Raw genomic sequence first — 57,671 nt, forward strand, 5'->3', positions numbered from 1 at the left:
GCGGGCTGCAAAGGTAGACACTTTTCGACCCTTTCCAAATTATTTCCGAGTATTCACCCCTGATTTCTTTTAACTCCTTATTTCTCAATGAGAAAAAGTTAAGCTATAACCCATCCGGTATACTATTTCGACGCACCTGCCATCCAGAAAGTATTCATCATTTTGGTTTGATCATAAATCCGAGGGGCCCGGATAGTTATCACTTCCAATTGCTTAGGTACATCAAAATGATCATCGAAACAATAGGAATCCATATGCGGCTCCTTGTCAGATATGGCTGATACTTCTGCAGTTCCGGAAATTACAGACAATCCCTTCCTTAAATAGCTTAACGAAAATTCCAGCGATTTAATGATATCCGGGTTATTTTGAAATTGGTCCTCGTTAAGTTGCGAATGAAACAATGATGATGTCGAAGCATACAATTCATGATTAAACACCTGAAATCGGTAAAGCAAGTCCAAATCAAATCCAGTTGAGGGAGGTTCATTCCGGAGATGCTCGAACGACTTATAAAGATTTGCCGTATCTACAAAAACCTGTTTCCTCTTTAATTTATATTCAATCAGATTTACAGATTGAAGCTTAGTCAAACTCACCAGGTCTTCCAATAAATTAATATTCGAGGCCAGCGCGTTCTTTATCAAATTCCTTATTCTGTTAGTTTCCCACGACGGGAACAAAAAAGCAGCAACAAGAGCCATTCCTCCTCCCAACAAAACAGTATAACTTCTTTGTATCAGCAGTGAATCGTTATTACCTCCCAGAAGATGCAGACCAATAATTGCGACAATGGTTATGAAAATTACACTTACCAAATAGTTAACATACAGGAAACCTATATATCCAGCAAGGAAAACCGCGATCAATAAAAATTGGGCATTAATGGGAAGCTTCAGGTTAAGCAAGCCGTACGCAATAAAAATGCCTGCTAAACTACCTGCTATTCGCTGCACATTCCTACGCTTAGTTACACTAAAACCTGGCCGGGCAATGATCACAATTGTGAGCAATAGCCAGTACGAATATTTGCCGGGCAGCACGAATAACATCAACGTGTACGCCACCATACATAAGACTGTCAATCGTAATGCGAAACGAAAAATTGGGGAATGGTAACTGAGGTGTTGTTTTAGTATTGAAAAATCGATCTTTGAGATGCTTGAAAAACGGATCGCATCCGTACTATCTATTCCCTCCAGCGAATGATGCCCTTCTGCTACGGCCAAAGTATTAATTAATGTAAGCTTGTTACAAATTTGCTCAATGTTTTTACAGATCGCATTAATCAGATCCGCCGTATTAGCGTCACCCGTTTGGGCAACTTGTTTTAGTTGGGTTAAAACGGCATTATTGCTGGCAATGGGCATTTGATATCTCTTCTTTCCGGCCACGTGCAATGAAATTCCTGTCAGGTACAGTTGATCTGCAACATCCTCGATCATCCGCTTAATCTGTTCCAGCACCTCCAGTTCCTGAAGGGTCTTACGTACAAATTCATAGTCGTAATGAATGGCTAATATTTGTTCGTACAGATCTATTACTTCAGCTGTAAGCCTGATCAGTTTTCCGGACCGGTTTCCCTTATTGAAAACGGTAGTTTTTGACAACAATATTGTCCTGAGACTCTCCTGCTTTTCACATACGGATAAATGCCCGGGAATAATATCCTTATAGGCATCACCTAATGGAATATCACAATTATAAAAAACTGCTTTCTTTCTCAAAAAATGCGACATCGCAATCATACACTCACTTAGCGCATTATTTATGCTTCTGTGAGGAAAAAAATACGTGTCTATACTAGTGCATAGGATATACCAAATTCCCCCGGATATAACCGGCCATACAAATGAAAAAGGATTTACCGGCCTAAGCCCTATTGTAAAAACCATCATGATGAGTGCCAATGAGCCAATTGCATTGAGGTTGCCGCCATAGGCGGCCAGCATTGAAAAACCAAAACAAAAACTGATTATCAATAAAGCAATCAACCAGGGAGAAGGCAATGCAACGGCTGTAATGAAAGCGACGAAGCCAAGTGTAAGGCTACCCAGAAATAAAAACCTCAATCTATTTATACGTGGACCAGGCAAATCAGTGAGCGACACCAGCAACGTGCCAAGGCCCATGTAAATTCCGGGTGTAAGTAGCCCAATATTGGCAAAAACAATTACCGGCGCAACTATCACGCTTGTGCAACGTACCGCGTTAACAACGTACTCGCCACGCAAAAGGCGCGAAATTTGTAGCCATTGTTTATGTAAAACTTGCATGAGATTGAGCCGGTTAAAATTTCCTGCAATGATAATAATTATTATGCATGCATAGCAATTTCTATTTTCGTTGCTAAAAGAAAACTCATCCGAACAAGCCAAACTACGGGCAAATGCCAAACATGAGGTTTATTTTTATCAGCAACCAGCTTTTACTATCTTTAAAATGATTGGTTGATGATATGAAAAAATAAACAATAATGGTAGCAGCAATAAACACATATCTGGAATCAGTAAAGGCTATTTGCCCGGAGCTAACTGATGATGAACTCGCGTTATTTGCTTCTAAACTCACCATTAAAGAGCTAAAAAAGAAAGAATTTTTCCTGGAGGCTGGGAAGATTCAAAAAGCTTTAGGGTTTATCGCCACCGGCTTAGTCCGTTCTTTTTATATTGACGATGAGGGCAACGAGCGGACGGTTGGTTTTTATGCTGAAACCGACTATGCCACACATTATCATTCGTTCATAGCCCGGCAACCCAGCCGGTACTCTATCCAGTGCCTGGAACCTGCTACTTTTGTTTGCCTCTCGTTTGATGATCTGCAATGGATCTACCGGCAATCTCCACAATTTGAACGCTATGGCCGTTTAATTGCAGAGGAAGTATTAAAACGGCAACAGGCCCGTATAGAAAGCTTCATCTTCCAAACTTCTGAAGAACGGTATCTTGATTTCAGCCGGAACAAGAAAAGTTTATTTAACCGTGTCTCCTTATCTCATCTTTGCAGTTACCTGGGCATCGAGCGGCAGTCCCTTACCCGTATTCGCCAGAAATTAGCGCACCAATAGTTTTTGGCACATATGTGTCAAGTGTCTCTCTTATTTCCTTAGCAGATTTGCATTGTCAATCAATAAGATACTGCAATGAAAAAGAATATATTACTCATTCTCGGCCACCCTTCAGAAAATTCATTTTGTAACGCGCTGCTTAACGCCTATCAAAAAGGCGCGGAAAGTGCCGGAGCCAACTGTAAGGTACTTTATATATCCAGGTTAAAATTTGATTTAAATCTTGCTGAAGGTTACAAAACCGGCGAGTATATGGAAGATGACCTTTTGGCTGCGCAAGAAATGTTTACCTGGGCCGATCATGTGGTATTTGTTTATCCAAACTGGTGGGGCTTTATGCCTGCCATTACTAAAGGTTTTATAGACAGGTTATTTTTGCCGGGCTTTGCTTTTAAACATCAATCAGGCAAAATATTTCCTGAAAAACTACTGAAGGGGAAAAGTATGCGGCTGATGGTTACCATGGATACACCAAAATGGTGGTTTTACCTGATCTACCGGGCATCGCAATATCAGATCCTTAAAGACATTGTATTTGGTTATGTCGGGTTCGATCCAATCCGTTTCTCAACCTTTGGCTTTATCAGGAAATCAACCGATCAACAACGGGAAAAATGGCTAAAGCAAGTAAATCAATTAGGTAAAGAACTTAAATAAAATAAGAGATGCCCTGTAGTGTTAAAACAAAAGGCCCTCTCTACTATAAAAGCAGAGAGGGCCTTTTACATTTATATTTTGCTGATAATTATTCACTAACCAGGTAGTTCCAGCCGTGGGTATCAGGAGCGGTACCATATTTAATAGCATCAAGCGTATCAAATACTTTGTTCGAAAACTCACGGGTTTTCGGATCGCTCAGGAAGTATTCCTGACCTTCATAGCTGATTGAGGCTACCGGAGCAATGGTAGCGGCAGTACCGGCACCAAAGGCATCGGTTAACTTACCATTTTTTGCGCCTTCAACAATCTCGGCTACTGAAATCTTGCGTTCTTCAACCGTGATTCCCCATTCTTTAGCTAAGGCGATAACGGTATCGCGGGTTACGCCATCCAGAATAGTATCTTTAGCTTCGGCAGTAATCAGTTTACCATCTAACAGGAACATAGCATTAGCCGCACCCATTTCTTCAATAAACTTGTGTTCTTTAGCGTCAGTCCAAATCAGTTGATCAAAACCTTCTTCGGTTGCTTTGCGGGCAGGCAGCATTGAGCTTCCGTAGTTACCGGCAGCTTTTGCGTAGCCCATACCACCTTCGGCTGCACGGGTATAGTGTGTTTCGATTTTAACACGCAATGGTTTTGAAAAGTACGGGCCAACCGGGCCAACCAATACCATATATTTATAAGTTGAAGACGGGGTTACGCCCAGGTACGGATCTGTAGCGAACATAAACGGACGGATATATAAAGCGTGGTTTGGCTGTGAAGGTACCCAGTCGCGGTCAAGATCAACCAGGGTAGCTATACTTTGTAAAAAGATTTCCTCTGGCAAAGTTGGCATACAAAGGCGCTCGGCCGATTTGTTAAAACGGATAGCATTTTTATCCGGACGGAAAACAGTAATTTTTCCATCGGCATGTTTATAGGCTTTCAGGCCTTCAAAAAACGCTTGTCCGTAATGAAGTGCTGAAATTGCAGGGCTTAGACCAATTTCGCCGTAGGGAATGACCGAGAGATTTTTCCATTCACCGTCCGCGTAATCGGCCACAAACATGTGGTCAGAAAAAGTTTTTCCAAAAGGTAAGTTGTCGAAGTCCGTTTGCTGCAAACGGGAAGCAGTTGTCCTGCTGATCTTGATGTCCAATGTCTCGGTCATGGCATTATAAATTAATAAATTATAGAAAATGGCAAGTTAGGCATTTTTATGGCCTACGCCAAAAAATTAAGCGTGTAATTGGTGATTATCACACATAAAAATATCATTTTGACAATATGATCGCAAAGCTTAAATACCACTCAGCACATCATCAACCCAGGCTTTGCCCCAGTTATCTTTCTCCTCTTCGCTCCACACCCAGGGATAAAAGATCCGTTTTTGAAAGCGCGGTGGCAGGTATTTTTGCCAGTTGGTACCTCCCGTAGCCTTAATATCCTCCGGTTCGCGGTTAAGGTAACGCACCGCCGATTTATAATGCGACAATGGCCAGTTTACATTTACGTTGATATCCAATTGGCGCAATTCGATCCGCAGCTCCGGGGTAAGTTCTGCGGATGCTTCAAACTGCTTGGCTAACGTATTAAAATTATGCGAAACAGCCGCTTTCCCCAACTCAATAAAGGTTTTTGAATATTTTTTTTCGAACTGTTTAAGTGTTAACGTCTTTTTCCCGGTAGACAGTTCGGTAGCTCCAAATTTCCAGTACAGGTACTCAAATTGCTCTTCGATAGTCGCGTGCTGTAGTTCTTCACGTTTATCTTTTGCCACCAGGTTTATAAAATCGGTCGCATAGATCTCGATCATGCGGTACTGCCCCGACTGAAAACCACTTGCAGGCAGTAAAGACATCCTGAATTTTAGGAACTGCTCTTTCTCCATCCCATCAACCATAATCTCAAACGAATGGGTTAACGCACCAAAATACCGGTTGATCCTTTTTAACCGCGCCGTAAAAAAATCGGCGGTCAGGGGGCTGGCTTCGGCTATTTGTCTGCACTCATGCAGGGCAAGTTTAAAATACAGCTCCGTGATCTGATGATAAATAATAAAAATTTCCTCGTCAGGAAATGGGGTTTTAGGGTTTTGTAAACTAAGCAGGGTATCCAGGTGGATGTAATCCCAGTAGGTTAAAAAATCGGCATAAAGTAAACCATCGAGATATGAATTCATATCCTGGCCCATGGCTTCATATTTTTCCTGCAACCGGTTTAAGCGGTCTTCAATTTCGGGTGAAAAATGCATACTTCAAAGGTAATAAAATAGTATCCCGCTAAAACATATCCGTATTAGGTTGTTATATGGATACAAACCTTATAATATTATTATGAAGATCAGGAAGATACTCATCGGCATTGATGAAAGCGAATTTTCGCGTCATGCAGCAGCCTATGGTTTTGACATAGCACATACCTACGGCGCCGAGGTTGGTCTGGTACATATAGTTGAACCCATTGTAATGCCTGTTGATACCCAGGATGGTTTGCTCGGTACGCCTTTTGATCCTAACTTAAACCTACCGGGGACAGAGTTAGAAACACTGCAAACCGAGCGTTCTGCCACCTTGCTAAACCAGGCATCGAAAGAATGGGGCACAGGTTTAGAAATAGCTCACTTCACCCAGTACGGCTCAACAGCCGAAGGTATTATTGAATGCAGCCAGGAGTTTAATGCCGATCTGATAGTTTTAGGCACACACCGTCGTACCGGTATCGATAAATTTTTTTTAGGCAATGTTGCCGAACAAGTGATCAATAAATCATTGATACCTGTATTGGTTGTACCTTATATAGAAGCGAAAGATTAGTATAAAAGCCTGAACTTAATGGTATGTTCAATCGCTTTTAATTCATTCAACACTTCGGTATCATAGCCTGTATTAACGTCGGTAATTACATAGCCTATCTGTGGATTAGTAACCAGGAATTCTCCCACAATGTTAATGTTGTGGCGGGCAAAAACGTCGTTGATCTTGGCCAGGATACCTGGTACGTTTTTATGGATGTGAATTAAACGGTGGGCATTGTTAATACGTGGCGGCTGCAGATCAGGAAAGTTACAGCTGGTATGCGTTTTGCCTTCGTTCATGAAAGCCATTACCCTTTTAGGGAGAAAATCGTTACTGTGCGGGTTATGCCTCGGGTCGTCAAATATGATGATCCCGCTTTCGGCAGCGGCATCGGCCAGTTTACGGTTACATTTACCAAAAACACCGATTACTTTTAACCTGCCTGCATTTTGAACCTGCTCGGCACTTGGCTGATGTTCTTCATCACAAAATAATACACCGGCTTCTTCAAGATATTTTTCTTCAACACTCTCGCGGTGGCGCATGTTGTAGCCTTCTTTTTTAAGCTGGTCTAAGGCATCTTCATCAACATTACCTACAACCAAACATTTAATGCGGTTTTTAGGATACGAGATAGCACGGGGCAGTTTATTAAGATAAAGGAACTCGTCAAAGCTCGGGGTGACATGGTCGGCTTTTTCGGCTACCGATTTACGTTCGATGTTTTCAGTAAAAGCGAAGAACTTTTTGATCATGCCCGATTCCTTTAACTGGAAATCAGAATAACCATCGCCAATGCCATAGATATCGCCTGGTAATTGCAGCTCTTTCAACAGCTTCACTTTGCCACCTTCCTGCGAAAGCGGATTTTCACGATCGTAACCTATGATATTGCCTTCTTCGTCAAACTCAAAAGTATTGGCGTAGATGTTTTCTTTTTTAATATGATACTCGGTAACTACCGGGGTAATAAACTCTTTGAACCCGCCGGAAACGATCAAAACCTCGTCCTGGTGATTTTTAAAGAAGATGGTATTACGCGAAAACGAAGTAGAAACCTTCTTTTTAAGATGGCTGATCAGTTGCTTTAAATGATCGCGATTGGCATTGAGCAATTTCACCCTGCGCTCTAAACTTTCGGTAAAGGATAGCTTACCTTCCATCGAGGCATTGGTCAAATCTTCAATCTGTTTGTAGATATCCTCGCGGTCGGGGCGATTTTTGAGAGATATACGGGCCAGTTCGTCAAGGGCCTCAACCTGTGTAAAGGTACTGTCGAAATCAATAATAAAGTACTGCTCCATCTTGCGTGCAAAGGTGCAAAAAAATTTGCTGAGGAAGTATAGAGAGTTTGTAGTTTAAATTTAGATATCGTGCTATTCTTTATTAAAACAGGAAAAATCACTTTAATATCAGGAGACACCTACGGAGTCTGACTTTGATTTTGTAATCTAAACTATAAACACGATACTCCTACGGAGTGTCAATATTATTTCTCAAAACTCCGTAGGAGTATCATGTTTATAGAAAAAAAATCCAAACCGAAGGCTCCGTAGGTGCCTCCTGTCAACCGTTAATACAGACTATTTTAACGCCTCACAAATTTCCTTAACCGTATTGCTGATGGGTTTAAATTCAAAACCTATGGCTTTCTTAATTTTTGAATTATCAAACTCGCGGGTTAATGAAGCCGTTTGGGCCGATGTTTTATCTATAGCAGGAACACCACCTGTTAAAGCAGCTCCAACAGCCGCCAAGCGCCAGGCCAGTTCCATCATCCAGGGCTTTGCATAAATAGCAGGGGGCTTAATACCAAAGCCGTCAGCTATCTCGGCAACCATTCCCTTATAATCACGATTTTCGGCGCTGATGATATAGCGTTCGGCCGTGATGTCGCTGTTCATCAATCCAGCCATGGTTTTAGCAACGTCCTCAACATCAACAAAACCTATAGTGCCCGATGTATAAAATTTTAGCCCTTTGCGTACAGTATTGAATAATGCACCACTCCCCTGAGTACCGGCGCTTGCTCCTATAATAATAGATGGGTTAACAATAACAGCATTCAAGCCCTCGGCAATACCGCGCCAAACTTCCATCTCGCTTTCCAATTTGGATATGGCATAACCGTCGTTCTCTGTTGATTGCTCCAGGTGATGATTTTCGGTGATCAGTTCGCCGGGTTTGGCAGTGCCAACAGCAGCTACCGAACTTACGTGTACCAACCTTATGCCACGCTCAGTACAAAGGTTAACGAGGTTGGCAGTTCCGGTGACATTGGTGTTGATCATCGGCTCTTTATCGGCCTGTTTTAATGATACCCAGGCGGCACAATGATAAACCTGCGTAATGCCATCAAGCGCTTCGCCCAGTGCAAAAATATCCATCATATCGGCGTCAACCCAATCAATATTTTCCTGGTAAGGCAACAGCAATTTGGGCACAGTTGAGCTTGCCCTTTTTGTGCAGCGGATCCGTTGGCCGGTGGTAATTACCAAAAGTTTCGCCAGTTCGGCCCCAAGGAAACCGGTTGCGCCTGTTATTAAGATCATTCCTTTAAATGTGCAGATTTCAGATGTGCAAATGTGCAGATTATTTTTTGATGCGCACATCTCCGATATGAACTCCTTTACAAGACAATAAAACGTAATCTAAAATATCTGCAAATCATTTGCACATCTGCACATTTGAAATCCGCACATTTATAATCACATTTGCACATCTGAAATCTGCACATCTAAAAATTTGCACATCTAAAATTTATGTCATTAGCTGATTTTTTTACGCCGATTGATCTTAAAAAGATAGCTCCTAAAAAGGGCTATTATACAAGCCAGCTTGGCGATAAAATTGTGCATTACTCTGTCGATTTTCCCGATCTGGAAGAAAAAACAGATATAGCTATCATCGGTGTTATGGATGATCGTAACGCGGTTGGTAATCCCGGCTGCTCGCTTGGACCTGATTATATCCGCGAAAAACTTTACCAGTTAAACGAGGGCGGCTACTCGGTAAAAATTGCCGACCTGGGTAATATCCGCGCCGGCGAAAAGGTAACGGACACCTACTTCGCGGTTAAAACCGTAGTGTCCGAACTGATCAAAAAAGATATCATCCCGGTTATTTTAGGCGGCGGACAGGATATTACTTACGCTCAGTATTTGGGCTATGAGGAACTTGAGCAAAAAGTCGATCTGGTAGTGATCGATTCGCATTTTGATTTGGATGAAGACAATCACAGCGAGAGCATCGAAACTACTTCAGCTTCCTATCTTAACAAAATATTCCTGCATGATCCTAATTATCTGTTCAATTTCAGCAACCTGGGCTATCAAACCTATTTTGTAAGCCAGGATAGCCTGCGGGTAATGGATAAGCTTTATTTTGACGTACACCGTCTGGGCGAGCTGAGCGGCAACGTTGCAGTTACCGAGCCAGCTATCCGCAACGCCAGCATGGTAAGTTTTGATATCGGTGCTATCCGGGCTGCCGATGCCATGGGTAATGCCAACGCCACACCAAATGGTTTTTATGGCGAAGAAGCTTGCCAGCTTTGCCGCTATGCCGGTTTTAATGATAAACTTACCTCAATTGGTTTTTATGAGTTTAACCCGGCGTATGACAGCAACGGGCAAACCGCCTGGCAACTGGCCCAAATGATCTGGTATTTTATTGATGGCTTTTATAACCGTAAGCGCGATTTTCCGCTTAACCCTAAATCGCAATACCTTATTTATAAAACCAGTTTAACTCATGAAGATCAGGAAGTGGTATTTGTAAAAAGTAAAAAATCCGACCGCTGGTGGATGCAGGTGCCCTATCCTTCGGCGGGTTCGCCTAATGAGCGTTTTCATTTAGTGCCCTGCAGTTATGCCGATTATAAAACCGCTACGTCCGGCGAATTGCCCGATCTTTGGTGGCGCACCTATCAAAAATTAAACTGATATTCACAATTTTAACCATGCTCAAACGTTAGCAGCGTAGAGTTTTTATATATTTTGATGAAGAAATTATTTTTTTACATAGTTGCCATGTTGCCGGTAACGGCGCTCGCGCAAACTAACGACACCTTTATTATTAATGGTAAATTAGGGAATGTAAGCACTCCCGCTAAAGTATATTTATCATACCAGTTAGGTGCCAACAATGTTACCGATTCAACCAATGTGGTTAACGGGGCATTCTCCTTTACCGGCACTATTATCAACCCGGTTAATGCTACCATAGCTGTAAACTATAAAGGTTTACCGCTCGAAAAATTTATCGACGCCAATTATAAATATGCTGATAACGGCAGCCTTATTTCAAAAACGGCTGATGATCTGGATTTTTTCCTGGAAAAAGGCACGATCACTATTGCCAGCAAAGATTCTATCGATAAAGCGCAAATCACTGGCTCACAACTCAATATCGATAACGTAAAACTACAGGCACAGTTAAAAGCCATCAACCAAAAAGGCGAAAAACTAATGGCCGAAGCTAAGGCCGCAACCCCTGAGCAGCAGAAATCGGCGGCTTTCAGAAGTGCTATGCAGGCGAGGTATAAAGCATTACAAACAGAGCAAAAAACAACATTGAAAAGCTTTATTTCGGCTAACCCAAATAGTTACTTAAGCCTGCTTGCCCTAACTTCGGTAAGTGGCCCAGCCCCGGATGTAAGCGAAGTTGAGCCATTATACAATTCGTTATCTCAAAACATCAGAGATACCGAGGCCGGTAAAATGATGAAAGCACAGCTTGAAGCCTTAAAAGTAACGGCCATTGGTTCTGAAGCTCCGGATTTTATCCAGAACGATGTTAACGGCAACCCGGTTAAACTATCCTCTTTCAGGGGCAAGTATGTATTGCTTGATTTTTGGGCATCGTGGTGCGGTCCTTGCCGCCAGGAAAACCCTAACGTAGCACGTAACTATGCAAGGTTTAAAAACAAGAACTTTACAGTAGTTGGAGTTTCTTTGGATAGGCCCGATGGCAAATCGGCATGGCTGGCGGCCATTAAAAGCGATGGATTGGATTGGACACAATTATCCGATCTTAAATTCTGGAATAACCAGGCCGCAGCACTGTATTCGGTAACATCCATCCCTCAAAACTACCTGATAGATCCACAAGGCAAGATTATTGCAAAAAACCTGCGCGGCGAAGACCTTGATGCCAAATTGGAGCAACTGTTTGGAAAATATAATTAATAGGGTGTCATAGCCAATTGATGGCTACATTCATTATTATGTCAAATTCACCATTGAGTTAGCCGGTTATTTAATAGCCGGCTAATTTTATTATATTGCGATATGAACTTGACCTCAATTAAAAAAATAGCTTTAACGGCAATCGCAAGCGCCCCTGCTTTAGCTTTTGCTCAGGATGCCCAATATACCGTGCAAGGTAAAATTGGCGATTATAACGCACCTGCAAAAGTGTATGTGCAATACCGTAAAGACGGTAAAACTATCGTTGACTCCACAGTATTGAATAGTGGAAACTTTAAATTTACCGGTAAAACAGGCACGACACCAGTAAGCGGTTATATTTTATTTAACCCTAAAGGCACCGGCCTCCACAGCTCAGAAGATTACCGTTCCCTTTACCTGGAACCCGGTACTATTACCGTAACCGCAACTGATAAAATTGCCGAAGCGAAAATAGAAGGCACCAAAACCAATAACGACAACGAAAAATATAACCTGGCCGAAAAACCAATTAACGATGCTTATGAAGCACTTTCGACCAAACGTAAAACCGCTACACCAGACCAACTGGCTGCTTTAAACGCAGAAGAAAAGAAAATAGATGATCAGGATGCCCTGGTAAATAAAAAATTCATCCAGGAAAACCCTGACTCGTACGTGAGCCTTAACGCGCTTGAATCATACGCATACAGTGCCGATTACGTGGATATCGCCCCATTATTTAACAACTTCAGCCCGGCTATTAAAGCAACCGAAGCGGGTAAGAAATTTGCAGAACGTTTACCTAAATTAAAAGCGGTAGCATTGGGTGCCACAGCCCCTGAATTTGCCGAAGCCGATACCGCTGGTAAAATGGTTAGCCTGTCATCATTCCGTGGAAAATATGTACTGATAGATTTCTGGGCTTCATGGTGCGGCCCATGCCGTCGTGAAAACCCTAACGTGGTAAAAGCATATAACGCTTACAAAGCTAAAAACTTTACCATCCTTGGTGTGTCGTTAGACAGGCCAAACGCGAAAGATAAATGGTTGGCAGCTATCCATAAAGATGGCCTGACATGGAACCACGTATCCGACCTTAAATTCTGGGACAGCAAAGCGGCTGACCTCTATGCCGTACGCGGTATCCCTCAAAATTTCCTGTTAGATCCTAACGGAAAGATCATAGGTAAAAACCTGCGGGGCGAGGACCTGGAAAATAAACTTGCCGAGCTATTTGGAAAGATCTAAACATACAACACCTTAAATAAAAAAGGTTCGGCTATCGCCGAACCTTTTTTATTTAAGCCCTTCTTATTCTGTAATATTGAAATCCAAAGAATGACTTTATTTTACTGCCAGCAAATCAACCTTTTCTATTACAGGAGCAGAGGCAAGTAATTCCGGTGCTTTTGCCATTAGCGCCTTGGCTATTTCGCCACCTAAATGTGCTTCGCGACCTGCTTCTGCTTCAAACGTATCAAAAATACCGAAGGTTGAAGGACCTATCTTTAACGCATACCAGCTTACGGTATCCACTTCCTGTTGCGCAAGTGGGAGGGCACTTGTTATAAAATCGGCCACTTCCTGTTCTTTACCTGGTTTGGCTTCAAGCCTGGCCAGCAATGCAAATTTTACCATGTTTGTTTTTATGAGGTGATGTAATTTAATTTTTACCTGAATTAAATGAGATGTTCAGTATTGATTAACAATCAATTAGTTATTTGGTGCCGGTTGCCCCAAAATAAACAACAAGAACAACCGGGCAACCAAATACAACAATCACACTTAAATTTGATCCTTATGCTGAAACTCCGGCTTCAACAAGCTGTTCATTGCTTTGCGCAGCTTTAATACCTTTGGCATAGATACATGCGTGATATACGGATTATCCATATGTAACCTGTAATACCCCTGGTGATAATTTTCGGCAGGGTATAATACTTTAAACGGAACAACCTGCGTAACAATAGGGCTGTTGTAATGGTGACTGGCATTAACTTTAGCTATTACATTCTCCAGCGTTTTCTTTTCTTCGGGATTACGGTAAAAAGCTACTGAGCGATAATCATCACCTACATCCGGGCCTTGTCTGTTTACCGTTGTTGGGTCATGGGCGTAAAAGAAAGCCTCGGCCAAAGCGGCATAACTTATTTCGGAAGGATTGTAGTATACCTGTACAGATTCAGCGTGACCGGTATTTTTACCACAGACATCTTCATAAGTTGGGTTTTTTGTTTTGCCGCCAGAGTATCCTGCCACCACCCTGTTAACGCCCTTTAACTCATACAAACCTTCCGAAAGGCTCCAGAAACAACCACCTGCAAAAGTGGCAACCTTTTCGCCTGCTTTTGGGGCCGGCAGGCTCGCAAAGCCACTTTCACTGGTTTGCGCGTTGGCGCAACCAAATAATATCAGCAAGCCCAACAAGCATATATTTAACTTTTTTGTTATCATGATCTTTTATTTAGTTATAATTATTTAGCCGGAACAAACTTGAACGCATATGAATCCATACAATAGCGTTTACCTGTAGGCGCGGGCCCATCATTAAAAACATGGCCGAGGTGTAAACCGGTACTGGCTTCAACCACCTCCTCACGCACCATCCCGTATGAGGTATCTTTTACAATTTTGATGGCTTTAGGATCAATAGGTTTAAAAAAACTTGGCCAACCCGTACCCGATTCAAATTTGGCGTCCGAACTGAACAACGGTTTTCCGGTGGCCGCGCTCACGTATATTCCTTTCTCATGGTTGTTCCAATAAGGGTTATGATACGGCTGTTCCGTTCCCTTATTTACCAATATCTCATAAGCCTCGGGCGTTAATACCTGTTTCCAGTAGCTGGCCGGTTTAGCAAGCGGGTACGTTTTAGTATCAACAACATTTTCGGTATGCGGCGCGCTTTGACTGCATGCGTTGAGTGCAAACAACATCAATGGCATAATAAACAGATTTATCTTTTTCATACCCGTTTTGTCGCAGATATGAGCAGAACCTTACAGGTTAACTAAAATATTTCTATCATTTAATTGCTGTAGTTCACCAGTGACAGCTTTTCCTGCTTAAATAAAAAAATAAAAAAGTTTGTAAGGATTCTCCCTTTCCTCCGACTGACGCACAAATCAAAGCATCAAACGATAGTATAAGCGACACATTTTTACGCAAACCATTACCACCACATTGATTTATGCAGAGCCAAAACAGCACAAATATCGGGCTTGATAACAGCGCCGCTCCCCGTTTATGGGTAACCCGGCATGCCGATTATCTTTATAAATACGCGTTAACCCGCATTAATGACCAGGAACTGGCGCGTGACCTGGTGCAGGAAACCTTTTTGGCAGGTCTTGAACGGCTTCAAAAGTTTGAGGGAAAAAGCACCGAACGAACCTGGCTTACGGCTATTTTAAAAAATAAGATAATTGACGTTTACCGCAAAAAAGCGTCGGCCTTTGTTAATGAACCAGGAATGACATCTGCCGAACAGGAAACCGACGATTTTTTTGAACCGGACGCGCATAACTGGAAACCCAACCACCGGCCCGCAGAATTTGGCATTGAACAAACAGATCTGTTAGAAAGCAAAGAATTTGAACTGATACTGCAAAAGTGCCTGAGAAAGCTGCCTTCGTTATGGCTTTCGGTTTTCACTATGAAGCACTTGGACGATGAGCCAACGGATATCATTTGCAACGACCTAAGGATAAGCCCCTCAAACTTTTGGGTAATTATCCACCGGGCCAAACTAAGCCTTAGAGAGTGTCTTCAAAAAAACTGGATTTAAACAAAATGATATGGATGAATTAACTAAAATAGCCTACAACTGCAAAAAGGCTACTTATTTGATTGAGAAGCAGGATATAGGAGAAATCACCCTTCGCGAAAAACTGGAATTAAAGATCCATCTGGCCGGCTGCCGTGTTTGCAGGGTGTTCCAGCAACAGAGCGCCACAATTAACCGGATGATCAGGAACATGCTCCATCGGCCTGTTGACGAAAACATCAAACTCGATGATAAATTTAAAAATGAATTGCAGCACCTGATTGATGAACAATTAGATAAATAAAACCTATAGATAGAAACTATACTTAATACCCCACGTAATAGCCACACCACAAAAGGCAGTCGAAAGTTTATTAAGCTGCCTTTTTATTTCTTAAGCTTCTGGCAATACCAATCGTTTTTTTATCACCCGGCGCAGATGCTCGCTGTTATCATCTCCCCATTGCCCAAGCTCATTTATGATGGGCATTATTGATTTTCCCAAATCTGTTAAGTAATACTCCACTTTGGGTGGCTGCTGATCGTATACCTTTTTAGCTACCAGCTCATCATCTTCCAGTTGGTTCAGTTGAATATTTAAAACCCGGCGGGATGCTTCAGGAATATTTTTTTGTAGTTGCCCGGGCCTGCTGATGCCTTGCGATATGTAGTACAACAAGTGGATCTTCCACTTGCCAAACACCACTTCACGTATCAGATCAAGACCGCATTCTTCCTGTATAGGTAATTTCCGTTCGTACATTTCAATTCCCCCTTTCGGTATTATTTAAACTACAAATTTCGGTAAGTACAGGGATAAATTTATCCGTATTGAATCATTTTTCCGTACTTGACCCGCCCCTGATACTTCATCAATTTTGCATTATCATATCAACATAAATCGACAAAAAAATGATTGCAAAAGCAAATTTCAATATCGACCCAATTGAGTTTAAAGGCAAAAAAATATTAGTTACCGCCGGGACCAAAGGTGCGGGCAAAGCTATTTTTGACCGACTGCTCAAAGGCGGAGCCAGCATTGTAACCACCGCCCGTACTCAGCCTGCTGATATCAGTCCGGAACATTTTATCCAGGCAGATCTGAGCACAAGAGCAGGTACCGATAAAGTGGTCAGCGAAACTCTTAAACGTTTGGGCGGCATCGATATTCTGATCAACAACCTTGGCGGCTCAGAATCACCCGCAGGAGGAGTTATGGTGCTCAGTGATGAGGACTGGGAGGCCGCACTTCAAACTAATTTATTGGCAGCTGTTAGGTTAGACAGAGGGTTACTGCCAACCATGCTCAATCAAAAACATGGCGTAATATTACATATTTCGTCTATCCAGCGCAAAATGCCGCTATATGAGGCTACCCTGCCTTACGCGGCAGCCAAAGCGGCACTGAGCAATTACAGCAAGGGGATCTCCAAAGAACTTGCCCCAAAAGGCGTACGCGTTAACTCGGTAGCTCCCGGCTTTATCAACACCGGCGGAGCGCAGGGTATGATCGATAACCTTGCATCACAAAACGGTGGCGACAAGGAAGCGGCGCTTAAAACTATTATGGATTCGTTAGGCGGTATCCCTATGGGGCGCCCGGCAGAGCCTGAAGAAGTTGCCGAATTGGTTGCCTTCCTGGTATCAGACCGGGCAGCGTATTTAAATGGGGGCGAATTTACTATCGATGGCGGTACCATTCCTATAGTATAACTTCCATTTATGATTATGATAGCGGGTAACATTTATCCGCTATTTTTTTACAATTGAAAGCGCTGTAGTTTACATACTAAAACCCAGGACCAAACGTATTTATGCTAAATAGCACCTATGGGTTAAAATTTAAGACCCCAAGTAGCGTAATGCCTGCTGATTACGTAAAGTTAAAATATCAGTTTACTACCAATATTTTAGTTTATGAAAACAGTTCAGCGAAAATTAACAAGGCGGGCAGGCATTATCGGGATGGTGTGTTTGCTGGCGGCAACCTTCAGCTCGTGTTTAAAAGATCATAACAACTACGTTCAGCCGGAAGTGGCGCTCGTTTCCGTTATCAATGCTTCACCAGATTCTGATCCGGTTGATTTTTACCTAGAACCCAACAGGGCCAATAACTTCCCTATCCGGTATGGTCATGGCATAGATTACGTTAACGCTTATCCCGGTAAAAGAACGGCTACCTTTTATGTTTCGGGCACCAAACAGAAAGTAGCAGCCGATACCATCGATCTGACAGCCAAAAAACTTTACTCGGTATACCTGGCCAATACAACAGGCAAACGCGATGTAATTTTTGTGGCCGATTCTATTGTTCAGCCGGCAGCCGGCATGGCGAGTATCCGTTTGGCCAACTTAAGTGCCGATGCGGGCGCTGTTGACCTGGTTACTTCAAAAGACAGTGTATTGGCAACAAACAAAGCTTACAAGCAGGTTTCAAACTTTGTTACCATTAAAGGCAGTAATACTTATACCCTTAACATTCGTCAAAAAGGAACTACCACGGTATTAGCCAGTCTTACTAATGTTACGCTACGCGCAGGTTCGGTTTATACCATTTGGCTGCAGGGCATAGCCGCGGCTACCGATGATAAAAAATTAAGTGCAGGTATTCAAACCAACGTTTTCTACTATTAATTTACCTTTACCTATGTTGTAAAACCCGGCCCTGGTGCCGGGTTTTATTTTTTGCAGACCACCTATCAGATTAACAATTTGATAATATAAACTTCGCCATATTTAAACCTTGCCGTTATACATTTAACCTGTTAATGTTTTTTTGATAAACCTCAAATTTCCGGAAAAGATGGATGAGCGCGTAGTGATTATAGTGCCGGCCCGCATGGCTTCAAGTCGTTTATATGGCAAAGTAATGCTGCCAATATCAGGTAAAAGTTTATTGGCCCGTATGGTGGAACGCATTGGCATGATTCAGCATCAGGCCAGTATTGTTATTGCCACCACCGAGGGTAGCGAAGATGATGTTATTGCCCAAGAGGCCGAAAACCTTAACATTGCATGCTACCGTGGTAGCCTGAGCAATTTGTTGGACAGGCATTACCAGGCAGCTAAATTTTTCAATGCCGACGTAGTTGTAAAAATCCCTGCCGATTGCCCGCTGATTGATCCGCGGATCATTGATAAAGTGCTGGAACACTTTTTCAGCAACAGACAAAAGTTTGATTACGTGAGCAACCTGTACCCTGCTACCTACCCTGACGGTAACGATGTAGAAGTAATGACCATGGCCTGTTTGAAACAAGCCTGGGAAAATGCCGGTCGCCCTTACGATCTTGAGCATACCTCACCATACATCTATGAAAACCCGCTTATTTTCAATATCGGTAATGTAACCTGGGAAACCGGCCTGGATTATTCCATGTCGCACCGTTTCGCGCTTGATCACCCGGAGGATTTTTATTTTATTGAACGCGTATTCAAAGAATTATATCCAGTATGTAACCGCTTTTCATGCCAGGACATCATTAACCTGCTGAAGCTAAAACCAGAGATCTACGAAATTAACGCCCCATACAACAGCACCAACTGGTACAACAAACACCTGAGCGAAGTAAAGCCAGAGTTTGCGATGGCTTAATTTTGTGATTAGAGGTTGGTGATTAGAGATCAGGGACGCTTTGTACCTTTTCAGGCTCAAGTGTTGTGTGGTTGGACATGGGTATGCTCATTTGTGCCTATTCTGAAAGCACAAGCCATCTATCACAGATTCTCCAGCTCAAGACTTGCGCTAATGTGGTTTCATTCTGCTAATTCATTAATTCTAAAAATTCCGGTTCAGACAAAATCCAATAATTCGACAAATCCTTCTAATCCCGGTTCAGACAATTCCGAAATCCAACCTCCCAATTCCGAAATAATTTCCCCTCCCTTGTCCTATTCCCCCAATCTCATTTGATATAGAGGTGTAATTCATATATTTAATTAACCTTTAAAATCTAAAAAGATGGACGAATTCGTTTTAATTTTCAGGCACGAGGATGGCAACAAGGTAGCTTCTCCCGAACAGATCCAAATCTGGATGAAACAAACTATGGACTGGATTGGTGGCATAGCTGCTCAAAATAAGTTTGTTAGTGGCACGGGCTTACCATTTGCCGACGCTAAAATTGTAGGGCATGGCGGCGTGGTTACCAACGGCCCCTTCGGCGAAATCAAAGAAACTATAGGCGGTTTCATCACCGTAAAGGCCGATTCGGTTGAAGAAGCCGTTGAATTTGCCAAAGGCTGCCCAGTACTACAAGGTGATGGCAATACCGTTGAAGTAAGAAAAATTGCTAAGAATGATGGGGTGCATTAAAGATCTCTAATCATAAACCACATTAAAATCATGTCATTGCGAGTGAAGCGTGGCAACCGCATGCTATACAGAGCGGCTGTGCTTCCGTGCGATTGCCACGTCGTTCCTCCTCGCAATGACATATTTTAGCGATGCTAACTATCTATCCCAATGCAAACCCAGGAACTCATCCCACATTTATTCCGTACAGAGTACAGTAAAATAATATCGGTGNCGATGCTAACTATCTATCCCAATGCAAACCCAGGAACTCATCCCACATTTATTCCGTACAGAGTACAGTAAAATAATATCGGTGCTATGCCGCCGCTTTGGGTTTGATCAGATGGAAACCGCGGAGGATATAGCCAGCGATACTTTCCTTACCGCGGCGCAGGCCTGGAGTTATAAGGGTATTCCGTCCAATCCAACGGCCTGGCTTTATAACGTTGCTAAAAACAAGGCAAAAAACCATTTACAGCGTAACACCATTTTTGAAAGCAAGGTATCTCCGGAAATAAAAACCGATGATGCTTATGAACAGGATATCGATCTATCCCCTAAAAACATTACCGACAGCCAGCTACAGATGATGTTTGCCATCTGCCACCCGGCTATACAGCCCGAAGCCCAGATCGGGCTTTCTTTACGGATCCTTTGCGGTTTTGGGATTGATGAAGTTGCCGAGGCTTTCCTGGCAAGTAAAGAGACCATTAATAAACGCCTGTTCAGGGCCAAGGAAAAGATCCGCAACGAGAATATAAAAATTGAAATGCCTGATTTGGCTGAAATGGATAACCGCCTGGAAAATGTACTAACTACCATTTACTTATTGTTTAGCGAGGGCTATTATTCGGTAAGTCAGAACCAGGTATTGCGTAAAGACCTCTGCTTTGAGGCTATGCGCCTTTGTCATATGCTTATTGAAAACGAAAGCACCAACAAACCGCCGGTTAACGCCCTGCTTTCGCTCATGTATTTTCACGCTTCCCGGTTTGAGGCACGTACAGACCAAAACGGCGGACTGATATTATACGACGATCAGGACACCAACCTCTGGAACCAGGATCTTGTAGCCAAAGGCGCCTGGTATTTAAACCAGGCCACTACAGGTAACCGCCTATCAAAATATCACCTTGAAGCCAGCATAGCTTATTGGCACACCCAAAAAACAGATACTAAAGAAAAATGGGAAAACATTTTGCAGCTTTATAACCGCCTGCTGCAAATAGCGTATTCGCCGGTGGCTGCACTTAACCGCACCTTCGCGCTTGCCAAAGCTAATAGCCCCCGAGAGGCTATCATTGAAGCCGAAAAACTTCAACTTACTGGCAACCAGTTTTACTATACACTGCTTGGCGAACTGTACACCGGCATTGATAATAAACAAGCAAAATTCAACTTTCAAAATGCCTTAACACTGATAAAAACACCTGCCGATACCGCCATTATTCAAAGTAAGATAGATAAGCTTCAGGATTAGCCCCTCTTCACAAACACCCACAAACAACTAATAAACAACACCTTATCAACAACAAACATACTCCTAAAATCTCTTTTACCTCTACATTTAAATGTTTTTTCTGATTCGCTGTAAGGTTTGATGATCGGTCCCGACAAAGAGGGAAAAATCAGACATCAAGTTTAACACAATCATGAAAAAATTATTCAATCTACTGTTAGTAACCGTGTTTACTGTAAGCGTCGCTTCGGCACAGGCACAAACAGATGTTCGCAAAAAACAATTTAATTTAGATAATACCGGCCTTGCCATTGAAGGCTATGACCCTGTTGCCTACTTCACCCAACAAAAGGCTATTGAAGGCAAAAAAGAAATCTCCCTCGCCAATAATGGCGTTACTTACAATTTTGCTACAATACAAGACAGGGACTTATTTAAAGCCAACCCCGCCAAATATGAACCGCAATACGGTGGCTGGTGCGCTTATGCTATGGGCGCGAAAGGCGAAAAAGTTGAGATAGATCCCAAGACTTTCAAACTGCTTGATGGTAAGCTGTACCTGTTTTATAACAAGTTTTTCAACAACACTAAAAAATCATGGGATAAGGACGAAGCTAACCTGAAAACCCGTGCCGATGCCAGCTGGGCTAAGATTGTCCGCTAACCACCGTTCAATAATTAATTATAAATCAACCAAAAACCACAGAAAATGAAACGCTTTTTTATTATAGCGGCACTGGCATTGATTACCGCTATCCAGACCTATGCACAGCAATCAGAAATATTTGCTCCCGGTGGCAAAGCCATTAAAGGGTATGACCCGGTCGCTTTTTTCAAAGAATCAAAACCGGTAAAAGGCTCCGAAAAATTTCAATATAAATGGAAAGACGCTACATGGTTTTTCTCAAATAATGAAAACCTCGAAGCTTTTAAAACTGACCCTGAAAAGTATGCTCCACAATACGGCGGTTATTGCGCTTATGGAACCTCACAAGGTCACAAGGCACCTACCCAGACAGATACCTGGTCGGTTGTAAATGACAAGCTGTATTTCAATTATAACGATAAAGTAAAGGAACTGTGGGAAAAAGACCAGGCAACCCTCATCAAAGCAGCCGATGAGAAGTGGCCTGAAGTGAAGGGACAAAAGTAAAATCTAAGGAAGGAAAAGCGCGGGCAATGTGCGATTCCTTCCCGGGGGGAAGGAGGAGGAAGGGGTTTCTGAAGCTTGCTCGAATCGACGGGCGTAGAAACCCCTCCCTGCCACTTCTCTGTCAACCGCACCCCTCCCAGGGTGGGAATAAAAAGAAACCACAAGCAAACAGATGAAAACTCCAAACAACAAACCTATAGTACTGATTACTGCCGGCCCAACCCGCGAGGCTATTGATCCGGTGCGTTTCATCAGCAACCATTCATCGGGCAAAATGGGTTACGCCATTGCCGGGGCGTTTTTAGAAAAGGGCTTTGATGTCGTCCTGGTTTCGGGTCCGGTCAATATCAGCTTGTCTCATCCCGGGCTTACAGTTATTCCTGTTAACTCGGCAGATGAAATGTATGCAGCTTGCCAGCCTTATTTTTCAATAGCCTGCGTCGCGGTATTCGCGGCGGCAGTAGCCGATTATAAACCGGCGCAGGTATACAGCCAAAAAATGAAAAAATCGGCATATGAGTTCAGCCTGCAAATGGTTAAAAATGTAGATATCGCATGCGAGTTTGGTAAAATCAAACGTAACGATCAGCTATCAATTGGATTTGCCCTTGAAACTAACGACGAGGAGCAAAACGCCCTTAAAAAACTTTACACAAAAAATCTCGACCTGATAGTATTGAACTCCGTACAGGACAAAGGCGCCACATTTGGGTACGATACCAATAAAATCACCATCATAAACCGCGATTTCCAATTTCAGTCATTCCCCCTTAAAAACAAAGCTGAAGTAGCTAAGGATATTGTTGCCGCGGCCATTAAACTATACCAACAACCGGAAAAACCGGCGCAAGCATAAACTCAACAATTATGACATACACACAATTCAATATACTGGTTTGGAGCCTGCGTCTCTTAGCGGCTATTATTATGCTGCAAACCTTGTTTTTCAAATTCACCGCCGCGCCCGAGTCGGTTTACATATTTACTAAACTAGGCATGGAGCCCTGGGGGCGTATAGGTATCGGCAGCCTGGAACTTGCGGCGGCTATACTCATCATTATTCCGCGTACAACCGGCATTGGTGCTTTGTTAGCTGTAGGGTTAATGGCCGGCGCCATTTTTTTCCACCTAACCAAACTGGGCATCGAGGTACAGGGTGATGGAGGGCAGCTTTTTATACTGGCAACACTGGTATTCACCAGTTCGGCAGTATTGCTTTTTATTTTCCGCAAAGAGGTAATAAACCTCATTCCTTTTCTTCATCAACAAAATTAAACCACCGCTAACAATATAGTATTATGCAACTTGCACAACCAATCTCCAACCTGTTGGAGCAACTACAATATATAATTGACGAACTTAGCCCAATACAATACACCCAACCAATAAAGCTGTTATCGCAATCAAGCATCGGTCAGCACACCCGTCATATCCTCGAGTTTTTTATTGAACTAAGCAAAGGTTATGAAACCGGGATGGTTGATTATGACAAACGTGTCCGCGATAAAAGCATCGAAGCCGATAAAGATTTCGCTATTGCAACAATCCGCCGTATAGGAACCAGCATTCAAAAGCCTGATAAAGAGCTATTACTTCAGGCAGAATACGGAGATGGTGAAGCACATTCTACGCAGGTTTTTTCAAATTATTACCGCGAGCTGGTTTACAACCTCGAGCATACCGTTCATCATATGGCATTGATCCGCATTGGTGTAAACGCTGTATCAAATGTGGTTATTCCTGACGAATTTGGCGTTGCCGCATCAACACTTAAGTATCGTAAGGCATGTGCACGGTAACCTATGTCCCCACCAAAAACGGATTTCAGCTAACCTCAAACCGAGATGAAAATGTTAACCGGGGTCAGGCCATAGCGCCACGCCAATACCATACAGGTAACAACATACTGTTATACCCTAAGGATGCCGACCGTAACGGCAGCTGGATAGCCACAAAAAACAATGGGGATACCGTTGTGCTGTTAAATGGCGCTTTTGTAAAACATACAGCTATGCCGCCTTACAAAATCAGCCGGGGCCTGGTACTTATAGATATGATCAACGCCGAAGATCCATACCTGTTCTATCAAAACAGTGATCTTAACGGCGTAGAGCCCTTTACGATAATCCTTCATTCACATGGCACACTGTATGAATTCCGGTGGGACGGAACACTTAAGCATATTAAGTTATTGAACGGTAAGGCGGCGCACATTTGGTCGTCGGCTACTTTATATAATGAGGCCGCGGCAGCAAAGCGGGCTACCTGGTTCAACAACTGGCTTAAGTCGGCCAATCCCGATAAGATAGAAGATATTATGTATTTCCATCACCATGCCGGTGAGGGCGATGATAACGACGCGCTGGTTATAAACCGCGGTGGCAAAATGAAAACCGTAAGTGTTACCAATCTCAACGTCGATCCGAAAAATATTGTCATGACCTACCATGATCTTCGGGATGGCAATAAATATGTAAACGATCTGGCAATTGACAGCGCAACTACGGCTAAACAGCCTATCGCCCTGCCACGCTTTTTTGCTTTAAAACGCTTTTTTATCAAACTTTTTAACTGGGAATACTGGTCGTTGAATACCGTTTATGCCCCCATTATGTTTTACTGGTTTTGGCTGAGTTTTAAGGCCCGTTCGTTTTTCTTTTTCAATGCAGCCAATCCACAAATTGAAAATGGAGGCTTTACATTGGAAAGTAAAGCCGAGATCTATGACCTCATTCCACAGAAATATTATCCCAAAACCATACTGTTTAAAACAGGAACAGATTTCGGGCAGATCAAAACAGCCATAGAGAACAAAAACTTTCGCCATCCATTAATTGCCAAGCCCGATATCGGCGGCAGAGGAGTATTAGTTAAATTGGTACATAATGACACCGAACTGCGGGAATATATCCAACAAATCAGGGTTGATTTTCTGATTCAGGAATATATTAACTATAAAAACGAGGTTGGCATATTTTATTATCGCATACCCGGCGAGGCAAAAGGCCATGTAAGCGGCATAGTAGGAAAAGAGTTTTTAGCCCTTACTGGCGATGGCATGCACACCATGATGCAACTCCTCGTTAAGGAACCCCGCTACCTGCTGCAATTGCCTGTATTAATAGATACTTATGGAGATAAATTGAATAAAGTTTTACCTGCCGGCGAGTCAATAACCCTGGTGCCCTATGGCAACCATGCCCGTGGCGCTAAATTTATTGATCTTAGCAATCGCATCACCCGCGAACTTACGGTGGCCATGGATAATATATGCCGCCAGATTCCCGGATTCTATTTTGGCAGGCTCGATGTGATGTATAATAGCTGGGACGAGCTAAATCGCGGCGAGAATATATCCATTATAGAATTGAACGGAGCCGGCAGCGAGCCAACCCACATTTATGACCCTAAACACTCTATCTTCTTCGCCTGGCGCGAGATCATCACGCATTGGAAATTGCTTTATCGCATAAGTAAGCTCAATAAACAGCAAAAAGGCCTTAAGTACATGACTTATAAACAAGGCATGAAGATGCTTAAAAACAATACCGAATATTTAAAACTGGTATCATGAGCGCGTCAAAACAGTTAAAACTATTTTGGGCGGCTTTCAGCATCAGCTTTGTTGGGGCGCTGCCCATTGGCACATTGAACACCAGTGTAGCCAACTTCGCACTCAACGGCAATTTTAGCGGGGCGGCCTGGTTTGCGCTTGCTGCTATTTTGGTAGAAGTGGTGATAGTCCGCGTAGCCCTGGTTATTGTTGATAGGCTGATACGCTTAAAAAAGTTGTTCAAAATATTAAGCATCGCGTTTTGCGTCGTGATACTTATGCTGGCTTATAAAACATTGGAAGCCGCCTTTCATATGCGTAACTTTCAGGATGTGCTGCCATTTGTGGGCATGAACCCATTTTATTCAGGCTTGTTATTGAGCCTGCTTAACCCGCTGCATTTGCCCTTTTGGATGGGCTGGACGGCGGTTTTAAAAAGCCGCAAACTTTTAAACAACTCCCCCCGGGCTTATAACATTTTTATAACAGCTATAGGCACGGGCACATTGCTTTCATTTATTATCTATGGTATTGCCGGCAATTACCTCATGAACGCACTTAAAGCCCAGCATAACCTCATTAACTGGATATTGGGTTTAACCCTACTGATAACAGGCCTGGTGCAGGCCTTTAAACTTATTGCGGCACAAATACAATTAAATAAAAAACCCATGAAAAAATCAGCTCAAATATTATTACTGTTCCTCGCAATCACAGTTGCAGCACTTACATCATGTACCCAAAAGTTTAAACCAAGGCTTAATTCGCAACAGGGTATCAATTTTAAAACAACTTCGCTTGCCGACGCCCAAGCTTTGGCCAAAGCCGAAAACAAACCCTTGTTTGTGTTTGCCCACGCTTCATGGTGCCCAACCTGCAAACAAATGGAACAGGAAATATTAATTAAAAAAGAACTGGGTGATGCTTTTAATACAAACGTTGTGAATGTGGCTATCGATATCGATAGTAAAGATGGGAAAAAGCTTCAGGAGCAATATCCTATAAGGGCAACCCCAACTTTGTTCTTTTTTAATGCAGATGGTTCGCCCGCAAAAAAACTGGAAGGATTTACTACCATTGACGCTTTATTGGCTGAAGCCGGCGAGTTGAAAAGGTAACAAATTCTTCAAGCCTCCTTCAACAGGGAAGCTTGAAAAATTTTTAAAGCCCTCTCCTCTGGAGAGGGCAGCATTATATTATTACTTAGGCAATCCGCCTAAAAACTCCAGTACATCCTGTCCTATTTCTTTGGCATGTGTTTCTAACGCAAAATGGCCGGTGTTATAAAACTTAACTGTCGCGTTAGGATTGTCCCTTTTGTAACCTTCGGCACCTGCAGGTAAAAAGAACGGATCTTTATTGCCCCAAACAGCTAACAGTTTTGGTTTGTGCTCTCTGAAATAAGCCTGAAATTTAGGATATAAAGCCACGTTAGTACGATAATCAAGCATCAGGTCAAGCTGAATTTCCACATTTCCGGGGCGGTCGAGAGTTTGTTGATCGAGGATATAGCTTTCAGGAGCAATTAATGACGGATCAGATACACCTTCAAAATACTGGAATTTGGTCATTTTCTCTTTTACGAAGTCCCTTAAGGCATCCCTGTTTTCCAGGCTTGGGTCCTGCCAGTATTTTTGGATCGGGTTCCAGCCGCTGCTCAGGCCTTCTTCATAGGCATTACCATTTTGAGAGATGATACCGGTTATTTTTTCCGGATTAGCCAGTGCCAGTCTCAAACCGGTAGGTGCGCCATAATCAAATATGTAAATAGCAAAACGTTTAAGGCCAAGCTCGTCAATAAAAGCTTGCATGGTGTTAGCCAAATTATCAAAAGTATATTTGAACTGGGTATGATCCGGCATATCTGTAAAACCAAAACCCGGCAGATCAGGAGCCAGTACATGGTATTTTGTACTTAAAGTTGGGATCAGGTTCCTGAACATGTGCGATGATGTTGGGTAGCCATGCAATAACAAAATAGTTGGCGCATCTTTAGGTCCTGCTTCGCGATAAAAAATATTTAAGCCGTTAGCTTTGATGTTGCGATAATGAATTTGATTGGTTTCCATGGTTTGTGTTTTTATAGTTGAGTTTTTTGTTGATTGCGCATTAGCCCCCGCTACAAAGGTAGTTGCAGCCAAAGCGGTTATTATCAGATTTTTAATTTTCATTTACTGTGTTTTGATGATTCAAAATTAATATCGATATTTGATTATTAAAAACGATTAATAATGATATAAATAATCATAAATTATGATTTATGAACACTAATGATCTCAAAATATTTGAAGCAGTAGCCGCTAATGGTAGTTTCACTAAAGCCGCCGAGGCCATGTTTACCGTACAATCAAACGTTACCGCGCGTATAAAAAACCTGGAAGAAGAATTTGGCGCCGATCTGTTCACCCGCACATCGCGCAAGGTAGCGTTGACCAGCGCGGGCGAAACGCTGATGCAATACAGCAAACAGATTGATCATTTAATGCAGGAAGCCAAAAAGGATATTAAAAAATTTAGCCAGGTAAGCGGCAACCTTAAAATTGGTTGCATTGAAACTACTATGGCCTTTAAAGTTCCGGATATCCTCACCCGCTTTACCGAAGCCTACCCTGATGTGGACCTGGAGTTTAAATCGCAAATGCGCAGCGACCTCATCAATGATGTGATCAACTATAAACTGGATGCGGCCTTTGTATCGGCGCCTATCAATTCGCCCGAGCTGGAACAATTACATATTAAAGAAGAACAACTGGTGATCCTTGCCCCGGCCCATGGCCCCGAGCTAAAGGAATTGCTCATGAAACAGCCGCTTAAGATCATCGTATTTGACCAGGGGTGTGTATTTCGCGCCCGGTTGGAAGCATGGCTTAACGCCAAGGGCATCATCCAATATAAAAGCATTATACTGAATTCGCTGGAAGGGATCATCAATTTTGTAGAAGCTGGTTTAGGCATCAGCATTCTCCCTGCCGAGCTGATTGAGCAATATTACGCAGGCCGTAAGCTTAAAACGCACATGCTTAATAAAGAATTGGGTACAATGTCTACGGTGCTCATCTACCGTAAAAATGTACCGCAGTCAAGAGCTTTAAAAGCCTTTGTAGAAATGTATTGAGCAGGAAATATTAAGTTATTAATATCTGTAAGTATGTAAAACATTTTCTTAATAAAAAGAGAGCTTATGTTAAGCTCTCTTTTTATTAAATAGCATTGACACTTTCAGATTATGGATTATATGTCCAAACGTCGCCCGAGCGCATAGTAACCTGTGGACTGGTATAAAGCAAGGTGGTACCGTCAGTATCATAAACATAAAAATGCCCGGTTTCCATATCGGTGTTCATATATAATACTACCAGGTTTGGGCCATGAGCTTTCTCAATATCGCCCCAGCGCGCATTTGTTCTGTCGCTTATAAAAATAATCTTCTTTGTAAGCCATCTTGCGTGCAATGAGTTTTGACTGAGGTTGCTGTTAGGGCCGGCTCCATAAATAATACCATATAATCTGTTTGCATTAGTAACAAATCCCATAGACGTTATAAAAAGATCATTAGCATTATAGTTTCCGAATAAAAAGTTACTACTCGGAAAACTGGTAAGACTGTTACTTAGGCTATACCGTAGTTCTTGTCCGTTGTTGTGGTGCATACCCATCAAATAGTAAGTTGAATTATTATAGGTAAATGCCTTTACATCCTGCGCAACAAGACTTTCGGCCAAAGCATCCCCTATATAGCTAAAGTTTACTTTATCAGTGCTCACTGCATGATGCACAGTTCGTTGGGTTTCGGAATCTGTGAAGTTATTGAAATACAAATGATAGATTCCGTTTTCTAAAAAGCCCACATTAGATCCATTTACATTAGCGGTACTCCAATTAGTGTATCCAGTCATATTAACCAAATAACTTGCGTTACCGCTATTAGGAGTCCAGTTAACACCATCGGAAGATGTGGCAAATCCTGGTTTATTTTTTGCCCCTGAACCAAAAGGCAATGATGTATAATACATCAACCAACTTCCGTCTGGATTTTTCAACACCGTTTCATTATTAAGATGATCCCAGGCGCCATTACCAACTACCAAAGTATGTGTGCCAAAAGTTATAAAGTTGTCATAACTCACGGTTACAAACACCCTGTCATGTTGGCCTTCTCCATTGTCCCACCCTCCATAATAGATATTCCATGCACCGTTATAAACTATGTTAGGAGCGTAGATATTGGGATAGCCATTTATAATATTGTTGTTTGAAACAATTAATGGGTCACGGTCGTCCTGGGTCCAGTTAAAAATGCGTGTTGGGTTAAATGAGTCGGACCCCGAATTATTAATCCGGTTTTGTTGAACTGAATTATCATTACCAGTCCACTTGAAATGATCAAAACCAGCGTCATATCCTGCGGCAACCTCCGCAAGTTGGAAATAGTAGTTCGACCCGTCGGTACCCAGCTTGGTTACTTCTATTTTAATACCCGTTGTATGCACTGTAACCGGCAGTGGTATCACTACCGGTAAATTAGTTGTTGATTTTTGTGGATTAACAAAATTTGTGAATGACTTAGAGGCCACCCAGGTTGAGCCCGAGTAATAATAAATGGTAAAATTTGAAGGAAAACTCAACCCCGAGTTATTAGTGCCATATCTTGGTGTCATTTTCACGTAGTTTACATCGCTGGCGGCACCAAATTGAAACTGAATATATTCTGTACCCGCTGAGCTTGTATGTAGCACTGAGCTCCAGCATGTTGAAGTATTATTGTCAATAGCATTTGATGCGGGCCAGGAAGGATAAGTTGAAGAAACTGAAACGCTTGAAATGGGGAGGTCTGTTGTAACTGATGTTGCTTTAATTGTTTTAGTACTTTGAAAGTCAGCTTTTTTTTCCAAAATATCTTTACTGCAGCCACCGAGTAAAATAACGCTTAATAAAAGCATTAAGTTTAGTAAGTTTTTCATGATAGGTAAGTGTTTAAGAGGCTTTTTATAGTTGCCCCGTGTTTATGGTAAAAATATTTAATTGTTTAATGGTAAATAATATTTAGCTACAGAAATTTATACACAACTCTCAACGCTTTGCTAATAATTAAACAGTATTAATGACTTTACAACATCCAATTATATTAATTTATCAATGCACTAAACAATAAAGCATTTTAATGAGCCATATTTAACATCCAAAACCTTAATTTGCAGTATCATTTTTAAAGGTGACCATTACCAATTTTCTATAAATCTCAATTAGCGATGGAAAACAATATCGGCACAAAAGAAAACCCGATGGCCCTGAAAACGCCGCCATTAACATCAGATTATACCATGCACCTTGATACAAAAGATGGCAACCCAGTTTTGGTTTGTACTGTTGGCAAAACAGTGCTCCACTATGATTATCGCTGCCTGGCCGATCTGCATGCCATGCTAACCGCTCATGGCGACTGGATGGAACTTGGCAGTGCCGATGAACAAAAGCCTGCGAAGGAAGGAACCGTTGAGGCCTGGGGCCGTTCAGAAAATAATCCTGTTGGAGGATGGTACGGCTTAAAGAAAGGACTTCGGGGCCGTTTTGCCATGTACGTACCTCCGCTGATGGAAGCCTTAGGTATGGTTGAGCTAACACATGATGCCAAAGGCAATAAAGTAAAAGCAAAATAATAAGAAGGGGCTGCTTTAACAGACAGCCCGTTCTTATTGGTATTTATTAGCGCTTATTCGCCCTTTGTTGGATCATTAACAATCCCTGCAAATAATATCAATCCGGTTTTCATCTCCCTGATCGCGAAAATGAATGGCTTATCTAAAATGATATTTTTTGTAGGTGCCGCTGTGAGCCCCATGCCTACCTCCGTTACGGCTGCGGCTTCGGTGCCATCCTCGTTCACATCAATATAGGCTTTATGCTTTACTTCGGTTATGGTAAGCCCAGTTGAACTGATCCGGCTAAAATCAGCCTGATCGCTAAAAGCAATACTCATTCCCAAAGATTTTAAGATTTCTTTTAAGTCGACACCATAGCTGAATTTAAATTTAGGAAGAGTGATATTTGATTTGCTGGAAGTAAGTTTTCCCATCAATACATTCCATTTATCCGAATCGAGACTGAGGGCAAAGGTTTTCACATCGGCATCGGGCATGATCATTACCATACTGTATTTACTGTTGCTGTATGGCAGTTCAACCACGGTTGCTTCACTATTAAAAGCTACGTTAAGGTTAACATCATTATTGGTCATGAAACTGGCCTGCACCGTACTGTTATCGGCAAGGTGAAAAGATGTTTTATACGTTTTGCCAGCATCGAAGCGGGTTTTCCAGGTACTTTTGAAGTAAATGGCATTAATGAGAAACATTCTGGCCCCGTCATTTATCTGATCTATGATCTTGGTGATCTTGTTATTGGTTTGCCCGCTCACCCAACTATTAATAGTATTTGCAGATCCTGTTTTATCGTTAAAATCAAGCGCTTTTACCTCGGCATTATAAAAATCGGTATTGGTTTTTATGAATGCAGGCAGCGGTGTAAAACTATTAGCGTACCAGATGGAGTTGGCTATTTTAAGTGTTGTATTTGGGTCAAGATCAGGAAGATTGGTGATCAGGTTGTGATGATAGCTATTCACCTGATCCTCGGTAAAACCGTCAAAATCCATTGTTTTACGAATATCGGTAAGCGTTTGCCCGGCGGCGCCATTGCTGGTCATGCCAACAGCAAAGCTTATGCTCAATGGCGAGAGGATTAGATTTTGGCTATTGGATACAGTTCCCAGGCCTGCTTTAAACAGTTTTAAGGTAAAAGCATTGCCGGGGCCAACCTGCTGTTGCTCAGTTGCCGAAAGCACAAGGTCTTTACCCGGGCCGTTATTAATTGGGCCATTACCTCCCTTTTTGCAGGCGGCTATCGTTAAAATTCCAATACTAAGTAAGGTTAGTTTGCGCATCATAGTTGATAGGTTTATAATTACATTACGAAAAGTAAATTACTTACGCTACAGCGAGTTAAAATTACTGCGGATAAAAAAGTATAACAATTTTTTAACTTCCGGGCTTGTTAAAACACCGTAGTTTAGTCCTTTAAAATACTCATTTATACTGATGCGAAATCTACTTAAAACCGCGGCCCTTGCGCTGCTGGTATCAGCCGGGATCAATGCCGCTGCACAAACCCGTAAAGCTGTTTTTATTATTGCCGATGGCATCCCTGCCGATGTGATTGAAAAGCTAAATACCCCTAACCTTAAGCTGATAGCTAAACAGGGCGCCTATCTTCGCGCCCATGTTGGCGGCGAAAAAGGAGGTTATTCACAAACCCCGACCATATCGGCCAATGGATATAACAGTTTACTAACCGCTACCTGGGTAAACAAGCACAACGTTTGGGGCAATGATATCAAAGCGCCTAACTATAATTACTGGAACGTATTCAGGATGTTTAAGAATGCTTATCCGAACAAAAAAACAGCTGTGTTCAGTAGTTGGACAGATAACCGTACCAAGCTCGTTGGCGATAAACTACCTGAAGCCGGAAACATCCACCCGGATTATGCTTATGACGGTTATGAACTTGATACCCTTAAATTCCCGCATGATAAGGCGGGGAATTATATGCACCTGATTGATGAGCAGGTAGTATCATCGGCGGCGGAATGTATTAAAGACAAAGCTCCCGACCTGTCATGGGTATACCTGGAGTATACCGACGATATGGGCCATAGATACGGCGATAGCCCGCAATATTATGACGCTATCGAAAAAATGGACGCGCAGGTTGGCAAGATCTGGGCAGCCATACAATATCGCAAACAACATTTTAAAGAAGACTGGCTGATCTTTATCACCACAGATCATGGCCGCAGCGAGGCAACAGGAAAGGACCATGGCGGTCAAAGCGCACGTCAGCGCTCTACCTGGATGGTTACCAGTTATCGCCCGCTAAACAACTACGCTAAATACTATACCCCAGGTATTGTGGACATCACGCCCTCAATCAACAGCTTTTTGAATGTAAAAGTACCGGAAGCGCAGCAACGCGAAATGGATGGCATCTCGCTTATCGGCGCGGTATCTGTTGCTGAGCCTATGGCTAACTATGTTCAAGGCTCGTTAGATATAAGCTGGAAAGCGCTTGACCCTAAAGGCAATGTAAAGATCTGGGTAGCTGCAGACAATGCTTTTAAAGAAGGCAAAACCGATGAATACAAATTATTAGCTACCGTCCCTGTTATCAATGAGCATACACTGGTTGATGTTAAAAATATGCCTTCCAAATTTTACAAGATCTGTATTGAAGGCGCTAACAATACAGTTAACCGTTGGGTTATATTGGATGATAAAAAATAGATAGCCTGGCATCAAGAGTTAAAATCTGACCGACTCAGCTATGCATCTTTAGAGCCTCCTCACTGTTTCACGGAGAGGAGGCTTTTATTCTACCAGCCCCCATTTCTAAAAACATATCTTTCCCCAAAATACAAACCACTTGGTATTGTACACCCTACCCCGGCTCCGTAAAATTGTGATATAAAAACAACCCAAAACCACAATGAGAAAGCCACCATTATGTACCCCAGATTTAAACCCGGCAAATAGAAGTACACCTGATTTTAGTAACACAATTACTATATGCCGATTATGGAACCTGTTAATTTATCTGCAAGCGAAAAATTGCCCGTTGCTTTTTTGAAGTTAAAATGCATACATTAGTTTATCGCCTGATAGCGTTACACTGTTTGCCACAACAATTGACACCTTACCTAACCTATTTACTAAAATGATTTTTAAAACCAATATATGGGTATTTGTTTGCTGTGCTGTAGCTACACTTTGTTTAAGTATACAAACCGCCCATAGCCAAAACCAGTTCGAAAAGGAACTCACTCAAAAAATGGATGATTTCCTGTCGCCAACGCCTCAAATTAATCAGCAATCATCACAAACAAAGGCTCAGCTTTACCCAGGTGATGCCCCGGGCGGTATCCTAATCCCGTCTGGCTTTGGAGGGTATGGTACCTATTTATTCGGAGGTATCGGCGCTACCTATCCCGAAGTTTACAGAAACAACAAAGCCGACCTGATCACTTCGATAGGAGCATGTGTAGGTAATCCGGCGAAGGCGATAAACTTTGCTGCAAGCATAAACATGACCGATGTACATAAGTTTAGGGATTTTTCGGGAAACTTTATTGTAAGCCGCATCTTATTTACCGGAACAAGCATTTCGGCAGGGGCATTACAGGTATTTGCAAACAATAGATTTTCTGACGCGTCCGGCTCAACTTTTTACTTAGCGGTTAGCCACGCTGTACAAACGGTGCCATCGTTAACACCGGGCTGTTCGAGGCTTACTTATACAATTGGAATTGGCAGCGGCAGGTTTTATGAAAAGAGCCCCAAAGATATTGAAGCAGGTAAAGGGAAACATGGCACTGCCATATTTGGCAGCCTCTCCTACGAGTTAATCCGGCACGTAAACGTAAATGCCGAGTGGACGGGCATGAACCTCGGCATTTCTGCAGGAGTTAGACCTTTTCCGGTACCTTTAAGCTTAGCAGTAGGTGTTGCTAACCTTACCCGGTACACTAACGACAGGGCCAATATGGTATTTTCTGTCGGTTACCCGCTTTCCCTAAACCGACGATAGGCCACACTTAGTACAAATCAATCACTTCATTAAAACATATTAAGCAATGAAAAAAATAATCATAGCAGCATTAGTCGCGTCTGCAACTTTGGCAATAAGCACTAAAAATGCCGTTGCACAGGGCAGGGTCAATCAATCGGACTGGAACGTACCACCGCCAATACCGCCTGTACCTCCTATTCCCCCCGTGCCACCAATACCACCGGTGCCACCTATTCCACCGGTACCGCCAATACCTCCGGTTCCACCTATTCCACCGGTGCCACCAATAACACCAGTGCCACCTATTCCGCCGGTGCCACCTATTCCACCGGTGCCGCCGATACCTCCGGTACCACCTATTCCGCCAGTGCCACCGATACCACCAGTGCCGCCTATTCCGCCGGTACCGCCAATACCACCGGTGCCACCGATACCTCCGGTACCACCAATACCGCCGGTGCCGCCAATACCGGGTTTAAAACCCTTACATTAATTAGGACCGATGCATGGCAGTTATTTTAACTGCCGTGCATTAAAAAATACATTTCTATTTAAACTGAAAACATGAAACTTCAAATACCAAAGCTTAAAGTGATCTTAATCCTTTTGCTTACAGGTTTATCTACTTTAAGCAAAGCGCAAACAGCTCACCGCACATTTACCTTTAAAAAAGGCGATCAGTTTCAGCGCACCGCCTTTTTAAGTTCAAACACTGTACTACAGCGTGGCGATCAAAAATTTAACATCAATAGCTTCTCATCAACAACTAAAGTTTATGATGTTGTTGATGCTACCGGGCAGGGATTTAACCTGGCCGTTACTACCAAACATATTGCCGATACCATTGATGCTATGGGTAAAAAAATGGCGTACAGCTCAGACAAGCCTGCTAACGACAGCTCGGCCATTGCAAAGGCACTAAATAATATCGCCGGTAAGGTAGCATCGGTAACCATCAATAAAAACGGGCTTGTAACTGATGTAACCGACCCTGCGCTTCAATTTACTAACGATACACTGACAGCCTTCACCGGCCTGCAGCAGGAGCAAATTGTAAAAGGCACAACCCTTGGCCTCCTGGCCGATTTTGTGGTAACCCAATCCCTCAAACCCGGCTACACCTGGGCCGATTCGACAACGGCGAACGGGCAAAAAACCAAAAACACCTTCTGGGTAGATAAGATCAGCGATAAAACAACCACCGTTGTATTTGAAAGCGCCATCACAGGCGGCTATATCAACAGCAACACCAATGGGGTATACGTAATTGATAACCAAACAGGCGTAGTACTGGAGCGGATGATGAAAAGTATTATAAGCAGCTACCAACTGCACAATCATGTAGTTTACGCCGCGTCAAAACGCACAGCTTTTACCGAAAGCTGCTACAAAATACATTAGTCCCCGAACGTAGGGGTACAATAGGGGCTATTGTTAAAAGAGATGGCTATGCGGTTAAGCCAAACGCATATGCCTCTCTTTTTTGTTTTATCTCGTTTAGTGAAGCTTCATCCTTTTTGCCGCCGCAGGGTGCAAATAGTTATTGTCACTTAGCCAATCGGCCATGCGCTGGGGCCAGGTGCTGATGCTTTGCAACTTTGAACGGTACCCCATATTAAAGCCATGATCGCCCTGGGTATAAATATGCACTTCAACCGGTATTTTTGCTTCGCGATAACGCTGCAATAATTTCACTACCGATGGCGAACAGCAAACATCATCATTGGCAGCTAACAAAAACGCGGGCGGCGCATCATAAGGTAATTCATCAGGAATATAAAGCGGCCCCGGGTAGATTTGGATCAAAAACGACGGACGGGCATTTAACCTGTCTATTTGATCTATGGCTTTCGGATCTCCTTTGCCTTCGCCGTAAGCCACCATATCAACCACTTCACCACCCGCCGAAAAACCCATCATCCCAATGCGGTTAGTATCCAGTCCATATTCTGCGGCCTTACTGCGTACCAACCGCATAGCCCGGTAGCCGTCCTGTTTGGCATGTACATCTATTTTGTATGGCGATAGCGTATCTCTGCCCAGACGGTATTTCAACACAAAAACAGTAATACCTAAACTATTGAGGTATTTAGCCGGATCAACACCTTCGGCAGTATATACCAGCAAGCGATGCCCTCCGCCCGGGCATACTACCACTGCGGCACCATTGGCTTTATCCTTGGGTGGTAAAAACACAGTAAGCGAAGGATTGTGGATATTTTTTACCCAGTAATCCTTAGCCTGCTCCGGCTCATTGCGGCGGCTTTCAAAACCGGGCGCTCCGTTTGGCCAAAGTGGTATAACCACATTCTGAGCCATGCCCGCAAAAGGCAGTAACAGCATCAGCAGAAATAGGTATGTGCTTAGTTTTGTTTGCATAAAGTAAATATAGTTCATAGCCGATGCTTTGGTATGAAAACACTAAACTTTTACGCGGCTTAATGGTTAAATTTGAATAGTTCATGGTTCATAGATGATGGTTCATGGTTTGAAAGTTAACGATTTGATAACCTGTTCTCTATAAAGCGATCCGTTCTATGATCTATGAACCATGATCCATAGACTAATAAAAAACTTATGGCAAATTTCCAGGAAATAATAGCATCAGAAACACCGGTACTGGTCGATTTTTCGGCTGAGTGGTGCGGGCCTTGTAAAATGATGCCGCCTATACTGCACGACGTAAAAACTGCGTTAGGTGATAAGGTAAAGATCATCAAAATAGATATCGACAAAAATCCTGCGGCGGCCAGTGCATATCGCATACAAAGCGTGCCTACCCTCATGATCTTTCAAAAGGGGCAAAGCAAATGGCGCCAAAGCGGCGTGGTACAAGCAAGACAACTGCAGCAGGTGGTGGAGCAATTTTTATAGCCTCACCCGACCCTCTCCTTTGGAGAGGGAGTTTATAGAATTCAATTTATATTACTATTCAAAAAAGGCCTCTCCTTCAGAGAGGATTTAGGAGAGGTTTAACATGGCAACTATCGAAAGCATCCAGAACGCATACATCGATTATGTGTTAACCGAGGGCGAGCAGCCTAAATCGGTTTATATTTTCGCGAAGCAAAATGAAATGAGCGAAGCCGAGTTTTACCAGTTTTATGGCTCTTTCGAGGCTGTAGAACAGGGCATTTGGGCAGGCTTTGCCAACAAAACACTGGCCGAGATCCGCGCGCAGGAAGTTTGGGAAGGTTACACCTCGCGCGAAAAAGCTTTATCATTTTTTTATGGCTTTTTTGAGCTGATCAAAAGCAGTCGCAGCTTTGCTGTTTACAGCATTAAAAAACAGCCCAAAGGTTTTACCACGCCAAAAGTATTTACTCCGCTAAAAGATATCTTTGAAAGCTTTGCCGATGAGATCATGAAGGAAGGCATTGAAAGTACCGAGCTGAGCGACCGTAAATACTTCTCAAAAAAATACAAAGATGCGCTTTGGGTGCAATTCGTGTTTATACTCAATTTCTGGATCAATGATAACTCAGCAGGTTTTGAAAAAACCGACGAAGCCATTGAAAAAGGCATTAACGTAACTTTTGATCTTTTCCAGCGTTCGCCAATCGACAACCTTTTTGAATACGGCAAATTTTTGGTACAGAACGGCGGGATAAAAGATAAGATGGGATTTTAATAATATGGAAGACAACGAGAAAGTCTCCCCTTCCGGGGGAGATTTAGAGGGGGTTCCCGAACAAAATAGTATACCAACAACCAAAGTACAGCGGTCGGCCAAATTTGTGAAAACAGGTATTAAAATTGGCGGCAACTATATTAAGCATTACTCTAAAAAGCTGTTCAATCCTGATCTGGACAAATCGGAGTTAAATGAGGATAACGCGGCCGATATATATCAATCATTAAGCGAACTTAAAGGCAGTGCGCTTAAAGTAGCGCAAATGCTCAGCATGGATAAAAACCTGCTGCCGCAGGCTTATGTTGATAAGTTCACCCAGTCGCAATATAACGCGCCACCGCTTTCCGGGCCACTTATTGTACAAACGTTCAGGAAATATTTTGGTAAAAATCCCGATCAGATTTTTGATAAGTTCAATATCCGATCCACCAATGCCGCCTCAATTGGACAAGTTCACCAGGCCGAGTTGAATGGCAAAAAACTGGCCGTTAAGATCCAGTACCCTGGTGTGGGCGATTCTATCTCATCAGACCTTAAGCTGGTTAAACCATTTGCGTTCCGGATGCTGGGCATGAGCGAAAAGGAACTGGATGTATACATGAAAGAGGTTGAAGAGCGTCTGCTTGAGGAAACTGATTACGAGCTGGAAGTGCGCCGCTCTGTTGAATTTTCCAACGCCTGCGCCAATCTTGATAATGTTGTTTTCCCCAATTATTACCCTGAGTTAAGCAGCAAACGTATTATCACCATGGATTGGCTGGAGGGTAAGCATCTGAAAGAGTTTTTGGCTACCAAGCCATCACAGCAACTTCGCGACCAGATAGGTCAGGCTTTGTGGGATTTTTATAACTTTCAGCAGCATGAACTCCGTGCTGTACATGCCGACCCACATCCGGGAAATTTCATGATCACCCCTGAAGGCAAACTTGGTGTTATTGATTTTGGCTGTATTAAGGAAATGCCCGAGGATTTTTATTACCCTTTCTTCTCGCTCACCTCAACCAATTTACTGGACAATAAAGAAGAAACCATCAAGGCGTTCCGCCAGTTGGATATGATCCACAAGGATGATACCCCGGCTCAGATCGAATTTTATTTTACCCAGTATAAAGAGATGATCAGTTTGTTTGCCTTGCCGTACATCACTGATACATTTGATTTCAGTCAGACAGCATTTTTTGATAAGCTCTATGGCTTTGGCGAGCGTATTTCAAAAATGCCTGAATTTAAACAAGCTCGTGGTGTTAAGCATTTTATTTATGTAAACCGCACCAATTTCGGGCTGTATAATATTTTGCATGAACTAAAGGCCAAAGTTAAAACCGATACTTTTAAGCCACATGTGGTGCTGGAATATTAATTCAGTTTGCAGTTTTGAGTTTGCAGTAAACAGTGATTAAATAATTCAACTATATTTGAATAACCTGTGGCCGTTTATGAAAATCCCCTTTCTGTTTTTGATAGTTTGTTTACTGGCTGCCTGCAAAGCAAAGCCATCCAAAGCCAATCGGGACACATCAAAATCAAAAATAGCTAAAGTACTGCCAGCATCTTATAAAGCATCTAACAAGGTAATTTCAACAACTGCCGATACTGCTGATATAGACGAGCAACGCGACGCCTACGCGAATTATTACATCGTGGTAGCTGACACGGGGTTGAACTATTACTTGCTTCGCGATAAGATGTTTGAGCTGAACAAATCATCCAATATCCCTATCGATACAATGGATCGCGGGTACAACAAAGCTAAAGACCTCATCGCATTATCCGATAAAGATGAAGATGAGATTTATGCGGGCGAATATTATCCCAGGAGATATCCATCCAAAACTTTAAGCCTCGAATATCTCGATACCTATCGATATAATACCGGCCCAAAAACCATTGCTTTAGTGGCCGGAATTTATGAAAACAAAAACAGCGCCGATAGTGCCTTCCAAATTATTGATAAGCTTAAAACAGCCTTTGTTTTTAAAGGGAAAGTTTATGTAGGCTGTATGCACTAATATCAATTTTAAATACACATACACTATGCCAATACTCCAAAACACTTTTGTACATCACGTACACTTCTGGCTTAAAAATAAAGCCGATAAAGATAAACTGATTGAAGGGCTTAACATCCTCCTCCCTATTCCGCACATCCGTGATATACATATCGGTGTGCCTGCTGATACCAACCGCGATGTGATTGACCGCTCATATGATGTATCGCTATTAATATTGTTTGATACCCCCGAAGCACAGGAAGCTTACCAGGTTGACCCTACCCACATTGTATTTGCCGAACAGTATGCAAAACCACTATGCAGCAAAGTTGTAGTGGTTGACAGCGTAAATATTTAAGGTTAAATTAAAACAGATAAGGCTAAATGATATATATTTAGCCTTATTTATTTTTAAACCTTATCATGTATTCACGGATTCCCTGCCTTATTGCACTGGCTATATGCCTTTCATTTTCAAAAGCTCACGCTCAAACCGATACTTCGCATTATGATTTGGGAAGGGTAAAACTTGATAAAAAGTTTACTCAAAGTATTACCCTTAAAGGGGCCGATCTGCAACGCCAACCTTTCGCTAATATAAGCGACGCGCTTAATGTGTGGTTTTACGGCACTTACACCAACAGCGGTTCTGTAATATATGTAATTGACGGCAATATCGTTAACGATGTAAATGCTTATAATATTAATGATATTGAAGAGATAACGCTGGTTCAGAACGCAGTTGCACAGGCAAGCGGCGCTCCGTCGCAGCAACAAATGATACTGATAAAAACAAAACGGAGCAAACCCGGAAAATCGGGTATCGAAGCGACTGGGCAAACCAATCTTATTAATGTGCGGAACATGTCAAATGTCAAAGACATTAACAGCCCTACCAATGTTTATCATCAGTATTATTTATCGGGTTATAAAAACACAGATCTTGTCAGCACAGGTATTTCTGCCACATATTTAAGGGATGTTTTTCCTACTTTAACTACTTCTAAGCAAGCTAATATCAAAACACCATTAGGTTTTAACAGGTTTAAATTTAACGGATACGCCGACGTTAAACTTGGCTCAAATAACAGCCTTAGCGCAACTGCAACTTACGTACCGCAGGTTACCCGCTTTGACTATGATAACTCCAACATTTATAATGACCCAAACACGGCTTCGCGGGCGCAAACAATTACGGCTTACCATGCCAAACAAAACCTGTTAAATGGTGGTATCAGGTTAAATTCGCAATTGGCAAAAGGCCTTAAAAATAATTTATCGGCTTCATACAGTTATTATAATTACAACGAGGATTATAATTACAACTATTATAGCAGCGACCTGCATAGCAGTACCGATGCCTACAGCCTCCATCGCAGAAACGTACTCCTGCTTCGGGACAATTTAAGCTATCAGAAAACCATAGGTGATTTTAGCATTGAGCCGGCAGTTGATTTTAGCTATCGTTATACACGCGATTCTACCGCCAAGGCCACAAACAACGAAACATCCAGCGGAACCGACCCTTCATTCCCTTCCACTTCTGCCGAGCGTACATATGCTAAACGCAAAGACTATCTGCTAACACCATCGTTAGGCATATCATTCAAAAACAGCATCAATTTACAGGGTGGTTTCGTAACGGTATTGGATTCAAAAAAGAGCCTGGCTATAGCAAGCAATGCAGAGCTTAAACGGATCTTTCCTTTTGCATCAGCTTCGGTGAATGTTTCTTCCCTGGCAGGTATCAATATTGTTGGCATAAAACTTTACGGCTCTTACTCAAAACAGAGTATACTTTTACAAACAGATGGTGAGCATCTTACCGGCTTTAGCTTTGATGGGCCGTTACAAAATTCATTAAACTCAGGCGGCTACCCTAATTTTACCTACGACCCGTTAAAATCCTATAACGTTTATACAGCCGGAGCCGACGTTAATGTTTCGGCTTTGCTATCTGTTAATTACAATTATGAACGCGGAGGACTCCAGATCCCTATACTTTATTATCTGCCGTACGGCGCTAACGGAAGCCAAAGCTTTATTGGATATGTCGACTCAAAATATACACGTAACCGTATTGGCATAACTTTCCGTGTTGTTGATAAAACGGATGCTCACTTTATTACAGGCCTTAATGCCACTAATATTAAACAACGCACAAATACTATTACAGGAAACCTTGCCACTGGCGATAAGGTGTGGACAGGAGGCTGGGTTAACCGACTTGATATCAACCGTGTTTTTGCGGGCATGGATGTTTTATATCAGTTGGGCGGGGGAGGTTTTGCTAATCCGTATTCCAGTATTGATCCTATATTGGGGCCGAGTGATCACTCGTTTTCCCTGCAAAACGTTTACTTCGGTTATAAACTACAGATAAACAGGTTCAAAAATTTTGAAGTATTTGCCAACGGCCGCAATATCTGGCAAAACAAAAAATCAGAAATTACCGACAACCGCAGGTTTTACGGCCTCGGATTTAAACTGGGATTGTAAAACCCCTTGCCTTTTTTATTGTTTCACTAAGCATGAAGGTTTTGCTTGCTGGTGCAAACGGCTATATAGGTACGCGGCTTATCCCGGTTTTACTGGAGAAAGGGCATGATGTGGTTTGCCTGGTGCGTGATAAGCGCCGCTTTCATGAGCACAGTGATTTTAGCAAGCAGGTTGCCCTCATAACGGGCGACCTGCTCAAAGAATCAAAAATAGAGCCTTTTCCCGATGATATTGACGCGGCCTATTACCTGGTGCATTCCATGGCGCAAACGCAGGATTTTGCCGCGCTCGAAACCTTATCGGCCCATAACTTTGTGCAAGCCCTTGATAAAACCCGGTGCAGGCAAACCATATTTTTAAGCGGGATTACTAATGATGCCAACCTCTCACGCCATTTGGAATCAAGGCGACATGTGGAGGATGTGCTAAAAGAAGGCAAAGCGGCATTAACCGTTTTACGGGCCGCCATCATCATCGGCTCGGGCAGCGCCTCATTCGAGATTATTCGCGACCTTACCGAAAAGCTGCCTGTAATGACAGTTCCGCGCTGGGTTAATACCAAATGCCAGCCCATAGGGATCCGCGATGTGCTGGGCTACCTGGAAGGTGTAATGCTTAACGAAAAATCGTTCAACCACACTTTCGATATCGGCGGACCGGACATCCTTTCGTTTAAACAAATGATGCTTACCTATGCCGAGGTACGTAAGCTGAAGCGATATATTATTACCATACCGTTCCTCTCGCCTAAAATATCATCATACTGGCTGTACTTTGTAACATCTACAAGCTTTACACTGGCCCAAAGCCTGGTGAACAGCATGAAGAACGAAACTGTTATGCATGATCACAGCATTGACGATGTGGTACCGCGTAAATGCCTTACTTATAAAGAATGCCTTGAGTTGGCTTTTGTTAAGATAGAGCAAAACTCCATTGTTTCGAGCTGGAAGGATGCCTTTAACCAGGGCTACCTTAATCCCGGCTTTATGGACCAGATTAAGGTACCGCAAAACGGCACGCAGGAATACAAGGTAAAAATGCCTTTTGAACGGCCAGCCAATGAGGTGTTTACCAATGTGCTTGCCATAGGCGGTAACAGGGGCTGGTACTACTGGGACTGGATCTGGAACATTCGTGGTTTTTTGGATAAAATGTTCGGTGGTGTTGGCTCGCGCCGGGGACGCACCAGCAATGTTAATATTGCCCCTGGCGATGTAATTGATTTCTGGCGGGTTTTACTGGCCGATCGTGAAAATAAACGCCTGCTTTTATATGCCGAAATGAAACTTCCCGGCGAAGCCTGGCTCGAATTTAAAATAATTGAACGCCACGGCAAGCAAAGTTTAAGCCAGGTAGCTACCTTTAGGCCCAGCGGCCTGTGGGGCCGTTTGTACTGGTATGCCATGTGGCCCTTCCACCTGTTTATATTTAACGGCATGGCAAGGGAGATTGTGAATTACCACGAAGCAGCAGGTCATTGAGTCATTACGCTGCGCGGTCACTGGGTCATTGGCTGCGCGTCATTTTGTCATTAAGTCATTGCTAAGCAGGTTTCCAATGATACATAGTCAAATGACACGAAGTAAATGACCTAATGACTGCGAAGCAAAAATGACCTCGCAGCAAAATGACTGCAACGCAAAAATGACACGAAGTAAAAAATGACACGAAGTATATTACTAACCGGCGGATCAGGATTATTGGGCAGGCACCTCACCACGGCTTTATTGGCTAAAGGCTATACCGTTAGTCATTTAAGCCGCAAAGCGGGTAATGATGCCCGGATAAAAACCTATGTATGGGATATCAATAAAGGTATTATCGACGAGCGTTGTATCGATGGCGTTGATACCATTGTACACCTTACCGGTTCGGGCATAGCGGAGAAAAGGTGGACAGAGGCCCGAAAAAGAGACCTGATTGATAGTCGCGTGAAGTCGATTGAGTTGGTTTACGATTTGATGAAGCGTAGGCAGCACCAGGTTACTTCTGTAGTTTCCGCATCTGGCATTGGTTATTACAGTAATCGGGGCGATGAGCTGATGTTTGAAACCAGCACCCCTACCAACGATTTTATATCTCAATGTTGTGTGTTATGGGAGGCCGCGGTTAACGAGGTAGAAAAACTTGGCATCCGCACTGTAAAATTCCGTACCGGGGTGGTTTTGGATAAAAATGGCGGAGCGCTGCCAACACTTGCAAAACCTATCAAATTGTTGGTTGGCTCGCCCATTGGCAGCGGTAAACAATGGGTACCCTGGATCCACTGGCTGGATGTTGTGGATATGTACCTGTTAGGCATCGAAGATAAAGACCTCAATGGTGTTTACAATATGGTTGCGCCCAATCCTGTTACCAATCAACAACTCACCCAGGCCGTTGCCAAACATTTACACAAACCACTGTGGGCGCCCAATGTACCCGGCTTTTTACTTAAGCTTTTATTGGGCGAAATGAGCAGCATTGTATTGGGCAGTACCAAAGTATCGGCACAAAAAATTGAAGATGCCGGGTTTAAATTTAAATATGCCGACCTGGATGCGGCATTAACTGATATTTATGGATCATAAAACACCTGTAACTTTATTCTGGTTTCGCCGCGATTTAAGGCTTGATGATAATACCGGACTATACCATGCCCTCAAAAGCGGCAACCCGGTATTGCCTGTATTTATTTTCGATAAGGAAATTCTTGACCAACTGGAAGATAAAGATGATGCCCGGGTTACGTTCATTTATCAAACCATTGAAGATTTAAGCGCCCAATTGCACAAACATAACGGTAGCTTACTGGTACTTTATGATAAAGCCGCTCATGCCTGGGATGAGCTGATCAAAACATATAACATAGCCGAAGTTTATGCTAATCATGATTACGAACCCTACGCCACCAAACGTGACGGCGAGGTACGTGCAAAACTTAACAAGCATGATATCCCCTTCAAAACTTATAAAGACCAGGTAATTTTTGAAAAGGATGAAGTAGTAAAAGATGATGGCAAACCGTACACGGTTTATACCCCGTATCAGCGCAAATGGTACAGTGCGTTAAAACCATTTTATTTAAAGGCTTATCCTACAAAAAGGTATCTCAAAAACCTCTACCAAACCAAGGCCCTATCAATACCGACTTTAAAAGATATGGGCTTTGAAAAAAGCGATATGCCACTGCCGGATAAAGGCTACGAAAGTGTTATTAAAGATTATAAAGAGCAAAGAGATTTCCCGGCCATTGAAGGTACTTCACATATCGGCATGCACTTACGTTTCGGTACAGTAAGTATTCGTGAACTGGCAAGTACTGCCCATAGCTATCATGATAAAACATGGCTCAATGAACTCATCTGGCGAGAATTTTATATGATGATCCTCCATCATTTTCCGCATACGATGGATCATGCTTTCAGGCCGGAATATGACCGTATCCATTGGGTAAATGATGAAAAACAGTTTGAAGCATGGTGCAAAGGTGAAACCGGTTTCCCGATCATTGACGCGGGCATGCGCGAGCTTAATGCTACAGGCTTTATGCATAACCGGGTACGCATGATAGTAGCCAGTTTTTTAAGTAAAGACCTGCTGATTGACTGGCGCTGGGGCGAACGTTATTTTGCCCGCAAACTACTGGATTATGAAATGGCCAGCAATGTTGGCGGCTGGCAATGGGCAGCAGGTTCGGGTACCGATGCCGCGCCATACTTCAGGATCTTTAACCCCGAAGCCCAAACTAAAAAGTTTGACCCCGAACTTAAATATATAAAAAAATGGGTTCCGGAATATGCCGACTTCAGCAAATATCCAAAACCCATTGTTGATCACAGTAAAGCCCGCGACCGGTGTTTAGCAGCGTTTAAAAAAGCGCTGGCTAAGTAAATATTAGTTAGAAACCGCAGATATCGTAAAATCAAAATAGGTCACAACATTTGCAGCTATCGATGAACTACCTGTTGTACCGTAACCAAATCTTGAAGGTATTATCATTGATACAGCAGCTCCTGTTGTTTGTCCGGTCAGCCCTTCCTGCACACCCTTAACTAATTGATTAACTGTCAGAGACGAAGAAGTTTGACCTTGATTTGTAGTACTGTCAAATACTGTATCATTTAAGTATTTACCCGAATAGGTACAGGTGATATATGAATCAAGATCAATCAGATCTGAACCCGTACCAGGGGTGGCTATTTTTATATATACACCATCTGCTGATTTAGCAAAACCTGTAAGCCCCTTGGATTTGATGTAGTTATTAATGATAGCATCATCATAAAGTTCCTGGTTTGAAACCACGTTAATATAGTAATCCAAACTTTGGTTACCGCCAATATGGGTATTGGCGTTGCTTGAACTACCGGTTCCATAACCGTTAACGCCATAAGCCAAATGCGATGGAATGATAACCCTTGCGGATGTGCCTTTATATTTTATCAGGTTGTGGATAGCAGTTTGCAATCCCTTAGGCAAGTTAGTGCTAACATGGCCTAAATAGCCATAATAATGGTTCTGGTTTAATGAGTCGACAGATACAAACTTTCCGTCAAGGGTGCGAAGCGTAAATACAAAAGAGATCTGATCTGAATAATCCATCGGGGTACCGCGGCCCTGAGATATTATTTTGTAGTAAATACCGGAAGTATCGCCACCGGTAGTATCACGAAGCATATCTGTAATGCCGTTTGCAGCTATGTAATTTTTTATCTGAGATTCGTCGTATTGTTTAATATCAGGGTCGTTCCTGTCTTTCCGGCACGACATAAAGCCTATAGAGATAAGTACTAAGAGCGTAAAAATTGTTTGTTTCATTTATTATAATTTGTCTTTTTAACCGCCAAAAGCGCTTTGCTTTTCCTGGCTTATATTATTCTTTTTTATCAGGCTTTATTAATTGGTTACGCTATACAACTGAATTTGAAAATCAAGTACCGAATTAGCCGGCAAATGTATCGAATCCTGCGCATATGGCCCGTAAGCATAACGCGAAGGGATCAGCAACCTCACCTTTCCTCCCGGTTTTATCTGTGGAATGCCTAACTGCCAGCCTTTAATTACAGCTCCCAGTACATAGCTGGGGTGAAACTGATCTGTCTGCGCAAACACAAAACCCGATGTCAGGACCTTACCTGTAAAACCAACTGTAACCTGTGTCGAATTGGTATAAAGAACATTACCGGTTCCGCCTTCGCCATCGTTCACAATATAGTAAACACCTGTTGTATCTACCCGTTTGGCTTTAAGCGTACTATTGGCAGCCAGATAATCGCTGATTATCTTATCATCAATAGCGGCTTGTGCCCGGTATTGTACAGCAGGGTCAACAGATGATTTAACACATCCGAAAATAATGGTGCTTAACAGCAGTAAAACTAACAGAATCCTGTTCATCAATTCAAAAGGCAAATTTATTCTTTTAAAATAGAAAAACGGCAGCTTAACACTTTTTAACAATTAATAAAAAGCAGGCACCGTTTATAACACCCCACAGAGGATATTTTGAAGCTAAAACGTTCGATTTGAAGTAAAAGTGTTCTACCGTCATTTTGCTTCGCAGTCATTTTTTGCTACGCCAGTCATTGCGCTGCGCTGTCATCGGTCATTGACCACTGCACCACAAGAAATTAACATTTAATGATACAAAGTAAAATGACTGCATAGCAAATGACTGCAACGCGCAATGACAGCGCAATGACACGAAGTAAATGACTGCATAGCAAAATGACTGCAACGCGTAATGACAGCGCAGCGCAATGACACGAAGTAAATGACTGCATAGCAAAATGACTGCAACGCGTAATGACAGCGCAGCGCAATGACACGAAGTAAATGACTGCATAGCAAAATGACTGCAACGCGTAATGACAGCGCAGCGCAATGACACGAAGTAAATGACTGCGAAGCAAATGACGCGCAGCAAACTCAGGGTTTATAATTAACCGTAAGCTTGTTGAGTTTTTTAAGGGTTTCTATGAGGTGCTGTTTATCGGCTTCGCTAATGTTGGCGTCAAGGTAGTTATTAAACTGCCTTACTATTACACGGGCCTGGTGCCGTTTTTCTTTACCTAATGGGGTAAGGTATATCTTAACTGAGCGTTTATCCCCCTCGTTACTTTCGCGGTAAATAAGACCGGTGGCTTCCAGCTGACTAAGCATGCGCGACAAGCTGGTTGATTTAAGCCCCAGCAAGGCCGCCGCCTGCGATACGGTGGTGCCCTCCTTTTCGTCGATATTAATGAGCAGGTAACCTATTGATTGTGTAAAGCCAAACTCAGTAACCAACTGGTTGTACCGGTTAGCCATGGTTTGCCACACTATTTTTATAAAATAGTCGATAGTTTCCTGGTGTTTTACATTATTATGCATGCCTACCAAACGTAAGAAATGGATATTGATTACGCAAGGGCTTTGTTCATTTGTTCATTAGTTCACTGGTTCATTAGTGCCATAAGTCGAAATAAACGTCGTTATGCATCGCATCAAATACCAATGAACTAATGAACCAGTGAACTGATGAACGACGTTACCAACCCATCTTCGTATCATCCCCTCTCGGGTCGGCGCCGCCTTCGTAGTAGCCCCATTTGGTTTTCATGATGGCATCAACCCTGCCGATGGATTGCCTGCTTACTATTTTGTATCCTTTACTTTGCAGTTTGTTCAGGGTAAGGCTGTCAACGCCGTCTTTTTCAATAGTTACCTCATCGGGCAACCATTGGCTGTGGAAACGCTTTGAAGCAACTGCCTGTTGCATACTCTGATTAAATTCAATTACGTTGAGTATGGTTTGAAAAACCGAGGTGATAATGGTTGAGCCTCCGGGGGTGCCAACCACCATTAACAATTTACCATCTTTTTCAACAATGGTAGGTGTCATGGATGATAGCATCCGTTTACCTGGCTGGATACTGTTTGCCTTGCCACCGATAAGTCCATACATATTCGGGACGCCCGGCTTTGAACTGAAATCGTCCATTTCGTTGTTAAGCAAAAAACCCGCCCCGCTTACAAAAATCCTTGAGCCAAAAGTGTCGTTCAATGTAGTAGTAATAGATACCGCGTTGCCATCTCTGTCAACAATAGAGTAGTGTGTGGTCTGATTGCTTTCATATCCTACAAATGCCCCCGGCTGGATACTGGTGCTTGGCGTGGCCGCGTCCCAGCTAAAAGTTTTCATACGCGATGTGATATAAGCCGGCCTGAGCAGGCTATCAACCGGCACTTTATAAAAATCCGGGTCGCCAAGATATTTAGATCTATCGGCATATACCCGGCGTTCGGCCTCTACAATAAGCCTGATGGTAGAATCCTGGTTATATCCCCATTGTTTAAGCGGATAAGGCTCAACCGATTTCAGCAGTTGTAGCAATGCAATCCCACCGCTTGACGGCGGCGGCATAGTGATGATCTTATACTCCTTATAGTTACCAACAAGGGCATCGCGCCAAACGGAATGATAATTTTTAAGGTCGGCCTTAGTGATGAGTCCATTGCCCAGTTTCATTTCGGCTACTACTAAATCAGCAACCGGGCCATCATAAAATCCGTCGCGCCCTTTATCGCGGATCTGTTCAAATGTTTTAGCGAGGTCCTCCTGCACCAGTAAATCACCTTCTTTCCATTCGCCATCCTTCACCAAATAATTTTTACCGGGATTTAACTTTTTGAATTGATCGGCAGCACTGTTCAGGTCCTTAGCCAGGTGTTTGGTTATCTTAAAACCATTACGGGCAAGGTTAATAGCGGGCTGCACCAGGTCGGCCCATTTCAGTTTGCCGTATTTACGATGAGCTTCCACCATGCCATCAACAGACCCCGGCACGCCCGAGGCCTTGTGTGTGTATAGGCTCATATCAGGAATTACGTTGCCTGCCGAGTCGAGGTACATATTGGCATTGGCCTCTGCGGGGCCCTTCTCCCTAAAATCGAGCGTACTTGTTTTGCCATCACCGGCACGGTAAACCATGAAGCCGCCTCCGCCAATGTTGCCGGCCTCGGGTAAAGTAACTGTTAAAGCAAATTGAACCGCGACAGCGGCGTCAACCGCGTTACCTCCTTTTTTCAATATATCAAGTCCAACCTGTGCCGCATCGGGATAGGCGCAAACCACCATCCCGTTGTGGTATTGACCGCTGTTGTTCAATCCCAATTGCCCCGGCGCACAACCAGCCAGGGTGAAAAATATTACGGCAAAAAACAGGAACCGGCATTTCGGATTATTTACTTTGAAGAAGTTTATAGTCATTACAACAATTTAATTTTCACTAATTTATATTATTCGGGCACTTAATTTAACAATCCAACCCTATTATTTCGCACTGAAAACCAACCCAATACAAACAAAACAGGAATGTTTTTTTCGGGCAAATACCATAAAAAGTCAATTCTGCCGTTTATTTGCATAAAATATAAAAGCTCAAATTGAGTTAAACAAGCTGGTCACTTTTTTGTTACAGCTACAATATTGTCAATCATTAAATTCATCTGCATGAAAAAATTAACGTACCTTTTATTTCTTTCCGTTTCCCTTTTACTTATCAGCAAAAAATCACAAGCCCAGGACTATAAAACAGCAGTAGGTTTAAAGTTTGGCGCATACGAGATTGGCCCATCCGTTAAATACTTTATGGACAAAGGCACAGCGCTTGAGGGTATCTTAGGTATCCGCGATCATGGCGCGGTGCTAACCGGTTTATACGAATTAAACCAACAAGCCTTTAACGTTGATAAACTAAGCTTTTACTATGGCTTTGGTGGTCACCTTGGTTCGGTAGGTAGCGGTTACTACAAACGCTTTGGCGGCGACGACGAATACTATAACGGCAAACACATCCTGATTGGCGCCGATGCGGTTATCGGTTTAGAATATGTGTTACCATCTGCCCCTATCGCTATCAGCCTTGACCTTAACCCACGCCTGGAGTTGGCGAGAGGCCCATTCTTTGACATTGCACCCGGACTGGGCGTAAAATATACCTTCTAAAAATTAAAAAAAGCTATCATCACCTGCTTAACGGGTGATGATAACTTTTTGTGAATAAACCTTCTGCCCCAGTAATACTTTTAACACATACACTCCCGGTGTTTGCCTGCTTACGTTAAGTGTTGTACTATAAGGCCCCTGATCAATATTTTGCTGGGCACTTTGATAAACAGCTTCACCACCGGCATTAATAAGCGATAGTTTCATAGTGGCGGCTTCCTTAGCCGAAAATACCACATTTAAATTGGTGCTTACTGGTACCGGAAAGGCGCTTAATCCTATCTCGCTCTTAGTCCCGGCAACACCTTCCCGCGCATAAAAATAATTGTCAGATTGTGCCACACACCCATTGGCCAGGGTAACCTGTACCTGGTACTTTCCGCTTTGTGTAGGATTATAGGTTACAGCTGTAGCCCCGCTTATAACGTTTCCATCCAACAACCATTGGTTACCATCGGTAAAGCTCGAGGTGAGGGTATTATTTGCCTGTGTAATAACAGGCTTACTTAATGTTACCGCTTTACGTGCGGCCGACGCGCAGCCCAGGCTTTGCACCTTCACATCGTAAAAGTAATAGTAGTAACCTTTATATGCCGTAGTATCGCCATTGGTTGCGGAGGCACTATTGCCTGTAATACTAAATATATTACCTATTTTGAAAGGATAACCTGTTACCCCTCCGTTGCTCCGGTATATAGTAGCCTGATCCGCAAAATCAACCGAGATCTGGTAATCACCGGCAGCGGGTAATGACAAGTTCAGGTCATACACCTTCCCCTGATCATTGGGATCATCGGGCTGCGCACCGGCCAGCGGTGTGGTGCGTGTAGCAACAGCATCGATAGAGGTTGAAGAAACAATCTGCCCGTTGGCGTTAGCAACGTTAAAGGTTATCTTACCCGAATTACCGATATAAAGACGTGCGCTCTTAATGAGCACCGGCACCTTGGTATTTACAGTTATATAAGGCGTAAACTGGTTGTAGCCACCAGCTGTAAACGTGCCTTTAGTGGCTGGGCCAACGGTTCCTTTAAAATCATTAATACCCGCGTAATAGGTATTATTAACCGGAGCCTGATTGGTTAAAGCTTCGCTCCCCGCGGCTATAGGTAAAACGTCGTTAGCATTCTGATACCATAATACCGAGCCATCGCCCGTACCAAATAATTCGTATTGGTTAGTGGTGGCGCAATAATAAGCACTCAGGTCGCCAATAGTTGCCGGCGAATTAATCACCACATTAGCTGTTACCGAGTTATTGCTGCTAACCGGATCGCCGGTAAGTTTGCTGGTAGCGGTAATAGTATAAGATGCGCCTGCAACCGCGTTAAACTCCTGGCTAAAGGTAAAGTTGTCTTCGGCTAAGGCAGGTAACGAGCTTTTATAACTTTCGTTATAAGTAGTAGTAACGTTATTGGCATCGGTAATGGTAACCGTTACCGGGATGTTATTGATTGCAGCATTGCCAAAGTTTTTAATCCGCACGGTAATGGGCGTACTTGCCGAGCATGAACCACTGCTGCCTGGGCTTACTATAGATATAACCCCGGCATCAATACTGGTTTGCAGAAACTGAACCCTGTAATCCTGTGTCTCGCCTTTGGCATAGGCACCACAAGCCTTAATGGTTGATGCATCGCTTGTTTCGGTAAGTACAACACGCATCAGGCTATACGCTCCGGCAACCACCGTACCGGGAACAGTGATATTTGTGTTATAAGTACCCGTACCATTAATGATCCCTGTTGTAGCAACAAGCTCGTTATCTTCAAAAACCCCGTTGGCATTCCAGTCGATAAATACTTTGGCGGCTTTATTGAAATTGTTGGCACAAGTACCCAGGGTAATACTCAGGGGATACGTTTTAGCCTGCTCAAGTTGCGCGGTAAGACTCGTATAGTCCGAATAGCTTGTACAGCCTGCAGCGGGGGAATTATCAATATTAGCCAGTTTAATGTTATCAATCCTCGAATCGGTACTTGAAAGCGGGGCCGAAGCGCAATAAGCAGTTCCGCCAACGCCTGTAACAATGAGCGAATAGGCTTGCGATCCGGATGATAAAGTACCTTTGTGTGATACCGTAATGGTATATGCCCTGCCGGGAACCGAGTTAGGGATATATACCTGCTCAATATTATCACGGATGTTATCACCATGAGTCGCGGCAAAACCCGGTTTCTCCGGATCAAGCACCCAGGGAGTAAAAGTAGTAGTACCATCGCTCACCCTGATATCAAGATCATTCACCAGTTTAGGGGTACGGCTGTTGATCACCCCTTCGGTAGTAGCCGAGCCTTGCAGATCTGTCCAGGCTATGGTTGCGGCCAGCAGCCGGTTACCCGATGCTATTACGTTATAGGTTTGTGTTTGTCCCTGGCTTAATGTTTTTTCACTTACAATACTTTTGCCGCCGTTATCGGTAATTGCTTGCGCTGCTTCGGGCATGTTCAGTAAACCCCAGCCGTAAATATAATCGGGGCCTACATTTCCGGCGTCAAAAGCGGTATGGCAAACCAAGCCTTTCAATGTAGCCGAACGCATAAAGGCCCCACCGTTTTGCTTAGCATAATATTCCTGCAATAAATAAAGCGACCCTGTAACATTAGGAGCAGCCATTGAAGTACCTGACAGTGTAAGATATGATGTAGTGTTATCAACACCAACCGAAAGCACATTAACACCATCACCAACAATATCGGGCTTAATGCGACCGTCATCAGTCGGCCCCCAACTGCTGAAAGGGGCAATCACTACATTCTCCCTTACTTTAGGCCCGTAAGGAAGCGGGTAAACAGCTCCTACAGTAAGTATGTTTTTGGCATTACCGCTGGTACTGATAATATCATAGCCATCGTTATTGCTGATGCCTGCAGGCCGTGCACCTTTGCTTACAAAAGTTTGATCGGTCTTGCTTTTATAGCCGTAGTAGGTTTCACCAACAGCCGGGCCATTGCTTGACCGCTCGTTACCGGCCGATTCAACTATAAGATAATATGGTGCGTTATATGCTATCTTATCCCAGTTGGCTGTTTTTGAGTCGTAGAAACCAAAGTTATAATCCACGGTATCGCCGGGCAAACCATTCCATTCCCAACGGGCAGCCGAATCGTTATAATCCCAGCCCGCTACCACCCCATAGGAGTGATTTGATAGCAACAGGTTAGCAGCAGCGGCACTCATGGTAGCTTCATCATTATTAAAATCGTATGATTGCAACGTAGTAGCGCCAAATGACATCCCCTTGGCAGGTGCATAAATCCCTTTAGCTATCATAGTACCGGCCACGTGCGATGAATGGTCATTTACAGACGCGGTAGTTTTAAGGGTGATGGTTTTACCAGCAAATTCCTGGTGGGCTTTATAAACCGCGCCGCCATCCCATATAGCCAGCTTGTTGCTTAAAAAATCTGATGAGCCTGATAAATTCAAACCCAGTGAACCTCCTGGCTGTAAGGTATTGGTACCCGTAGTAGCCGCCGCGGTGGTATTGTTGTGTGTTATGAGGTATATCGGAAATCCTAATTTGCTAATACCCTGCAGCGTAAGCAGGTTACCATTTTTGGTACGGCGTGATAGCGTCCAGCCGTGTGTTGCGGCCAATGATACTGCCTTTTTATAAGATACCTGGTAGTCTGTGAGCGCCTGCTTTGAGATATCATTCAGCTGGACCTTGTTTTTTTCACTGATCAAAGGTTGCTGAGCCATTACGCCGGCCGCTGCAAATGACAACAAAAAGCAAAACGAAATAATTGTGTAAAGTTTAATCATTGGTTTGAAAGATAGGCAATTTTAAGAAAAATCAACCTCAACTGAAACAAAACCAATGCTGCTTTACAACATTCGTATACTTATTGGTTAAAGAGTGAGAAAATTAGCTGTTACGACAAATATTTGCCCACAATTGGCATTCTTCGTCCCATGCCAAACGCTTTTGGCGACACCCTCAAAATAGGCGGGGTCTGGTAGCGCTTGTGCTCTGCCGAATTGGTAAGCTTAATTACGCGTTTAACAGTAGCTTCGTCATAACCCATCCTGATGATCTCGGCCGATGAGCAACGGTTTTCGATATACTCGGCCAGGATCTTATCAAGCACGTCATATTCAGGCAACGAATCGGTATCCTTCTGGTCGGGCCTTAACTCTGCCGATGGTGGTTTAATGATAGAATTGACCGGGATGATCTCCTTATCGCGATTAATGTATCGTGCAAGCTCAAAAACCTGCGTTTTGTACACATCGCCAATAACCGAGATCCCACCGCACATATCGCCGTACAAAGTGCCGTAGCCAACAGCGGCTTCGCTCTTGTTACTGGTGTTCAGCAAAATGTAACCAAACTTATTGCACATCGCCATTAATAAAACGGCCCGGCTGCGCGATTGAATATTCTCTTCGGCAATGTTAAATGGCAGGCCATCAAATTGCGGGTTTAAGGCTGTTTCAAATGCTTCGGTAATACTTTTGATAGGCACAATCTCGTGTTTGCAGCCAAGGTTATCAACCAGATCCTGCGCGTCTTTTAATGAATGATCTGTTGAAAAGCGTGAAGGTAACAACACAGCCATCACATTTTGCGGGCCAAGCGCTTCAGCAGCCAGTGCGCATACCACAGCCGAATCGATGCCACCTGACAAACCTAAAATTGCCTGCTTAAATCCCGACTTATAAAAATAATCGCGGATGCCAAGAATTATTCCCTGGTAAATCTGTTCGATGTCTCCGGGACGTTGGGTCTTTATCGTTGTAGGATGATCAAAGCTTAGTGTATTGTCTTCGTTAAGCGTGTAGTAAGCCAGGCTTTCCTCAAAATAAGGCATTTCGTCAATCAGCTTACCGGTATTATCAAACACAAGAGAGCCGCCGTCAAATATCAGTTCGGTTTGTGCTCCCACATGATTAACGTACAATAAAGGCAGTTTGTAACGACTGGCATTGTCGCTCAAGATCTCAATACGCTCTTCATCATGGTTATAAGCAAATGGCGAGGCTGCTATATTGATCATCACATGCGGATCCTGGTGGATAAGGGTATCCATCGGCCGG

General features: G+C 43.1%; 55 protein-coding genes (1 of these 55 running past the window's edge). 36 read left to right on the forward strand and 19 right to left on the reverse strand.

The features are described from left to right. Positions 1-122 precede the first annotated feature (122 nt). Positions 123-2,276, reverse strand: coding sequence for an FUSC family protein (locus tag DUL71_RS30610; RefSeq protein WP_114941627.1), 2,154 nt, complete (start codon positions 2,274-2,276; stop codon positions 123-125). Positions 2,277-2,476: 200 nt separating this feature from the next. On the opposite strand from DUL71_RS30610, the gene DUL71_RS30615 reads away from it, so the two are divergent. Both DUL71_RS30615 and DUL71_RS30620 read left to right on the forward strand, forming a co-directional pair. Next, the gene (locus tag DUL71_RS30615; RefSeq protein WP_114941628.1) at positions 2,477-3,067 is read left to right on the forward strand and encodes a Crp/Fnr family transcriptional regulator; all 591 of its coding nucleotides are present in this window, start codon (positions 2,477-2,479) and stop codon (positions 3,065-3,067) included. Positions 3,068-3,142: 75 nt separating this feature from the next. Then, complete coding sequence (locus DUL71_RS30620) at positions 3,143-3,724, forward strand: NAD(P)H-dependent oxidoreductase (protein WP_114941629.1); 582 nt, start codon at positions 3,143-3,145, stop codon at positions 3,722-3,724. A gap of 88 nt (positions 3,725-3,812) precedes the next feature. Here the strand turns inward: DUL71_RS30620 and DUL71_RS30625 are convergent, their stop codons facing one another. Together DUL71_RS30625 and DUL71_RS30630 are read right to left on the reverse strand one after the other, a co-directional pair. After that, a complete protein-coding gene (locus DUL71_RS30625) occupies positions 3,813-4,883 on the reverse strand; it encodes a branched-chain amino acid aminotransferase (RefSeq protein WP_114941630.1) in 1,071 nt (356 codons plus the stop codon). 129 nt (positions 4,884-5,012) lie between these two features. Beyond that, positions 5,013-5,966 carry a tryptophan 2,3-dioxygenase family protein gene (locus DUL71_RS30630; protein WP_114941631.1) on the reverse strand — a complete coding sequence of 318 codons (954 nt, stop codon included), beginning with the start codon at positions 5,964-5,966 and terminating at the stop codon, positions 5,013-5,015. 82 nt (positions 5,967-6,048) lie between these two features. Here DUL71_RS30630 and DUL71_RS30635 point away from each other — a divergent pair, with 82 nt between their 5' ends. After that, on the forward strand, positions 6,049-6,528 hold the full coding sequence (locus DUL71_RS30635) for a universal stress protein (RefSeq protein ID WP_114941632.1): 480 nt from the start codon (positions 6,049-6,051) through the stop codon (positions 6,526-6,528). Here DUL71_RS30635 and DUL71_RS30640 read toward each other — a convergent pair. Beyond that, a complete protein-coding gene (locus DUL71_RS30640; protein ID WP_114941633.1) occupies positions 6,525-7,814 on the reverse strand; it encodes an HAD-IB family phosphatase in 1,290 nt (429 codons plus the stop codon). The two genes, DUL71_RS30635 and DUL71_RS30640, sit on opposite strands and share 4 nt — an antisense overlap. A gap of 279 nt (positions 7,815-8,093) precedes the next feature. Continuing rightward, positions 8,094-9,062 carry an NAD-dependent epimerase/dehydratase family protein gene (locus tag DUL71_RS30645; protein ID WP_114941634.1) on the reverse strand — a complete coding sequence of 323 codons (969 nt, stop codon included), beginning with the start codon at positions 9,060-9,062 and terminating at the stop codon, positions 8,094-8,096. A 210-nt stretch (positions 9,063-9,272) separates the two neighbouring features. Between DUL71_RS30645 and DUL71_RS30650 the strand changes: the two genes are divergently transcribed. From DUL71_RS30650 to DUL71_RS30660, 3 genes are all read left to right on the forward strand, one after another. Further along, complete coding sequence (locus DUL71_RS30650) at positions 9,273-10,454, forward strand: formimidoylglutamase (RefSeq protein ID WP_114941635.1); 1,182 nt, start codon at positions 9,273-9,275, stop codon at positions 10,452-10,454. 57 nt (positions 10,455-10,511) lie between these two features. Further along, positions 10,512-11,699 (forward strand): TlpA disulfide reductase family protein, encoded by a 1,188-nt coding sequence (locus DUL71_RS30655; RefSeq protein ID WP_114941636.1) that lies wholly within the window; start codon positions 10,512-10,514, stop codon positions 11,697-11,699. A 102-nt stretch (positions 11,700-11,801) separates the two neighbouring features. Continuing rightward, the gene (locus DUL71_RS30660; protein WP_114941637.1) at positions 11,802-12,929 is read left to right on the forward strand and encodes a TlpA disulfide reductase family protein; all 1,128 of its coding nucleotides are present in this window, start codon (positions 11,802-11,804) and stop codon (positions 12,927-12,929) included. Positions 12,930-13,025: 96 nt separating this feature from the next. Here DUL71_RS30660 and DUL71_RS30665 read toward each other — a convergent pair whose 3' ends face one another. The 3 genes from DUL71_RS30665 to msrB form a co-directional block, all read right to left on the reverse strand. Further along, a complete protein-coding gene (locus DUL71_RS30665) occupies positions 13,026-13,319 on the reverse strand; it encodes a putative quinol monooxygenase (protein ID WP_114941638.1) in 294 nt (97 codons plus the stop codon). A gap of 147 nt (positions 13,320-13,466) precedes the next feature. Beyond that, positions 13,467-14,135 (reverse strand): peptide-methionine (S)-S-oxide reductase MsrA, encoded by a 669-nt coding sequence (gene msrA, locus DUL71_RS30670; protein WP_114941639.1) that lies wholly within the window; start codon positions 14,133-14,135, stop codon positions 13,467-13,469. Positions 14,136-14,155: 20 nt separating this feature from the next. Next, positions 14,156-14,650 carry a peptide-methionine (R)-S-oxide reductase MsrB gene (gene msrB / locus DUL71_RS30675; RefSeq protein ID WP_114941640.1) on the reverse strand — a complete coding sequence of 165 codons (495 nt, stop codon included), beginning with the start codon at positions 14,648-14,650 and terminating at the stop codon, positions 14,156-14,158. A 221-nt stretch (positions 14,651-14,871) separates the two neighbouring features. On the opposite strand from msrB, the gene DUL71_RS30680 reads away from it, so the two are divergent. Both DUL71_RS30680 and DUL71_RS30685 read left to right on the forward strand, forming a co-directional pair. Continuing rightward, positions 14,872-15,468: a sigma-70 family RNA polymerase sigma factor gene (locus DUL71_RS30680; protein ID WP_114941641.1), complete on the forward strand. Its 597-nt coding sequence runs from the start codon at positions 14,872-14,874 to the stop codon at positions 15,466-15,468. 10 nt (positions 15,469-15,478) lie between these two features. Beyond that, the gene (locus DUL71_RS30685; RefSeq protein WP_114941642.1) at positions 15,479-15,751 is read left to right on the forward strand and encodes a hypothetical protein; all 273 of its coding nucleotides are present in this window, start codon (positions 15,479-15,481) and stop codon (positions 15,749-15,751) included. A 90-nt stretch (positions 15,752-15,841) separates the two neighbouring features. Here DUL71_RS30685 and DUL71_RS30690 read toward each other — a convergent pair whose 3' ends face one another. Beyond that, positions 15,842-16,210 (reverse strand): winged helix-turn-helix transcriptional regulator, encoded by a 369-nt coding sequence (locus DUL71_RS30690; RefSeq protein ID WP_114941643.1) that lies wholly within the window; start codon positions 16,208-16,210, stop codon positions 15,842-15,844. Positions 16,211-16,359: 149 nt separating this feature from the next. Here DUL71_RS30690 and DUL71_RS30695 point away from each other — a divergent pair, with 149 nt between their 5' ends. From DUL71_RS30695 to DUL71_RS30750, 12 genes are all read left to right on the forward strand, one after another. After that, positions 16,360-17,160 carry an SDR family oxidoreductase gene (locus DUL71_RS30695; RefSeq protein WP_114941644.1) on the forward strand — a complete coding sequence of 267 codons (801 nt, stop codon included), beginning with the start codon at positions 16,360-16,362 and terminating at the stop codon, positions 17,158-17,160. Between the two features lie 204 nt (positions 17,161-17,364). Beyond that, positions 17,365-18,081, forward strand: coding sequence for a DUF4397 domain-containing protein (locus tag DUL71_RS30700; protein ID WP_114941645.1), 717 nt, complete (start codon positions 17,365-17,367; stop codon positions 18,079-18,081). Positions 18,082-18,223: 142 nt separating this feature from the next. After that, positions 18,224-19,042 (forward strand): cytidylyltransferase domain-containing protein, encoded by an 819-nt coding sequence (locus DUL71_RS30705; protein ID WP_223818018.1) that lies wholly within the window; start codon positions 18,224-18,226, stop codon positions 19,040-19,042. Positions 19,043-19,408: 366 nt separating this feature from the next. Beyond that, positions 19,409-19,762 (forward strand): YciI family protein, encoded by a 354-nt coding sequence (locus DUL71_RS30710; protein WP_114941646.1) that lies wholly within the window; start codon positions 19,409-19,411, stop codon positions 19,760-19,762. A gap of 235 nt (positions 19,763-19,997) precedes the next feature. Next, positions 19,998-21,224 carry an RNA polymerase sigma factor gene (locus tag DUL71_RS30715; protein WP_114941647.1) on the forward strand — a complete coding sequence of 409 codons (1,227 nt, stop codon included), beginning with the start codon at positions 19,998-20,000 and terminating at the stop codon, positions 21,222-21,224. Between the two features lie 172 nt (positions 21,225-21,396). Further along, positions 21,397-21,867: a YHS domain-containing (seleno)protein gene (locus tag DUL71_RS30720; RefSeq protein ID WP_114941648.1), complete on the forward strand. Its 471-nt coding sequence runs from the start codon at positions 21,397-21,399 to the stop codon at positions 21,865-21,867. A gap of 45 nt (positions 21,868-21,912) precedes the next feature. Continuing rightward, entirely contained in the window at positions 21,913-22,356 is a 444-nt protein-coding gene (locus tag DUL71_RS30725) for a YHS domain-containing (seleno)protein (RefSeq protein WP_114941649.1), read from the forward strand. Positions 22,357-22,528: 172 nt separating this feature from the next. Beyond that, positions 22,529-23,212: a phosphopantothenoylcysteine decarboxylase domain-containing protein gene (locus tag DUL71_RS30730; protein WP_114941650.1), complete on the forward strand. Its 684-nt coding sequence runs from the start codon at positions 22,529-22,531 to the stop codon at positions 23,210-23,212. Positions 23,213-23,223: 11 nt separating this feature from the next. After that, positions 23,224-23,631 (forward strand): DoxX family protein, encoded by a 408-nt coding sequence (locus DUL71_RS30735; protein WP_114941651.1) that lies wholly within the window; start codon positions 23,224-23,226, stop codon positions 23,629-23,631. A gap of 23 nt (positions 23,632-23,654) precedes the next feature. Continuing rightward, positions 23,655-24,155 (forward strand): DinB family protein, encoded by a 501-nt coding sequence (locus DUL71_RS30740; RefSeq protein WP_114941652.1) that lies wholly within the window; start codon positions 23,655-23,657, stop codon positions 24,153-24,155. Beyond that, complete coding sequence (locus DUL71_RS30745; protein ID WP_114941653.1) at positions 24,143-25,930, forward strand: NRDE family protein; 1,788 nt, start codon at positions 24,143-24,145, stop codon at positions 25,928-25,930. The genes DUL71_RS30740 and DUL71_RS30745 overlap by 13 nt, the downstream gene beginning before the upstream one ends. Next, positions 25,927-27,027: a thioredoxin family protein gene (locus DUL71_RS30750; protein ID WP_114941654.1), complete on the forward strand. Its 1,101-nt coding sequence runs from the start codon at positions 25,927-25,929 to the stop codon at positions 27,025-27,027. The genes DUL71_RS30745 and DUL71_RS30750 overlap by 4 nt, the downstream gene beginning before the upstream one ends. A gap of 81 nt (positions 27,028-27,108) precedes the next feature. Here the strand turns inward: DUL71_RS30750 and DUL71_RS30755 are convergent, their stop codons facing one another. After that, positions 27,109-28,080: an alpha/beta fold hydrolase gene (locus DUL71_RS30755; protein ID WP_114941655.1), complete on the reverse strand. Its 972-nt coding sequence runs from the start codon at positions 28,078-28,080 to the stop codon at positions 27,109-27,111. A gap of 89 nt (positions 28,081-28,169) precedes the next feature. On the opposite strand from DUL71_RS30755, the gene DUL71_RS30760 reads away from it, so the two are divergent. Then, complete coding sequence (locus DUL71_RS30760) at positions 28,170-29,024, forward strand: LysR family transcriptional regulator (RefSeq protein WP_114941656.1); 855 nt, start codon at positions 28,170-28,172, stop codon at positions 29,022-29,024. 109 nt (positions 29,025-29,133) lie between these two features. Here DUL71_RS30760 and DUL71_RS30765 read toward each other — a convergent pair whose 3' ends face one another. Next, positions 29,134-30,870: a discoidin domain-containing protein gene (locus DUL71_RS30765; RefSeq protein ID WP_114941657.1), complete on the reverse strand. Its 1,737-nt coding sequence runs from the start codon at positions 30,868-30,870 to the stop codon at positions 29,134-29,136. 288 nt (positions 30,871-31,158) lie between these two features. Here DUL71_RS30765 and DUL71_RS30770 point away from each other — a divergent pair, with 288 nt between their 5' ends. After that, positions 31,159-31,566, forward strand: a complete 408-nt coding sequence (locus tag DUL71_RS30770; protein ID WP_114941658.1) for a DUF6855 family protein — start codon at positions 31,159-31,161, stop codon at positions 31,564-31,566. Positions 31,567-31,619: 53 nt separating this feature from the next. On the opposite strand, the gene DUL71_RS30775 is transcribed toward DUL71_RS30770, so the two are convergent. After that, entirely contained in the window at positions 31,620-32,852 is a 1,233-nt protein-coding gene (locus tag DUL71_RS30775; RefSeq protein WP_114941659.1) for a serpin family protein, read from the reverse strand. A gap of 151 nt (positions 32,853-33,003) precedes the next feature. Between DUL71_RS30775 and DUL71_RS30780 the strand changes: the two genes are divergently transcribed. From DUL71_RS30780 to DUL71_RS30795, 4 genes are all read left to right on the forward strand, one after another. After that, positions 33,004-34,248: an alkaline phosphatase family protein gene (locus tag DUL71_RS30780; protein ID WP_114941660.1), complete on the forward strand. Its 1,245-nt coding sequence runs from the start codon at positions 33,004-33,006 to the stop codon at positions 34,246-34,248. Between the two features lie 430 nt (positions 34,249-34,678). After that, a complete protein-coding gene (locus DUL71_RS30785; RefSeq protein WP_114941661.1) occupies positions 34,679-35,548 on the forward strand; it encodes a hypothetical protein in 870 nt (289 codons plus the stop codon). Between the two features lie 46 nt (positions 35,549-35,594). Further along, positions 35,595-36,023, forward strand: a complete 429-nt coding sequence (locus tag DUL71_RS32140) for a hypothetical protein (RefSeq protein WP_154402529.1) — start codon at positions 35,595-35,597, stop codon at positions 36,021-36,023. A 71-nt stretch (positions 36,024-36,094) separates the two neighbouring features. Continuing rightward, the gene (locus DUL71_RS30795) at positions 36,095-36,931 is read left to right on the forward strand and encodes a DUF6263 family protein (RefSeq protein WP_114941662.1); all 837 of its coding nucleotides are present in this window, start codon (positions 36,095-36,097) and stop codon (positions 36,929-36,931) included. Between the two features lie 96 nt (positions 36,932-37,027). On the opposite strand, the gene DUL71_RS30800 is transcribed toward DUL71_RS30795, so the two are convergent. Continuing rightward, entirely contained in the window at positions 37,028-37,927 is a 900-nt protein-coding gene (locus DUL71_RS30800) for an alpha/beta hydrolase (protein WP_244228890.1), read from the reverse strand. 180 nt (positions 37,928-38,107) lie between these two features. On the opposite strand from DUL71_RS30800, the gene trxA reads away from it, so the two are divergent. From trxA to DUL71_RS30845, 9 genes are all read left to right on the forward strand, one after another. Beyond that, entirely contained in the window at positions 38,108-38,404 is a 297-nt protein-coding gene (gene trxA, locus DUL71_RS30805; protein WP_090530271.1) for a thioredoxin, read from the forward strand. Positions 38,405-38,507: 103 nt separating this feature from the next. Then, a complete protein-coding gene (locus DUL71_RS30810; RefSeq protein WP_114941664.1) occupies positions 38,508-39,161 on the forward strand; it encodes a TetR family transcriptional regulator C-terminal domain-containing protein in 654 nt (217 codons plus the stop codon). A gap of 4 nt (positions 39,162-39,165) precedes the next feature. Beyond that, complete coding sequence (locus DUL71_RS30815; RefSeq protein ID WP_114941665.1) at positions 39,166-40,524, forward strand: ABC1 kinase family protein; 1,359 nt, start codon at positions 39,166-39,168, stop codon at positions 40,522-40,524. 76 nt (positions 40,525-40,600) lie between these two features. Continuing rightward, positions 40,601-41,173 (forward strand): hypothetical protein, encoded by a 573-nt coding sequence (locus DUL71_RS30820; protein WP_114941666.1) that lies wholly within the window; start codon positions 40,601-40,603, stop codon positions 41,171-41,173. A gap of 25 nt (positions 41,174-41,198) precedes the next feature. After that, complete coding sequence (locus DUL71_RS30825; protein WP_114941667.1) at positions 41,199-41,513, forward strand: Dabb family protein; 315 nt, start codon at positions 41,199-41,201, stop codon at positions 41,511-41,513. A 65-nt stretch (positions 41,514-41,578) separates the two neighbouring features. After that, entirely contained in the window at positions 41,579-43,654 is a 2,076-nt protein-coding gene (locus DUL71_RS30830; protein ID WP_114941668.1) for a SusC/RagA family TonB-linked outer membrane protein, read from the forward strand. Positions 43,655-43,686: 32 nt separating this feature from the next. After that, the gene (locus tag DUL71_RS30835) at positions 43,687-45,138 is read left to right on the forward strand and encodes an SDR family oxidoreductase (RefSeq protein WP_114941669.1); all 1,452 of its coding nucleotides are present in this window, start codon (positions 43,687-43,689) and stop codon (positions 45,136-45,138) included. A 180-nt stretch (positions 45,139-45,318) separates the two neighbouring features. Then, positions 45,319-46,227 carry a TIGR01777 family oxidoreductase gene (locus tag DUL71_RS30840; RefSeq protein ID WP_114941670.1) on the forward strand — a complete coding sequence of 303 codons (909 nt, stop codon included), beginning with the start codon at positions 45,319-45,321 and terminating at the stop codon, positions 46,225-46,227. Further along, positions 46,217-47,530, forward strand: a complete 1,314-nt coding sequence (locus DUL71_RS30845; RefSeq protein ID WP_114941671.1) for a cryptochrome/photolyase family protein — start codon at positions 46,217-46,219, stop codon at positions 47,528-47,530. Before DUL71_RS30840 ends, DUL71_RS30845 begins: the two co-directional genes overlap by 11 nt. Before the next feature lie 3 nt (positions 47,531-47,533). Here DUL71_RS30845 and DUL71_RS30850 read toward each other — a convergent pair whose 3' ends face one another. From DUL71_RS30850 to ggt, 4 genes are all read right to left on the reverse strand, one after another. Continuing rightward, a complete protein-coding gene (locus tag DUL71_RS30850) occupies positions 47,534-48,457 on the reverse strand; it encodes an FKBP-type peptidyl-prolyl cis-trans isomerase (protein ID WP_114941672.1) in 924 nt (307 codons plus the stop codon). Positions 48,458-48,535: 78 nt separating this feature from the next. Continuing rightward, complete coding sequence (locus DUL71_RS30855; protein WP_154402530.1) at positions 48,536-49,036, reverse strand: FKBP-type peptidyl-prolyl cis-trans isomerase; 501 nt, start codon at positions 49,034-49,036, stop codon at positions 48,536-48,538. A 531-nt stretch (positions 49,037-49,567) separates the two neighbouring features. Beyond that, entirely contained in the window at positions 49,568-50,011 is a 444-nt protein-coding gene (locus tag DUL71_RS30860) for a MarR family winged helix-turn-helix transcriptional regulator (protein WP_114941674.1), read from the reverse strand. A 157-nt stretch (positions 50,012-50,168) separates the two neighbouring features. Then, complete coding sequence (gene ggt, locus DUL71_RS30865) at positions 50,169-51,890, reverse strand: gamma-glutamyltransferase (protein ID WP_114941675.1); 1,722 nt, start codon at positions 51,888-51,890, stop codon at positions 50,169-50,171. A 243-nt stretch (positions 51,891-52,133) separates the two neighbouring features. Here ggt and DUL71_RS30870 point away from each other — a divergent pair, with 243 nt between their 5' ends. Then, positions 52,134-52,628: a hypothetical protein gene (locus DUL71_RS30870; RefSeq protein ID WP_112568642.1), complete on the forward strand. Its 495-nt coding sequence runs from the start codon at positions 52,134-52,136 to the stop codon at positions 52,626-52,628. Between the two features lie 27 nt (positions 52,629-52,655). On the opposite strand, the gene DUL71_RS30875 is transcribed toward DUL71_RS30870, so the two are convergent. Next, the gene (locus tag DUL71_RS30875; protein ID WP_114941676.1) at positions 52,656-56,396 is read right to left on the reverse strand and encodes a S8 family serine peptidase; all 3,741 of its coding nucleotides are present in this window, start codon (positions 56,394-56,396) and stop codon (positions 52,656-52,658) included. Between the two features lie 110 nt (positions 56,397-56,506). Beyond that, positions 56,507-57,671, reverse strand: partial view of an NAD+ synthase gene (locus DUL71_RS30880; protein ID WP_114941677.1) — the 3' portion only. Its footprint extends 485 nt past the window's final position; the window shows 1,165 of its 1,650 coding nt (coding positions 486-1,650); its start codon lies beyond the right edge, outside the window; the stop codon is at positions 56,507-56,509.

It is taken from the genome of Mucilaginibacter endophyticus (genome assembly GCF_003351025.1).
GTDB classification, from domain to species: domain Bacteria; phylum Bacteroidota; class Bacteroidia; order Sphingobacteriales; family Sphingobacteriaceae; genus Mucilaginibacter; species Mucilaginibacter endophyticus.

Excerpts from the sequence above, each read along its gene's own strand:
- DUL71_RS30690 (WP_114941643.1), bottom strand. The coding sequence starts at position 16,210 with ATGTACGAACGGAAATTACCTATACAGGAAGAATGCGGTCTTGATCTG.
- DUL71_RS30755 (WP_114941655.1), bottom strand. The coding sequence starts at position 28,080 with ATGAAAATTAAAAATCTGATAATAACCGCTTTGGCTGCAACTACCTTT.
- DUL71_RS30775 (WP_114941659.1), bottom strand. The coding sequence starts at position 32,852 with ATGATGCGCAAACTAACCTTACTTAGTATTGGAATTTTAACGATAGCC.
- DUL71_RS30720 (WP_114941648.1), top strand. The coding sequence starts at position 21,397 with ATGAAAAAATTATTCAATCTACTGTTAGTAACCGTGTTTACTGTAAGC.
- DUL71_RS30645 (WP_114941634.1), bottom strand. The coding sequence starts at position 9,062 with ATGATCTTAATAACAGGCGCAACCGGTTTCCTTGGGGCCGAACTGGCG.
- ggt (WP_114941675.1), bottom strand. The coding sequence starts at position 51,890 with ATGACTATAAACTTCTTCAAAGTAAATAATCCGAAATGCCGGTTCCTG.
- DUL71_RS30680 (WP_114941641.1), top strand. The coding sequence starts at position 14,872 with ATGCAGAGCCAAAACAGCACAAATATCGGGCTTGATAACAGCGCCGCT.
- DUL71_RS30640 (WP_114941633.1), bottom strand. The coding sequence starts at position 7,814 with ATGGAGCAGTACTTTATTATTGATTTCGACAGTACCTTTACACAGGTT.
- DUL71_RS30830 (WP_114941668.1), top strand. The coding sequence starts at position 41,579 with ATGTATTCACGGATTCCCTGCCTTATTGCACTGGCTATATGCCTTTCA.
- DUL71_RS30785 (WP_114941661.1), top strand. The coding sequence starts at position 34,679 with ATGATTTTTAAAACCAATATATGGGTATTTGTTTGCTGTGCTGTAGCT.
- DUL71_RS30700 (WP_114941645.1), top strand. The coding sequence starts at position 17,365 with ATGAAAACAGTTCAGCGAAAATTAACAAGGCGGGCAGGCATTATCGGG.
- DUL71_RS30685 (WP_114941642.1), top strand. The coding sequence starts at position 15,479 with ATGGATGAATTAACTAAAATAGCCTACAACTGCAAAAAGGCTACTTAT.
- DUL71_RS30800 (WP_244228890.1), bottom strand. The coding sequence starts at position 37,927 with ATGAACTATATTTACTTTATGCAAACAAAACTAAGCACATACCTATTT.
- DUL71_RS30835 (WP_114941669.1), top strand. The coding sequence starts at position 43,687 with ATGAAGGTTTTGCTTGCTGGTGCAAACGGCTATATAGGTACGCGGCTT.
- DUL71_RS30630 (WP_114941631.1), bottom strand. The coding sequence starts at position 5,966 with ATGCATTTTTCACCCGAAATTGAAGACCGCTTAAACCGGTTGCAGGAA.
- trxA (WP_090530271.1), top strand. The coding sequence starts at position 38,108 with ATGGCAAATTTCCAGGAAATAATAGCATCAGAAACACCGGTACTGGTC.
- DUL71_RS30715 (WP_114941647.1), top strand. The coding sequence starts at position 19,998 with ATGCAAACCCAGGAACTCATCCCACATTTATTCCGTACAGAGTACAGT.
- DUL71_RS30650 (WP_114941635.1), top strand. The coding sequence starts at position 9,273 with ATGTCATTAGCTGATTTTTTTACGCCGATTGATCTTAAAAAGATAGCT.
- DUL71_RS30810 (WP_114941664.1), top strand. The coding sequence starts at position 38,508 with ATGGCAACTATCGAAAGCATCCAGAACGCATACATCGATTATGTGTTA.
- DUL71_RS30875 (WP_114941676.1), bottom strand. The coding sequence starts at position 56,396 with ATGATTAAACTTTACACAATTATTTCGTTTTGCTTTTTGTTGTCATTT.
- DUL71_RS30845 (WP_114941671.1), top strand. The coding sequence starts at position 46,217 with ATGGATCATAAAACACCTGTAACTTTATTCTGGTTTCGCCGCGATTTA.
- DUL71_RS30730 (WP_114941650.1), top strand. The coding sequence starts at position 22,529 with ATGAAAACTCCAAACAACAAACCTATAGTACTGATTACTGCCGGCCCA.
- DUL71_RS30860 (WP_114941674.1), bottom strand. The coding sequence starts at position 50,011 with ATGCATAATAATGTAAAACACCAGGAAACTATCGACTATTTTATAAAA.
- msrA (WP_114941639.1), bottom strand. The coding sequence starts at position 14,135 with ATGATAACAAAAAAGTTAAATATATGCTTGTTGGGCTTGCTGATATTA.
- DUL71_RS30850 (WP_114941672.1), bottom strand. The coding sequence starts at position 48,457 with ATGAAACAAACAATTTTTACGCTCTTAGTACTTATCTCTATAGGCTTT.
- DUL71_RS30610 (WP_114941627.1), bottom strand. The coding sequence starts at position 2,276 with ATGCAAGTTTTACATAAACAATGGCTACAAATTTCGCGCCTTTTGCGT.
- DUL71_RS30710 (WP_114941646.1), top strand. The coding sequence starts at position 19,409 with ATGGACGAATTCGTTTTAATTTTCAGGCACGAGGATGGCAACAAGGTA.
- DUL71_RS30760 (WP_114941656.1), top strand. The coding sequence starts at position 28,170 with ATGAACACTAATGATCTCAAAATATTTGAAGCAGTAGCCGCTAATGGT.
- DUL71_RS30725 (WP_114941649.1), top strand. The coding sequence starts at position 21,913 with ATGAAACGCTTTTTTATTATAGCGGCACTGGCATTGATTACCGCTATC.
- DUL71_RS30740 (WP_114941652.1), top strand. The coding sequence starts at position 23,655 with ATGCAACTTGCACAACCAATCTCCAACCTGTTGGAGCAACTACAATAT.
- DUL71_RS30795 (WP_114941662.1), top strand. The coding sequence starts at position 36,095 with ATGAAACTTCAAATACCAAAGCTTAAAGTGATCTTAATCCTTTTGCTT.
- DUL71_RS30750 (WP_114941654.1), top strand. The coding sequence starts at position 25,927 with ATGAGCGCGTCAAAACAGTTAAAACTATTTTGGGCGGCTTTCAGCATC.
- DUL71_RS30625 (WP_114941630.1), bottom strand. The coding sequence starts at position 4,883 with ATGACCGAGACATTGGACATCAAGATCAGCAGGACAACTGCTTCCCGT.
- DUL71_RS30870 (WP_112568642.1), top strand. The coding sequence starts at position 52,134 with ATGAAAAAATTAACGTACCTTTTATTTCTTTCCGTTTCCCTTTTACTT.
- DUL71_RS30695 (WP_114941644.1), top strand. The coding sequence starts at position 16,360 with ATGATTGCAAAAGCAAATTTCAATATCGACCCAATTGAGTTTAAAGGC.
- DUL71_RS30825 (WP_114941667.1), top strand. The coding sequence starts at position 41,199 with ATGCCAATACTCCAAAACACTTTTGTACATCACGTACACTTCTGGCTT.
- DUL71_RS30620 (WP_114941629.1), top strand. The coding sequence starts at position 3,143 with ATGAAAAAGAATATATTACTCATTCTCGGCCACCCTTCAGAAAATTCA.
- DUL71_RS30855 (WP_154402530.1), bottom strand. The coding sequence starts at position 49,036 with ATGAACAGGATTCTGTTAGTTTTACTGCTGTTAAGCACCATTATTTTC.
- DUL71_RS30615 (WP_114941628.1), top strand. The coding sequence starts at position 2,477 with ATGGTAGCAGCAATAAACACATATCTGGAATCAGTAAAGGCTATTTGC.
- DUL71_RS30745 (WP_114941653.1), top strand. The coding sequence starts at position 24,143 with ATGTGCACGGTAACCTATGTCCCCACCAAAAACGGATTTCAGCTAACC.
- DUL71_RS30780 (WP_114941660.1), top strand. The coding sequence starts at position 33,004 with ATGCGAAATCTACTTAAAACCGCGGCCCTTGCGCTGCTGGTATCAGCC.
- DUL71_RS30820 (WP_114941666.1), top strand. The coding sequence starts at position 40,601 with ATGAAAATCCCCTTTCTGTTTTTGATAGTTTGTTTACTGGCTGCCTGC.
- DUL71_RS30635 (WP_114941632.1), top strand. The coding sequence starts at position 6,049 with ATGAAGATCAGGAAGATACTCATCGGCATTGATGAAAGCGAATTTTCG.
- DUL71_RS30660 (WP_114941637.1), top strand. The coding sequence starts at position 11,802 with ATGAACTTGACCTCAATTAAAAAAATAGCTTTAACGGCAATCGCAAGC.
- DUL71_RS30815 (WP_114941665.1), top strand. The coding sequence starts at position 39,166 with ATGGAAGACAACGAGAAAGTCTCCCCTTCCGGGGGAGATTTAGAGGGG.
- DUL71_RS30770 (WP_114941658.1), top strand. The coding sequence starts at position 31,159 with ATGGAAAACAATATCGGCACAAAAGAAAACCCGATGGCCCTGAAAACG.
- DUL71_RS30840 (WP_114941670.1), top strand. The coding sequence starts at position 45,319 with ATGACACGAAGTATATTACTAACCGGCGGATCAGGATTATTGGGCAGG.
- DUL71_RS30765 (WP_114941657.1), bottom strand. The coding sequence starts at position 30,870 with ATGAAAAACTTACTAAACTTAATGCTTTTATTAAGCGTTATTTTACTC.
- DUL71_RS30665 (WP_114941638.1), bottom strand. The coding sequence starts at position 13,319 with ATGGTAAAATTTGCATTGCTGGCCAGGCTTGAAGCCAAACCAGGTAAA.
- DUL71_RS30735 (WP_114941651.1), top strand. The coding sequence starts at position 23,224 with ATGACATACACACAATTCAATATACTGGTTTGGAGCCTGCGTCTCTTA.
- DUL71_RS32140 (WP_154402529.1), top strand. The coding sequence starts at position 35,595 with ATGAAAAAAATAATCATAGCAGCATTAGTCGCGTCTGCAACTTTGGCA.
- msrB (WP_114941640.1), bottom strand. The coding sequence starts at position 14,650 with ATGAAAAAGATAAATCTGTTTATTATGCCATTGATGTTGTTTGCACTC.
- DUL71_RS30655 (WP_114941636.1), top strand. The coding sequence starts at position 10,512 with ATGAAGAAATTATTTTTTTACATAGTTGCCATGTTGCCGGTAACGGCG.